Source organism: Gemmatimonadales bacterium (genome assembly GCA_036265815.1).
GTDB lineage: Bacteria > Gemmatimonadota > Gemmatimonadetes > Gemmatimonadales > GWC2-71-9 > CAVVWJ01.
On record DATAOI010000037.1, the window covers coordinates 1 to 57229 of the forward strand.

The window sequence follows — 57229 nt, forward strand, 5'->3', positions numbered from 1 at the left end:
CCCGGCGTCGTGGCTGCGGCGGTGGTTCAAGGCCCCCACGCCCCGCTGCCGCCGGTCCAGCCCCACCCGCTCCTGCAGGTAGAACACCGGGCCCCGCGAGGTCAGCTTGATCAGCACCGCAATCACCAGCATCACTGGCAAGCTGATGATGAGCGCTAACGCGGCGAGCAGGATGTTGACGGCAGAGCCGAGCCATTCGCGGGCCTCGTTCCGCAGCATGCGGTGCGTGCGCAGGCTCGCATACGAAGACACCCGCGACCGCGATGCCGCGGGTTGGGCGAATTCGCCGCTCAAGGTCGGACGGCGTCGGACTCCGGAGGTGGCGCTGCTCATGTTTGGCCGTCGGTTTCGGGGAAAAGCCGGCTCCACCTCACTCCAAGCGGTTCCACTCGCGAATTCCACGCGCAGCGCCGTGGGCAAATCGAAGGGCCTGTAAGTAAGCCCGCATGATGGCGCAGGTTAATCGATCTCACCCAAACTCCCAGTGACCTGACTCACTGAACCCCACTGCAAGGTCTTGCGCTGTCACTTACCGAGAGCCAGGCTTGGGAGTCGCCGAGCGGCCTCGGGTGAGCAGCGGGTGCGGCATCTCGCCGAGGCCGAAGCTCGCGAGCCATTGGCTGAACCGGGAGCGCTCCACCGGCGAACCCGTCGGTGTCTGCGAGTCCTCCTGCGCGGACGAGGTGATCGTGTCGTCGTGCGCCCCAGGATTCGAATCAGGCTTGGTGGAGTGCGGCATGTCGAGACTTTCGCTCGGTCAGGGGTGGACCAGGGGACGGTGGACTGTGCTTCAAGGATGGCGCCGTGAATTCCCCCTCGGACCGGCCTTGGCAGACGGGTCTGGCGGCTTCATATAACAGCTTCGTACATTTAGATTTACTGACGTTGGGGCAGTTGGTGAGCGGGCCAGCCCACGGGGCCCACCGTTGCTGTGGGACCACAGCACCGCTGGCCGGACCGCTACAACCGCCATTCGTTGCATGAACGTGTCAAGAGTAGCTTAAAACTGTAGCATCGCTCCAGCGATCGGGCCCGAGATGGTCTCGGATCTGCTGGCTAACTGCTGAAACCCTAACAGGTTGCCGGCACCGGTGGAACCCGCACGAGTCCTGCGGTTGGCGGCGCGGGGCTCCTCGCTGTTTCTTCAAATCCGGTTCATCAATAATGGCAAATCGAGAAAAGGCCGTCAGCGCTCCCCTCGTCCTCATCGCCAACGATCAGGAGTGGTCGGCCCGCTCGCTGGAGAGCATTCTGGGCCCGAACGGCTATTCGGTGGTCCGGGCCTATACCGGCCAGCAGGCGTTGGAGCGCGCGCGAAGCTCGCAGCCAGATCTCATCATCCTGGATGCGCAGATGCCTGACATGCACGGCTTCGATGTCTGCCGCGCCCTTCGGAGCGATCCCCGATTCAGCGGAACCACGCCGATCGTCATCACCACCTCGGGACCGTCGGGTCGCACGCAGCGACTCGAGGCGTACCGCGCGGGTGCCTGGGAATTCCTGGGACAGCCGCTCGACGGCGAGGCACTGCTGCTCAAGCTGGGCACCTTTCTGCGCTGCAAGCAGGAAGTCGACGGTCTCCGGGAAGAGAACCTGCTGGATCCGGGCACCGGTTTGTACAACATGCGGGGTCTCTCCCGGCGGGCGCGGGAGATCGGTGCGGATGCCCTCAGGCGGCGCGACCCGCTCGCATGCGTGGTCTTTTCCCCCGAGGCCGAGAGCGATCCGAGCGAGGTCACCGACGAGGAGAGCCAGCGGATGGCCGACGAGCTCGGTCTGGTCTTCAAGCGCACCGGGCGGGCATCGGATGCGATCGGCCGCTTGGGTCCGCTGGAGTTCGCCATCATTGCGCCAGCCACAGGCCCGGCCGGCGCCCTCCGGCTGGTTCGACGGCTGGGCAGCGCCGTGGAGGGCGCCACGATTCCGGTTCGGGGCGGCGAGCGCACCGTGCAGGTCCGCGCCGGCTATTGTGCTGTGCCCGACTTCGCCGAGTCGTCGGTGGACGCGGTGGAGCTACTCCTGCGCGCCACGACGGCGCTGCGAGACCTCACGCGGGACGGTGATGGCGAGCGGGTTCGGTCGTTCGAGCAGGTGCCGCTCCAGTTCCCCAGTTGAGGCTTGCGGCCGCTCTAAGTGTCGTCTACTAGCTACGATATGTTGCGGACTCCCCGCCGACTCATGTAGTACAAAAGTTGCACTCTGCTTGACAACCGCATCACATTGTGGTAAGAACGTTACTAGTCCCTGGCACGGGACCGGCCCGTTGCCCGTCGCGGGCGCATGCGGTTGCTGATCCGACTTCCATTGACCACCTGCGTGGTCCAGCCCAGGAGCCGAGGATGGCCGACCCGCTCGCCCAGCCGGATCGGACGGGCTCTCCCGCCGATTCGACCCACCGGGATCTCCTCTCCATTCCAAGCGAGATCAAGGCCAGCATTCGCGTGCTCGTTGTCGACGATGAGCGAACGCTGCGGGAGAGCTGCGCCAGCGTGCTCCAGATGGACGGCTACAACGTGACGCTGCTCGGCCGCGGGGAGGAGGCGCTGGAAACGGTCAAGCGACGAAAATTCGATATCATCCTGGTCGATCTGTACATGTCCCAGGTCTCGGGTCTGGAAATCCTCCAGGGCGCGCTGGCGGCGTACAAGGACACCATCGTCGTCGTCATGACCGGCAATCCGAGCGTCACCAGCAGCATCGAGGCGTTGCGGGCGGGCGCCTGGGACTACCTGCCGAAGCCGTTCTCCGCCACCCACCTCCAGGTGCTGATCGGCCGTGCGTCGCACGCGGTGATGATGTCGCGCGAGGCGCAGGACCTCCGGGTCCAGCTGATGAAGCAGCACGGCCACAGCGACAAGATCGCCTTGATCGGGATCTCGCCCTTGTTCCGCCAGGCGGTGGAGCTGGCCCGCAAGGTGGCGGGCACCGATGCGTCGGTGTTCATCAGCGGCGAGAGCGGCACCGGCAAGGAGGTCATCGCCCAATTCATTCATCAGAACAGCCGGCGCGCCAGCCGCGCCCTGGTCCCGATCAATTGCGCCGCGTTGCCCGAGCCGCTGCTCGAATCCGAGATGTTCGGCCACCGCAAGGGCGCCTTTACCGGGGCCGACCGGGACAAGCCCGGCCTGCTGGAAACGGCCAACGGCGGGACCCTCTTTCTCGACGAGCTCACCGAGATGTCCATGCCCCTGCAGGCCAAGCTGCTGCGGGTGATCCAGGACGGCGTGGTCCGGCGGGTGGGCAGCGAACAGCAGGACGCGGTGGTCGATGTGCGCTTCATCTCCGCGACCAATCGGGAGCCGCAGGAAGCGGTCGACAGCGGATCCCTTCGGGGAGACCTGTTTTACCGGCTGCGTGTGGTGCCCATCAAGCTGCCGCCGCTGCGCAAGCGACCGGAGGACATTCCGCTCCTCGCCAATCATTTCCTCACCTACTATTGGCAGCGGCACCGGCAAATGGGCGACCGGGCGCCTCGGTTGAGCGAGGCGAGCATCGGCTTCTTGCGTTCACGCCCCTGGCGGGGCAACGTTCGCGAGTTGCAGAACGCCATCGAGCACGTGGCGGTGCTGGCCGAGCCGGATCAGACGATCCAGCCGAATGACATTCCGGTGTACGAGGACGGGGCCGAGTGGCCGGCGGAGAGCCCCGTGCCGGCAGCCGTCATGGAGGAAGCGTACCACGGCGCCAAGGACCGAATCGTGGCGCAGTTCGAGAAGGAATACCTCACTCGCCTGATCACCCGGGCCGGGGGCAACATGTCCAAGGCGGCGCGGTTGGCCAGCATCGATCGGACCACGCTGTATCGATTGATGGACAAGCACGCGTTTCACCGCGACGAGACCGCGGGGACGCCTGAGTGACGGTGGAGGCGGCCCACGTGGGTGCCACCAGCGGAGAACGCCGGCGGCCCAGCCCCGTAGGCACTGGGCCGAGTGGCGTGTGGGATCCCGACGGCCCGGTCGGCGACGACGTAGCGCCACCCCTGTGGGACGCCCTCCGCGACGCGACCCTCCGGGCCCAGGCCGAATGGGAGCAGGCCCTGGAGCACGCGTCGGGGATGGAGGAGGTCACCGTCCATCTGGCGCAGCTCTCGATGGCCATCCGCCAGCTGGCCAGCGGGCACGCGCCCGATCTGAGCGCGCTCCCGCGCAACGCGCTCTCCCGCCGATTGGTCAATCTGCTGCGCTCCGGGTTCCTCGACCGGGTTCAGGCGCTTCCCACCCCACCGGATACGGTCCAGCTCCTCCGGCTGCTCGGCGCGATCGAGACGGTAAGCCAGCGGCTCGAGGTGGACTGGTCGCAGCATTTCACCGATCGGCTGTCCGGTCCTGACGGGCTGGAGCTGGTGGTCGAGGTGGCCCACGACCTCCGGTCGCCGCTCACCTCCATCCTCTTCCTGGCGGAGACGCTGCAGCGCGGCCGGAGCGGCCCGGTCAACCCCGTCCAGGAGCGTCAGCTCGGGCTCATCTACAGCGCGGCGTTCGGCTTGAGCTCCGTTGCCAGTGACGTGATCGAGCTCGCCCGGGGAGGCGACCGGCTGGTGGATCTCGATCCAATCCCGTTTTCCGTCACCGACATTCTCGAGTCGGTGCGGGACATCGTGCAGCCGATCGCGGAGGAGAAGAGCCTCACCGTGCAACTGGTCACGCCCGAGGCCGATTTCCGGATCGGGCACCCGGTGGCGCTGAGCCGCGTGCTCCTCAACCTCACCACCAACGCGCTCAAGTTCACGGCCGAGGGATTCGTGGAGGTGACGGCGCGACAGATCGAGCGGGGCGTGGAGTTCTCGGTGCGCGACACCGGGCGTGGCATCCCGCCGCAATCGATGGTGACGCTCTATGAGCCATTCCGCCGGCGCCAGAAGCAGGGCGAGTACGCCTTCTCCGGATCGGGATTGGGTCTCTCTATCTGCCGCAAGCTGGTCGAGGCGATGGGCTCGACCCTGGAGGTCGAGACCGCCCCCGGCTATGGCACCCGCTTCCACTTCGTGCTGGACCTCCCACTGGCCGGCGAGGCGCAGTTCGGATAACCCGCCGCCCGCCCCTACCAGCGGTCCCTCGCCCCGTCTAAATTCTTTGCGCTGACCACTTCCGGAAGGTGTACTCGTGCGCGCGCCTCGGTGACCCGGCCGACCGGCGCCCTCTCGGTGACCGTACCCGTTCCGTTCCGGTGGCGGCCTCGCGAACATTCCTGGTGGGCTTCCGACCTCGTGCCCTCCTCGTTGCCCTGCCGCACACCGGGTCCGGCCAGGCGCGTCGAGGGGAGCGCGCGGGGACGAGAAGCCCGGAACTGAGCGCTACGTGAATCGACCGCTGATCCGGCCCGCCCGGCATCTGAGCCAGCCTCCGGTGCATGCCCCGAACGCTGCCCTACTGATCGACTTCGACAACGTCACCCTGGGCATCCAGAAGGACCTGACCAAGGAGCTCCGTACCCTCCTCAACAGCGACATCATCAAGGGCAAGGTGGCAGTCCAGCGCGCCTACGCCGACTGGCGCCGCTATCCGCAGTACATCGTATCGCTGTCCGAGTCCTCCATCGATCTCATCTTCGCGCCCGCCTTCGGATCGAGCAAGAAGAACGCGACCGACATTCGCCTGGCCATCGACGCCATCGAGCTGGTCTTCACCCGGCCGGAGATCGGGACCTTCATCCTCCTCTCGGGCGACAGCGACTTCTCGACCATGGTGATCAAGCTGAAGGAGTACGGGAAGTACGTCATCGGGGTCGGGATCCGCGAGTCGGCCAGTGACCTGCTGATCCAGAACTGCGACGAGTATTTCTCCTACAACGACCTGGCGGGCCTCACCAAGGAGATCGATGTCCCGTCGATTCAGCGCGATCCCTGGGAGCTGGCCGGCGAAGCGGTGGTGCAGATGGCGCGGAACGGCGACGTCATGCGCTCCGATCGTCTCAAGCAGGTCATGCAGCAGATCGATCCCAACTTCGACGAGCGCAACGCCGGCTTCAATCGCTTCAGTAAGTTCGTGGTCGAAGCGGGGCAGAAGGGGGTCGTCCTGGTCACCAAGCTCGACAACGGCCAGTTCGAGGTGGCCCCCCCGCTGTCCGCAGGTGCTCCGTCGGTGCCACCGGCGCGTTCGGCCCGCGAGGGTGGCAGTGAGGCGGCGCGTGAGGACGGCGGGCGACGGGGCCGTGGGCGTCGGGGACGGGGCCGCGACCGCGAGCGGCCCGCGGAGGCAGGCCGGGAGACCAAACATCCCGGCCAGCCGGTCCGGGAGGGGCCGCCCGCCCGCGGGCGGGTGACCCAGGCTACGCTCACCCTCGCGGGGGCCTTCCAGCTCATGAGCCAGGCGCTCGCGGAGCTTCGGCCACCGGTGAGCGAGGAGGCGCTGCGGCTTCGCATGGTGGCCATGCACGGACGGGAGGACCCGCTGCTCGACGCCGCCCGGTTCGGCCGGCTGCTGCGCCAGGCGAACGACGCCGAGGTGGCCGATGTTCGCCAGGTCGGTGACAACGACCATGAGGTCTCGCCGCATCCCCGCGCCCCAGCGCTGCCGCCCCGACCCGCGCCGTTATCCGCGATCCCGGCGGCACAGGTGCCCGCCTCGCTGGAGGAACCGGCCGTGGTCGCGTCCGAGCCCGCCGCCGAGGGCCCGAGCGGCAGCCGGGAAAACGGTCAACGTCTGGGCGTGCGGTTCCGCCGTGGCTCCCGGGCTCCGTTTCGCACCAGCGAGTTTCCGCTGATCGGTGTGGTCAAGGTGGATGCGCCGGCCCCGGTCGAGGCAGCACCGGCCATTGAGGAAGCGCCCGCGGAGCCGGCGGCGGCAAAGCCGTCGCGTCCCCGGCGCGCACCGCGTAAGCGGGCGGCTGCGGCCGCCGCCGCGACGCCAGCTCCGGAGTCGCCCGCGGCACCCGAATCGGCGGACAAACCGGCGGCCGCGCGCCCCAAGCGACCTCGCGCGAGAGCCCGGAAGAAGGCCGAGTGAGCACGACGCTACGGGCAGCCACGCTGCCCGTCTCGTTTTTCCGCCGGCCGGCCGAGGTAGTGGCGCGGGAGCTGATAGGGACGACGCTGATCTCGTCCCTGGGCCGCTCCGTCACGGCGGGACGGATCGTCGAAACCGAGGCGTATCTCGGCGCCGTCGATCCGGCCTCGCACGGCTACCGTGGACGCCGCACCGAACGAAACGCCGCGCTCTTCGGGCCTCCGTGCACGTGGTACGTCTACCGGTCCTATGGGCTGCATTGGTGCGCCAATCTGGTGTGCGCACCCGACGGAAACGGCGGAGCGGTCCTGCTGCGTGCGCTGGAGCCGATCCGCGGCCTGGAGACGATGCGGCGCCGGAGGGGCGGGGTCGATGACCGGCACCTCTGCTCCGGGCCGGGGAAGCTGTGTCAGGCGCTCGGTATTACCCGGGAGCTGGATGGGCTGGCCATGGCAGACTCGCCCGTGGTGGCCGTGCGCGGCGGCGCCGACGTCCTCCCTGTGCTGGTGACGCCTCGGGTGGGGATCACCAAGGCCGCGGAGTGGCCACTGCGCTATCTGGCTGCCGGATCCGGTTACGTGTCGCGAGGTCCGGCTCCCCGATGCGAAACGGGCAGCGAATCGTCCTGATCCGCTGCCCGTCTGCTGCTTCCCGGCCGCGCGCCGCTCAGTAGCCGCCGGTTCTCGCCTGCTCGCGTGCGCTCCCCAGGGACAATCGCAATCCGCCGATCAAGGTGTGGGTGGCACCGGTCAGCCACTCGCCATAGTCGTCTTCGGTCAACACCGCGTTGCCCGCGCCGTCTCGCTGGACCACGGTGGTCAGGGATTTGAATCCCATCTTGGTGGTGATCTGGTACTCGCCGAAGGCGCTGAAGGGACCCGCACGAAACTCCAGGCCCGCGATCGCGGTGCCGAATCCGCTGCTGCTGAGCTCGCTCGCGTCTCGACCGTCGGCGAAGCGCCCGGCTGAGTTCCCCGTGGTGTGCATGATGCCGCCGCCCACGCCCACAAACGGCTGGACGTTCCGGTTCCGGAGCGGGTAGGCCACCAGGATCGCCGAGTACTTGCGGAGTCCCTGGAAGGTCCATCCCACCGTCCCGCTCTGAACCACCGAGCCGCTATCGTCGCGAACCTGGAACGAGGTGGCCGTCACCTCGTCTGAGCCGAACGCCTGGTCCACCGAGAGCAACAGCCCGGTGCGCTTGGCCGTGACGAGAATCGAGCCGCCGGCGGTGGGGAGGAACCTGCGATCTCCCAGCGACTGAATGCTGACGACACCTCCGTGCCCTCCGACGAACCACTGGAAGGTCGAGCTGCCGGGCTGCTGCGCCACCAGGTGGGTCGCGCCCAGGCAGAAGGCCAGTGCTGCGGCCGGAATGCTTCGGATGACCATGCGCATCACAGACTGCCTCCGTAAGGGTCCGCGCCAGGGGGATCCTGGCGACTACCGCGTGCCCGGGCGGCACGGTCGGTCAAAATGCGGGTTTCTATCGGAAATCGCGGGAAGGGAGGGGGTGTTGAAGCAGCCGTAAGTTTAAATAAGTCAATATCTTACAGCATGCGATACCGGGGCTCCCCCGCCCGTCGGAAAGGGTCGGGGTGCAAAGACCGGGCCCACCGACCGGCCTAGATCAGTCCGAGCTGGCAGCCGACTTTCTTGAAGGCGGCCAGCGCCTCGTCCAGGTCCTCACGGGTGTGCGCCGCGGAGACCTGACAGCGGACCCGAGCCTGCCCCTGGGGCACGACCGGAAAGCCGAAGCCGGTGACGAAGACCCCCTCCGCGAGCAGGAGATCGCTCATCCGGATGGCGGCGGAGGTTTCTCCCAGAATGACTGGGATGATCGGCGTCTCGCCGGGGAGGGGGTGGAAGCCGAGCTCGATCAGACGCTCGCGGAAGTATTGCGCGTTCTCCCGCAGGGTGGTGACGCGCTCGGGGTGCGCTTCCAGATAGCGGATGCTCTCCAGCGCACTGGCCGCGACCGTCGGGGGCAGGGCGTTGGAGAAGAGCTGGGGCCGAGCCCGCTGGGTCAGATAGTCGCAGACCGCGGTCGAGGACGCGGCGAACCCGCCCGCCGCCCCACCCAGCGCCTTTCCCAGCGTCGACGTGATGATGTCCACCTCGCCCAGCAGGCCATAATGCTCCGCCGTGCCCCGCCCGTGGGTGCCCAGCACGCCGGTCGCGTGGGAGTCGTCGACCAGCAGGACCGCGTCGTGCTTCCGGCACAGCTCCACCAGTCCGGGCAGATCCGCGATCGACCCTTCCATGGAGAACACGCCGTCGGTGATCACCATGCGGACTCGGTGACTCCGTGCCTGGACCAGCTTTGCCTCCAGATCCGCCAGGTCCGCGTGACGGTACACGGCCGTTTGGCACTTGCCGATGGCCTTGGCCAGCCGCATGGCATCGATGATGGAGGCATGGTTGAGCTGGTCGCTGAGGACGATGTCCTGCTCGCCCAGCAGCGTGGCCGGCACCGCCTCGTTGGCATTCCACGCGCTCACGAAGCTGAGCGAGCCGCCGGTCCCCACCAGCCGGGCGCAGGCGGCCTCAAGGTCGCGATGCACCGTGAAGGTGCCGCAGATGAAGCGCACCGAGGCGGTGCCCGCGCCGTAGCGATCGAGCGCCGCCTTGCCGGCCTCCACCACCTCGCGCTGGTTGCTGAGCCCCAGGTAGTTGTTGGAGGAGAGGATGATGACCTCGCCGCGGTCCTCCATGCGGACCCGCGCGTCCTGGGGGCTGTCCAGGTAATTGAGGCGCTTGTACACCCCATCCCGGATGAACTGCTCCAGCTCGGCCTCGAGACGGCGCTCCAGCGAGCTGCTCATGGGTCGACCTCCAGAATGACCTTGCCGGCCTGGCCGTCCTTGATGACCTGGATGGCGTCCGCGATGCACTCGAGCGGAAAGCGATGGGTGATGACCGGCCGGGGGTCGAGCTGGCCGGCCCGGAGGAAGCGGCGCATCTGGTGCCAGGTCTGGTACATCTTGCGCCCGGTGACGCCGTACAGGGTGAGCCCCTTGAAGATGACGTCCCGGGCGAAATCCACTTCGGTAGTCCGGTTGGGGGTACCCAGCAGGTTGACCCGGCCTCCCAGGCGCGCGGCGGCAAACGCCTGAGCGTGGCCGGTGGGGTGCCCGCTCATCTCGCAGACGAGGTCCACTCCATCGCCGCCGGTGAGCTCCCGCACCCGGGCCGGTACGTCGTCGTCGGCTGGGTTGAGGGTGACCTGCGCACCCATGGCCCGAGCCAGCTCGAGACGCATCGGATTGAAGTCGCTGGCAATCACCAGCGAGGCTCCCGCGGCCCGGGCCACACCGACCGCGAAGCAGCCGATCGGACCGCACCCGAGCACCAGCACCGTGCTCCCCGGCACGTCGGCCTCGAGCACGGTATGGACCGCGTTGCCCATCGGGTCCATGATGGCGCCGATCTCGGTCGGAATGCCGTCGAGCTTCATGACGTTCGAGGCGGGCATCGCAATGAAGTCGGCGAAGGCGCCATCGCGATCGACGCCGATGACCTGGGTGCGTTGGCAGAGGTGGCCGGCGCCCAGCCGGCACTGCAGGCAGTGGCCGCAGACGATGTGACCCTCGGCGGTGACCAGATCGCCCACGGTGAGCAGCTCGGCCGCTTCGGCCTCGCGGCCGAGCTGGACGATCTCACCGGCGAATTCGTGCCCGATCACCACCGGAAGACGGAGCCGGTTGCGCGCCCAGCTGTCCCACTCCCAGATGTGGAGATCGGTGCCGCACACGCCGGCGTGGCGGACGCGGATGAGCGCCTCGGTGGGGCCGCAGCTCGGGGACGGCACGTCCCGCAGCGCCATGCCGGGACCGGGTGATTCCTTCACCAGCGCGCGCATCTGGACCCGGGGAAAGTGACGGCGGAATATAGTCGCGCGATGTCCACACCGGCGGTCCGGGGCGTCTACGGAATGGTGGCACCGGCCTCGAGGGGATGGCGGTGCCGTGGAGGCTGAGATTCCGCATGAGCACCACGAAGGGGTGTGATAAATCGAGTTTTGGACCGGCTCTCCAGTGGGGCAAGCCCCGGAAATACAAACACCCCCGGACCGGAATCCGGGGGCGTTTCGGGCCGCCGCGAGGGGTACCGCTACGCGACGTGCTCGCTGGGGACTCGTTGGTGCCAGTGGTCGCTGGCCATCTCTTCGTCGGCCGCCCACATGTACGCCCAGAAGCGGACCGGCTTGCGAGCGGGTGCGCCGCTCTTGATGACGATGCCCAGCGGCAGTGACGGAATGACGAGCGGGAGACTGGCCACGGACCGATCCTCTCTACCCACGGGACAACTGCTGACCTCTCCTCGTGGAAAGGCACCCATCGTGCCGCCTGGGTGCCGTAGCTAAGATCACCAATTCCAATCGTTTAGCCTATCGTCGCCGGGGTGGATGTGTCATTCCGACCCTGCCGCCGCGGCGCGCGTTGTGTTCGAGGGACACGGCGGCATGCAGAGAACGATCCCATCCCGCTGGCGGGTGCTGCTCGAGCGCCGCCGCCGCTTGCCCTCTTCCACGGTCCAGCTCTGGTAGAGTGTGAGCAGCGCCTCGGGCGCGAGCGACTGGCAGGTCGGCAGCAGGATGTGCACGGCGCCGGGCCGGCTTCGGCGCTGGAGATCGCGGACGAACTCGACCCGGCAGGCGGGGCTCAGGTGCACCAGCGCGCCGGGATCGAGGACCACCAGGTCCATGGCGTCGACGAAGTCGAGGAACTCCGGGAGGCCGGCGCCGATCTGGGCGACGTAACCCTCGAACAGGCTGCCCAGAGCCTCCGAGGCCATGCGCGACTCCACCCGCTCGACGCAGCCCAGGTCGCTGGCCAGGAAGGTGACGACCGCATCGTGCGCGGCGAGCAGATAAGCGGTGGGCTCGGCCCCGCTGCCGATCACCAGCGCGTTGTCCTGGGACTCGATTCGGGGGAGCAGCCGGGCCAGCGGGCAGGTGGGCTCGAGGCCCCAGTGGGTGGGGGTGCGCTGGGCCTCGCGGAGCTTGAGGAACTGACGTCGCCAGCGGTTGTAGGGCCGAAGCGCGAGCCGCTTGATGATCAGCCGATCGACCGACTCCAGCATCAGCACTTCGGTGAGCAGGAACTGTCCCTCGGATGCGGTTTGAAGCTCCGAGGCGGCCTCGTCGCCGAGGCGCAGCAGCTCATCACGCCCGATGGAATTCTTGTAGCCCTCGATGCGCTGGAGGATGTACTCCTGGTAGTGCTGCTTGTCGGAATAGGGCGTCCGCCGGCGCTCCGCCGTGGCGCGAAGCTGGGCCGCGCTCAGCACGACGCCTCGGCGGAAGTGGAGTACCGAGGCGGCCGGTCAACGATAAGAATGAACGGAGAGGTTCCGGACATTACCTCAAACTCGTATTCGCGACGGCCGGTGTCAACGCGAAGAAACGACGGTACCCCCGCCGCTCGCGCCCTCAGCGCGCCTGGAGGAGGGCTCCCTTGAGGTAGCCGGTCTCGGGGATCCCGAGCACTTCGGGGTGATCCTCGGCCTGACCCAGCACCTGGCGCAGGATGATGGTACGTCCGCTGTCGGCGGCCGCGTCCGCCAGCATGGCGAGAAACGCGGGAAGCCCCACGTGAAACGAGCAGGACGCGGTGAGCAGACTGCCGCCCGAAACGAGGCAGCGCATCGCGCGGAGATTGATCTCGTGATATCCCCTGAGCGCCGCCGGTACCGACGCGCGAGACTTGGCGAAGGCGGGCGGATCGAGCACGATGGTGTCGAAGCGCTCGCGCGCGCGGGCGAAGGCGCGCAGGGTCTCGAACGCATCGGCTTCGCGCCACTCGATGTTCGAGGTTCCGTTGAGCGCCGCGTTGGCGGCCCCGCGCTCCAGCGCCTCCCGGCTCACGTCCAGCGCCAGCACCGTCGCCGAGCGCGCGGCGAGGTGGAGCGCGAAGGAGCCGTGATACGCGAAGCAGTCGAGCGCCCGGCCGCCCGGACGGGCCAGGCTGCCGGCGAGGAGCCGGTGGGGTCGCTGGTCGAGAAAGGCCCCGGTCTTCTGGCCGTCCCACGGCGCGGCGAGGTACCGGATGCTCCCCTCACGCACCTCGATCGATCGCGGTACGCTGCCATAGACCAGCTCCGGCTCGGCAGGCAACCTCTCCCGGCGCCGGGCGGCCGTATCGTGCCGCAGCAGGATTCCCTCCGGCGCGAAGACCTCGATCACGGCGGCGACGATCGGCTCCCGCATGGTCTCGAGGCCCGAGGAGAGCAGCTGGCCCACCAGCCAGCGGTCGTAGCGGTCGAGCACCAGCGACGGGAGACCGTCGCCTTCGCCGTGGACGACGCGGTAGGCGGTGGCATCGATTCCGATGCGTCGCTCATTGCACGTCGCCAGCCTCTCCCGCCACCAGGCGGCATCGACCGGCCGCTCGGTACGCTCGAGGAGGCGGAGCCGGATCTCGGATGCGGGAGAGTACAGCGCCTGGCCGATGAAGCGCCCACGCGGATCGTGGACCCGGACGAGCCCGGGGGTCGCGGGTGTCTCCTCCAGGACCTCGCTCCGGTAGATCCAGGGATGCCCCCGGGTCCAGCGCTCGGCGCCCCGGGCGGTCACGCCGATCTCGGCCACGCCCAGCTGGGTCACGCCCGGTCGGGGCGGAGGACCGTGGCCCCGCGAAGGTAGCAGTGCTTGATTTCCGCCCGGCTTCTCCGGGTGTAGGCGTGCACCAGGAGGCGAATGCAGCGAGGTAGGGAGCCGGGCACGGGGATCTCGGTGGCGTGCAGCAGCGCCACGATATTCCAGCCGTACTCTTCGGCTGCCCGGGCCGGGAAGGCGGCGTCGAGATCGCGGGTGACGGTGAAGAGACCGCTCACGATGTCATCCGGCTCCAGCTGGTTGGCTTCGATGAGGGAGTGGAGCAGCTCGTCGGTGGCGGCGAGGATGTCTCCCGCGTCGTTCCGGTCGACGGTAGTGGCCCCACGAATTCCTTGGAGTCGCGGCAGGGGAAGCGTCATGCGACCTAATGTAGCGGCGTTGGTTCGTCTCATGCTGGTAACCGATGACGACCTGCTGGCCGGGCGCGATCCGCTCGCCCTTGCCCTGAGCGCCGAGCGCGGCGGGGTCACCGCGGTGCAGCTGCGCCTCAAGCGTGCCACCGCCCGGGAGCAGGTGAAACTGGCGCGCATGCTGGTCCAGGCACTCCGCATCCCCGTGCTGCTGAACGACAGGCCGGACATCGCCCTGGCCGCCGGGGCGGCTGGGGTCCACCTGGGTCCGGACGATGTGCCGCTGAGTCTGGCGCGCGCCATTGCGCCTCCGGGCTTCGTGATCGGCGCCTCGGTCGGCTCGGCGGCCGAGGCCGTGGCAGCGTCGGGCGCGGACTACTGGGGAATCGGCCCCTGGCGTGTCTCGGGCACCAAGCTGGATGCGGGGGAAGCGCTCGGCGCCGACGGGTTCCATCACCTGGCCGCTCTAGGGGGCGGACGGCCGTGCCTCGCGATCGGCGGCGTCCGGCTGGAGGATGTGGCCGACGCGGTGGCGGCCGGTGCGAGCGGGGTCGCGGTGGTCTCCGGCATTCTCCGGACGGCCGATGCGGAAGGCGCCGCGTCCCTGTACGCGCGCGCCCTGGCGGCATGCCTCCCGGCACCCGCTCGAGGTTAGCGCATGGCCCGGCGGGTGCGTGCCACGTTGCTCAGATGCTCGGCATAGGTGCGGGCGAACAGGTGGCGCCCATCGGAGCCCGCCACGAAGTAGAGGTAGGGTACCTTGGCCGGGTAGAGCGAGGCCTCGAGGCTGCGCCGGCTAGGCGAGTTCACCGGGCCGGGAGGCAGGCCCGGGTGCAGGTAGGTGTTGTAGGGTGAGGCGAACTGGTAGTCCTTCACGTAAAGCCGCGGCTTTCGCTTGCCCGTCGCCAGCGCGATGGCGTACTGCACGGTCGGGTCGGCCTGCAGCGCCATGCCGATCCGCAGGCGGTTGTGATAGACCCCCGCGATGGTCTCCCGCTCCTGGTCCGCCCGCGCTTCTCCTTCCACGATGGACGCCAGGGTCACCAGCTGGAGCTCGGTCATGCCTATCGAGTCGAGCCGCGCGGTCCAGGCGGGCTGCCAGTCGGCGGTGAACCCCTGCGCCATGAGGCGAACCAGCTCATCTGCCGGCATCCCCAGCGGAACGGCGTAGGTCTCGGGGCGGAGAAAACCCTCGAACGAGCCTACCCGGAAGCCCAGGAGTGCGCTCGCGGCCCTGCCGTCCCGCGCGGCGGTGAGCAGGGAGTCTTCCGGCATCTGCAACCGCTCCGCCGCGAGCGCTGCCACGTCCAGAATGGTGAGCCCCTCGGGCACGGTGAAGCGGATGGCCGCCGTCTTCCCCTCGGCCAGTACCCCGAGGACCCGCCAGGCGGAGAGGTGCGGAGCGAACTGGTAGACTCCCGCGTGCACCGAGCGGTCAACCCCGCGAATCCGGGCCAGGAGCTTGAACAGCAGCCGGCTGGAGACCACACCGTGGGCAACCAGGGTATCGGTTACCGCGGCGAAGGTGGATCCGGGCGGCAAAGTGACACGCTCGGGGTCCCGGCGGCCGCTGCAGGCGGCGATGAGCAGCGTGAGGACGAGAAGCCGGGAGACGCGGGAGCGGATCATGTGGGGATTGGCCGCCGGGCATCGAGGAAGTGCTGCAGCAGCACGGCCGCCGCCAGGGCGTCGACCTCCGCTCGGCGGCCCCGGCTGCTGCCACCCTGTTCCCGGATCGCCGAGAGAGCACGGGCGGTGCTCATCCGCTCATCCCAGAACTCGAGGGGCAGCCCGGTCCGCCGGGCGATGGAATCGGCCAGCTCCCGTGCGGCCGCGGCGCTGATCTCCTCCCGACCCTCGGGTGTGAGCGGAAGACCCACGACCACACCGACCGGCGCGTGCTCCTCCACCAGCGCCAGGAACGGTGGCATGGGAAAACGCTTGCCTGGGCGGCGCACCAGGGTGACGAGCGGGGTCGCCAGCACCTGGGATTCGTCGCTCAGCGCGAGGCCGATCCGGACCTCGCCCCAGTCGACGGCGAGGAGGCGGCCCGAGGTGGGGAGCATGAGGGAATGTAGGGGGGGAGGGAAGGGCGGTAAGGGCGGTAAGGCAGGAAAGACGAGAAGGATCCAAGCCCTGCACTTGCGAACCTTTCCGCCCTTCCCGCCCTTCCCGTCCTTCCCGCTACTGCGCCATCGTCGCGAAGAACTCCTTGTTGTTCTTCGTCCGCTTCATCCGCTCCAGCAGGAACTCCAGCGCTTCGACCGGCGGCATGTCGGCCAGGAAGTTGCGCAGCAGGTAGACCCGATTGAGCTCGTCCTTGTCCATCAGGAGCTCTTCCTTGCGGGTCGAGGTCCGCTGGATGTCGATGGCGGGATAGATGCGCCGATCGGCCAGGCGCCGATCGAGGACCAGCTCGGAGTTGCCGGTGCCCTTGAACTCCTCGAAGATGACCTCGTCCATCCGGCTGCCGGTGTCGATCAGCGCGGTGGCGATGATGCTGAGACTGCCGCCCTTGTCGATGTTGCGCGCCGCGCCGAAAAAGCGCTTCGGCTTCTGCAGCGCGTTGGCGTCGACACCGCCGGACAGGATCTTGCCCGAGTGCGGCACCACGACGTTGTGGGCCCGCGCCAGACGGGTGATCGAATCCAGCAGGATCACCACGTCCCGTCCGTGTTCCACCAGGCGCTTGGACTTCTCGATCACCATGTCGGCCACCTGGACGTGGCGGTCGGCCGGCTCGTCGAAGGTGGAGGAGATGACCTCCGCCTTGACGTTCTCCTCCATGTCGGTGACCTCCTCGGGCCGCTCGTCGATCAGCAGCACGATGAGGACGATCTCGGGGTGATTCTCGCTGATGGCGTTGGCCAGCTTCTGCATGAGGATCGTCTTGCCCGCCTTGGGCGGGGCCACGATCAGGGCGCGCTGGCCCTTGCCCAGTGGCGAGAGCAGGTCCACCACCCGCATCGACAGGTCGCCGCTCTTCCGCTCCAGCCGGATCCGGGCGTCGGGATAGCGCGGCCGCAGGTTGTCGAAAGCGATGCGGTGCTTGGTCTTCTCCGGCTCCTCGAAGTTGACCTGCTCGACCTTGAGCAGGGCGAGGTAGCGCTCGCCCTCCTTGGGCGGCCGGACCTGCCCCATGACGGTGTCGCCGGTGCGGAGATCGAAGCGCTTGATCTGGCTGGGGGAGACGTAGATGTCGTCAGGACCGTACAGGTAGTTCCAGTCCTGGCTCCGGAGGAAGCCGTAGCCTTCGGGAAGGATCTCGAGGACGCCCTCGCCGCGGATGACGGTGTCCGAGTCGAGGAGCGACTGCTCGATACGGAAGATCAGATCCTGCTTCCGCAGCCCCGAGTAGTTGGAGATGTTCAACTGCTCAGCCAGGGTGTGCAGCTCCGCGACCGACTTCTGCTTCAGCTCAGCGATATCCACGGACGAGACTCCAGGCAAGCGGGCCCGGCCGGAGTGCCGGCGGGCGATGAGAGTAGGGGACTGCAAGACCCGGTGAGGTTGACTGTGTCTATGGTGGGCCCCGCTGCGGCGGAGCGTGCGGTACAGGCTGTGACGGGGAGTTTCCTGCCAAACCAAGAAGCGACTCAACTTAGAGCCGGGCGGGGAGCGAGTCAAGTACCGGGGGTGCATTGCGTAAGTGCCACTCCCTCGTAATGTTTCATCCGATCGGGTCCTCCCGGAGGCACTGCCATGACAGCTCAGCCACACCGATCCTACACTCCCGACCCCTTGGAGCCGGTCCTCTACGAGCTCCCACCGCTTCGTCTCTCCGACCAAACCATCACACTCCAGCTCTCCGTGCGCCGCTCTGAAGACGGCGCCTGGCGGGGGCGCTTGCGCTTCATCGACCCCGGCAGTCGCGAGTCCGAGACCGCCGAGATCTTCTGCGGGGTTTCCGAGGGAGATCTGTGGCAGTCGGTCCGCGGGCTGGGGCAACACCACATCCGCGCGCTCTACCTGTCTCTGACATAGGAATTTATGTCAGATGCCGACCGGTTGGGCAAGCTGCGGCACGACCTCTCCAATCCGCTCTCGGCGCTGCTGGCAGAGGCCCAGCTGTTGCTATTGAACGAGTCAAAGATCGACCCCGAGACCCTCACCGGCCTCCGCGAGATCGAGGCGCTTGCCATTCGGATGCGGGCCATGCTGCGAGAGCTGTAACCCTGCCGCCGGGTCGACACGGGCGCCGTTCCACAGATAGAGGACCAGAAATCCCAGGCTCGCCAGGCTGGCAGTGAGTCGGATCCCGAATCCCCAGCTCCCCGCCGACACGAACCCCTCGATCAGACCCGCCACCAGCAGAAACAACGCCGTGCCCCCCAGCATCCGGATCGCCGTTCGCCCGCTGAGCACCAACGCGTCGGCCCGGCTCAGATCGCCCGGGGCGACGACCGACCGGCCCAGGAGGAAGCCGGCGGCCCCCGCCACCCAGATAGCGAACAGCTCGAGCAGGCCGTGCCCCAGGATGAACTCCAGCAGGTAGCCGAGCAGCCCCAGATTGGCGAAGTGGCCGGCGCTGGCCCCGATGCTGAGCCCGTTCACGGCCAGCAGCACCAGCGAGCCAACACCGAGAAAGATGCCTCCGGCGAAACAGGCGATCGCTACCCGGACATTGTTGGTGATGATGCCGGAGGCCATCAGCGGGCGGTCCTCGCGCCCGATCTCCACGAACCCGCGTCCCTGCGCCTCGCGGGTGGCTCCGGCCTCGGCTCGTCGCAGCATGACGTCCGGCAGGAGCTCGGCGGCAAGTGCAGGTTGCTGGCGCATCAGGGTGAATCCCGCGGCCGCAGGCACGGCGAAAGTGAGGAACGCCACCAGCACGTAGCCCCGCGCCTGCAGGATGGCCGCCGGGCACTCGCGCGCGAGCGCCAGCCAGAGTCGTCGCCAGGTTCCCCGTTCGTCGCGGTAGAGCGCGTTGTGTCCGGCGGCGACGAGGCGCTCCAGTCGCGCCAGGGTCTCCCCATCGGCACCGTAGGTCCGGGCCCGGGCCAGATCCGCCGCCACCTCGCGGTAGCGGGCCGCGAACTCCGGCAGCTCGGCCGAGGCGAAGGTGTCGAGTCCTTTCCGGGCGGCGCGATCCGCGAGCTGCTCAAACTCGTCCCATCGAGGCCGCTTGTCCGCAGCGAAGCGGGTCCCCGCACCCGCGGCGCCTCGCGCGGCCAGGCGTCCCTCCCGCCGGGCCAGCTCCCGGGCATGCAACTCGAGCAGGTGGGTGACGTCCGGCACTCCTGCCGGCGCGGGGTGGGAGCCGAGCCGCCCGGCGAGCCCGGCCGCCTGCCGGCTCCGCGCTGCAGGCGTGAGCGCCTGCTGGCGCGCCTCGAAGTGGGAGAGGAGCCGGAACTCCGCGTCGCTGAGCTCGGGAATGGAGGGCGACTCGGCGGTCGCCGCCGCTCCTCGGCGGCGCACCGGTGTGTCGGAGGGCCGGTCCCGCACTACCACGGTCCCTGCAACCAGATCACCCAGCCGCTTCCCCCGCGGCTGGAACGCCACCAGCAGCATTCCGATCAGATACGGCGGCGGCAGGAAGTCAGCCCAGCGGACCAGGTTCCGCACGGCCGCCGCGCTGGGCGTGACCGCGTGGCCGGTGTCCATGACGACCCGGATTCCAATGATCCGCTTCCCCGGGGTCTGCCCGCCGCGGAGGCCCTCGAACAGGATGAAATAGCCGGTCCATGAGACGAAGCCGCCCAGCAGGAGGAGCGCCTGGCCGACCCGGCCGACGGTGAGCCCATAGCCGGCCAGAATGGCGAGCATCACCACGACGCCGAGGGTGCCGCCGGCGAGGATCAGCATGTCGAGAATGGCGGCGAGCGCGCGCGAGCCGATGCCCGCGATCTCGAGATCGAGGACCACATGCTCCGGGGTCTCCACCTCCAGGTGCTGGCGGTAGTCAGGGGGCGGTGGGCGCAGCGCGGGCATGCAGCGATTGTAATATCTTTGGGGCCATGACGCCTCCCGCTCTGCGCCCGCTGTCGGTGGGCGAGATCCTCGACGTCTCCTTCACCCTCTATCGTCGGCACTTCGCGCCCCTGGCCACGGTGGCGCTCATCTGCTCGGGCATCCCGATGGTGCTGAATCTTTTCCTCCAATCGGCGGGCGGCATTCTGTCCAACCTGCCGCTGCTGGCGCTCTACTACCTGCTGTTCGCGGTGCTCAACTCGATCGCGACGGCGGCCACCGTGTTCATCGTGTCGGAGAGCTATCTGGGGCGGCCGATCGGCGCGCAGGAGGCACTCCGCCGGGCGGCGCCCTACTTCGGGCGGATCCTGATCTGCTCCGTACTTCTGGGGGGCATGGTGATGGTGGGCTTTTTCCTGGTGGTGATTCCGGGGATCATCCTGGCCACGGGCCTGGTGCTGGCCATCCCCGCGTTGGTGCTGGAGCCGGGAGCGAGCCCCAGTGCATCGCTCTCGCGCTCGTGGGAGCTCACCCGGGGCTCCCGCTGGCGCATGCTGGGCCTGATCGTGACGCTGCTGGTGCTGCTCTACGTTCCGCTCGCGGCCATCACCGGCGTCTTCGCGCTGTTCCTGCCCGATGCCACGCGGGTGGGAGTGCTCGGCCCTGCCTCGGGCGCCGCACTCTTGGCGCTCGCGCTCACCGGCCTCATCCAGGCGTTCATCTTTCCGCTCTTCTACTGCGTGCTGACCGTCGCGTACTACGATCTGCGGGTGCGGAAAGAGGGCTTCGATCTCGAGGTCCTGGCCGCCACGCTCCAGACCGCCTGACCTCCGCGACGATGGCGAGCCAGGGAGACCCGGGCACGGCCGCCCTTCGCGCCGTGCTCGACACGGTCTACTCCGCCCCGCAGTATCGCTGGACCGCCGAGCCCGCCCCGTGGCGTCTGCTGCGCGGGTGGTGGCACCGGCTGGCCGATTGGCTTCAGGGACTCCGGTCGGACAACCCCGCCATGTTTCGGCTGCTGCTGCTGGCGGTCCTGGTCGCGCTGATTCTGCTGCTGGCGCATGCGGCCTACGTCGTCTGGCGAACGGTGTCCGCCGGCACCGCGACAGCCGAGCACGCGCCCGCGGGCCCGAATCCGGATCGGCGCGACGCGGCGTGGTACGCCCGGGAGGCCGATCGCGCCGCCGCGCGGGGCCGGATGGCCGAGGCACTGCAGCTCGCCTTCGTGGCGCTGGCGCTCACCCTCGAGGCCCAAGGGCTGCTGCGTTATCAATCGAGCAAGACCCCGGCGGAATGTGCCCGCGATGCTCGCCTGATCCGGGAAGATCGGGAGCGGCTCCGCGAGCTGGTGCGGACGCTCTACGCCCACGTCTTCGGCGGCCGCCCCTGCGGCCCCGAGGAGTATCGCCGCTGGCGCGAGAACAGTGGACTTGCCTGGCATGCGCCCGCGCACTGAGCTGGCCGCCGGCGTGGTGCTGCTCCTGGTGCTCGGCGTGGGTGCCGCAGCCCTGGGCAGCCGGCGCGCACGGCTCACCGACCGGGATCCACGGCGCTCCGGCTACCTCGCCGGTCCCCTGGGCGCGAGCGGCTTCGCCGAGGCCCTCTCCCGGTTGGGGGTCAGGGTGATGTACTACCGACGGCCGGTGACCGCGATCGACAGCTTGGGTGATCGACGAACACTGGTCGCGTTTCTCGGACCTACCCGGGAGCTGACCGCACTCGAGGGCGTCGCCCTCGCCCGCGCACGGGTCGATCTGCTGCTCGCGGGTGTGGGAGCGGCCCCGGCCATCCGCTGTCTCGGCTACGACGTCGTGCGGCGCCTGCGCGACTCGGTTTCCGCCAGACATCCCAATGGCGGCAGCGACGGGCGCATGCCATGGGTCAAGGCCGTGCTGTTCCACCGTCTGTCTCCGGTGGCGGTGGACTCGTCCGATCTGGTCGACGGCCGACGGGTGGCCTGCACCGCGCCCGCCGCGCTCCGGGTGGACACCCTGCTGCGGGATTCGCGGAGCAGGGCGGTGGCCATCCGGCTGACGCTGCCCGGCGACCGCAGGGTGACCCTCGTGGCGGAGGACCACCTGTTCGCCAATCGGACGATGCGGGAGACGGCGGCGGGGCCATTCGCCCTGCGCCTGGTGGTCCCGCGCTATTCCCGAGTCGTGATCGACGAGTTCCATCACGGCTTCGATGCCTCGGGATCGCTCGCGGGGGCCACCATCGCGTGGACGACACGGTCGCCCTGGGGCTGGGCCATCTGGCAGCTCGCAATCGTGGGGCTGCTCGCGCTGTTGGCGGCCGGGGTGAGATTCGGGCCGGCGCGGAGCGCCATCGAGCGCCGCCGCCGCTCACCGCTGGAGCACGTCCGGGCGCTGGCCACGGCGCTGGCGGCGGCCCGCGGGCACGACGTGGCTGTGCGCCTCATCGTCCAGGGGCTCCGCCGACGGCTGTCGCACGCCGGCCGCTCCATGCGGGGCGAAGCCTCGGTCTGGCTGGAGGGGCTGGCGCCCGGAGTGCGGACGCCCCGAGGACGCGCAGCCCTGGCCGCGCTCACTACCATCGTCCATCGGCCCGCGAGCGCCGATGACGTGCTCGCGGCGGCCAACGCCGTCGAGACGCTCTGGGAGGAGGTCAAGCCGTCATGACGCCAGACCCGGCCCCACTCACCGCCGAGGCGGCCGTCGTCCATGGCGCCGCGGCCAACCGGATCACCGACGCGCTCGGGCGCGTGGTACTCGGGCAGGAGGCCGCCGTGCGCGAAGTCGTGGCGGCGCTGCTCGCGCGCGGGCACGTCCTGCTAGAGGGCGTGCCCGGGACGGCCAAGACGCTGCTGGTGCGGGCACTCAGTCTGGCGCTGGGGCTCGAATTCCGGCGAATTCAGTTCACTCCCGACCTGATGCCGTCGGACATTACTGGCGTGAGTCTGCTCGCCGGCCAGGGCAGCTTCGCCTTTCGGCCGGGGCCGATCTTCGGCGACCTGGTGCTTGGCGACGAGATCAACCGGGCGCCGGCCAAGACCCAGGCGGCGCTGCTCGAGGCGATGCAGGAGAGGCGGGTCACGGTCGATGGCGTCTCGCACGAGCTGCCGGAGAGCTTCACCGTGTTCGCCACCCAGAACCCGATCGAGTTCGAGGGCACGTATCCACTGCCCGAGGCGGAACTGGACCGGTTCCTGGTCAAGGTGCTGATCGGCTACCCCGAGGAGCCGGTAGAGCAGGGCATCCTCGTCCGGGTGCTCCGCGGATTCGAGGCCGACCTGCCGGCGAGCTACGGGATCGGCGACGTGGCCGATCGAACCGATCTTCGGATGCTGCGCCAGGCGAGCCGCGGCGTGCGGGTGGAGCCGAGTCTGGTCGGGTACATCACGGCCATCGTCCGGGCCACCCGCAGCTCGCCGGTGCTCACCCTGGGGGCGTCGCCCCGAGGCAGCATCGCCCTGCTCAAGATGGCCCAGGCCTCGGCATTGCTGGAGGGGCGCGGGTTCGTGGTGCCGGACGACGTCAAGACGCTCGCGCCCGCCGTGCTGCGGCATCGAGTGGCGGTAGCACCGGAGCTCGAGCTCGAGGGGATCACTCCCGACGCGGCACTGCAGGGCATCATCGAGAAGATCGAGGCGCCGAGGTGATCGCGGTCCCGTCCCGCCGCTGGTTCCTCGTGGCCGCGGCGCTGGCCGGTGCCGCGCCGCTCGCCGCCTGGTGGCCGGCAGCGGCCGGAGGGTTCCTGCTGCTCGATGCGCTATGGCTGCTCGCGCTGCTGATCGATACCGTGCGAGCTCCGGGGCCGGCAGCGATCCGGGTGAGGCGGGACGCGCCCCTCGCGTTCGCCCTGGGGCGGCCGGCGCCGGTGCGCTACCGCTGGCAGCATGGCGGCGCCGGCCGGCTCGACATGCTGGTGCGGGAGGGCCTCCCCGGGCCGCTGGGGGGTGCGAACGCCCCGCGACGTCACCTGCTGGTCCCGCCAGGGAGTGGCACGGAGGAGCAGCTCCTGGTGCGGCCTATCCGGCGCGGTACTGGTGCGGGCGGCACTCTCTCGATCCGGGTGCTCGGCCCGCTCGGCCTGGCGTGGCGGCAGAGCCGGTTGGAGCTGCCGTGGACGGCAACCGTGTATCCGGCGGCCCCGGGTACCACACTGCGGGCGCTCCCGCTCCAGGTGGCGCGCCGGCGCGAGGCTGGACTCCGGGCCATCCGCCGCCCTGGTGAGGGGCGTCTGTTCGAGGGCCTCCGTGAATGGGTGCCGGGGGATGAGACCCGGATCATCGACTGGAAGGCGACCGCCCGGCGGGGAAAGACCATCGCGCGGCAGTACGAAGATGAACGGCGGCAGCAGGTCCTGCTGATGATCGACGCCGGACGGCTGCTGACGGCGGAGGTGGAGGGGGTTGCCCGGCTCGAGGCCGTGATCGTGGCGGCGCTCCATCTTGCGCGGGCCGCCGCCGAGCACGACGACAATATCGGCCTCATGGTCTTCGCCGATACGGTGCAGCGCTACGTGGCTCCCGCGCGCGGACGGCGCGCGCTGCGGGCCGTGCTGGACGGACTGGCGGCTGCGGAGGGGCGTCTGGTCGAGTCGGATTACCCGGGTGCATTCCGGTATCTGGCGACCCGCAACCGGAAGCGGGCACTTACCGTGCTCTTCACCGATGTGATCGATCGGACCGCCAGCGATGCCCTGGTGGCGCACGCCGCCACCCTTCGGCCCCGCCATCTGCCCCTGGCCGTGACGCTGCGGGACCCGGCGCTCGAGGCGCTCGCCACCGCACGACCGTCGGGCGTTACCACCGCCTTCGAGCGCGCAGCGGCGGAAGAGCTGCTCGGCGCCCGGGACGCAGCGCTGGCGCAGATGCGGGCGCGCGGCATCATGGTGCTGGACGTGCCGCCGGCGTCGGCCGGCAAGGCCGTGGTGGAGCGCTACTACCAGCTCAAGCGGCGGGGGATGCTGTGATCGGGGTGGGCAGGGGCAGGTTGGCCGGGTCGGGATAGGCGGCGACGAACGCCTCGACCGCGTCGGGGTCGAGCTGAGTGCCGGCCACCCGGCGCAGCTCGCCCACCGCAAGCTCCGGCGGGCGGGCCTCGCGGTAGGGTCGCCGCGTGGTCATGGCGTCGAACGAATCGGCGACCGCGACGATGCGGGCCTCGATGGGGATCCGGTCGCCGCGAAGTCCGTCAGGGAAGCCGCGGCCGTCGAGTCGCTCGTGGTGCGAGCGGACGATGCGGAGCAGATCGGGCGACTCCTGCGCCAGAGGAGAGAGCATCCGCTCTCCCAGCGCGGGGTGCTCCGTGATCTGCCGGAACTCCTCCTCCGTGAGCAGTCCCGGCTTGTGGAGCACCGACTCACGGGTGCCGATCTTGCCGATATCGTGCAGCTCGCCGCCCAACCGGATGCCATCGAGAGTGGGCCCCGCGAAACCGAGACCTGCCGCCGTGGCGACGGCGTACTGGCTCACCCGGATGGAGTGTCCGCGGGTGTACGCGTCCTTGGCCTCGAGGGCTCGAGCCAGCATCTGCACGCCCTGAAGGAAGAGCTCCTGGATGCGCTGGGCCTGCTCGTGCACCTGCCGCTCCAGGTTCTGCTGGTAGAATCGATTCTGCAGGACCAGCATCCGCTTTTCCAGCGCCCGCGCCACCCGGGCCTGCAGCTCACTCATGGAGATGGGCTTGAGCAGGAAGTCCGCCGCTCCCTGGTGCAGGCAGTCGACCGCGGTCATCGTCTCGCTGATGCCGCTGAGCATGATGACCGCCGTGTCCGGGTACTGCTGGCGGACGGCCTCGAGAAAGCCGGCCCCGTCCAGCTCGGGCATCCGCATGTCGGAGATGACCAGCGGCGTCTCCCCGACCTGCTGGAGCAGGCCAAGGGCCTCGCGCCCATTCCCGGCCTCGTAGCAGGTGAATCCCTGCGCCTGAAGCATGCGCACGAGGGACCGGCGGACAGTCGGCTCGTCATCGACGATAAGACAGTTAGCGGAGCCGGCCACGACGGGCTGCGCGTCCTGAGCATTGGTCATCTTGACTGTCAGCAAAGGTGGGACTCGGATGCCACGAGCGTCCAAGCACCTGTAGGGTAAGCGATTGCAAGGAAATTGTCCATCGAAACGATTGGTCTCGCAGCGGACCGCGATTACCTTTCGGCGTTCTCGTCCACTTCTCACAGCAGGCCGGCGCGCGCGGCCGAGGAGAGCAGATGCCGGGTGTTCAGGCCCGTCTGCGTTCCGAGCATCAGCGGAAGTATCCCGATCTGACTCCGTCAGTGTGGTATGACGTTGCGCCCATCTTTCCCGGCGTGACGCAGCGGATGGTGAACATGGCCGGAGAGCGGCTTGCCCGCCTCTCCACTCCCCGCGGCTTCGTGATTCTCCGGACGGATCACCTGGAGTTCCGGCCGGCGGGCAGCAGCGCCAAGTCGGAGGCCAAGGCCACCTCCTGAACCATCTCTTCCGCTGGTGCCGCCGCTCCGGACTCAGTTACGCCGACGCTCCGATTTGCCGAAGCCGTATCCGATACCGGCGTGGAGATGCAGCGCGAAATTCGGCACCGAGGCGTGTCCCTGGGCCACCGGGACCCGGACGTAGGATGCCGAGCCCCGGGCGTCCAGACTGAGGAAGACTCCGACGAGGATCGGGAAGGTGCGGGTGGCGCTGGCCATCAGGTGAGCTCCCGAGAGGAAGTAGCCGCCCCCGAATCCTCGGCTGGCCTCGAGTGTCTGACCCCGGACTCGATTGCGGGGAAAGGTGACGACCGGACCGGCACCGATGGCGAAGGAGAGCGGCCCCCGGCGGAACCCCCGACTCAGCGTGATCATGTTCATCCCGTTGGTGATCCGGAATTTCTGTATCTCCGCCGGTCCGTTGGTCAGATAGATCTTGTGATGGGTGAAGTCCAGCAGCCACCCGCGATCGCCCCGCCAGAGTCCGATTCGCCCAGCATAGTACCAGGTGTCCAACAGCGGCCGTGTGGCCCAATGGGCCGTGAAGTGGAGGTCGGGCTGGCCCGCCTGAGTGATGGTGAGGGGGGACGGGGCACTCACTGAGGATCCGAAGAAGGCCTGCACCTCGAGCTGCGCCTCGGCCCAGCGAGGGGCGAGGATCAGGCCGACGAGCACTATCAACAACCGGGCAAGCACTGGTTGGTTCTCCCCCGGGGGTGGATCGAAGATTCCGGCAGATCGGGCGCACGCGAAACGGGGCGCGGGATACTCCGCGCCCCGTCCGGCGGACCGTTGCCGTAGGCTGCTACTTGGGTGCGCTGGCGGACGTGTCCGCGCGGTTGCTGATAGTATCGCCCTTGGACGTCACGGGCTTGTTCTGATCCGGCCGGGTCTTGGTGACCTTGGGTCCGAGCGTCGAGGTACCGCTGTCGTTGGTCACGCCGGACTGCGACTGGTTCTTCGTGCTGTCGGAGGCGGTGCCGGGGGCCACTCTACCTGCGGTGTCCGCCCCGGTGACGGCGCGGCCGGTATCGGTGGTGGCGCCGGGAGCTCCGGAAGGTGCCATGCTGCTCGTATCGGTGGGGGCCATGGCCGCGGTGTCAGTCGCGGCGCCCGTCTCGGAGCCGCCGCCGGCCGTCGAGCCCGCATTGTTCGCGTTGCGTCCACCCCCGCCACAGGCCGCGAGCAAGGCCGCAGCGACTGGGCCTAGCATCCAGGTATTCCGTCTCATCAGTCACCTCACTGGAATCGTGCTCTATTCCACCCATTCGACGCCGGCCAACCTAACCGGCGCGAAGGCCTGCGGAGGTGACGCCGCTCACCCTTTGGGCTCCAGCCCGGAGTCGCTCATCCTGCTCAGATCCGGCGGCAGGCCCTCCGGGCGCGGAGACGGTCCTCTGAACTCGAAGTGATCGTCTCGCAGCAACCGCGGTCCGGTGATTACACCGGATTGCGAGGGATCACCATACAGCAACGTCGCGACCTTGTTGAGCAGGACTTCGACCGGCATCCAGGTACCGTCCGGAATGCCCGGGTACAGGTAATCGAACTCGGGCCTCAGTCGGGCCTCGCGGCCGCGGGTCTCGATCACGGTCGTCCTTTCGCCAGGGGAGCTCGATGCCTGAGGCGTGAATGGTATTCACCGTCGCCCAGAGGGGCAATTCCGCTATCCGGCGCTGTGCTCCCGGGCGGCCGCGCGCCGCATGACCGTCGCGACCAGCAAATATGCCTCGCTCCACGCCTCCCGCACCTCGGCGGTGAACGCCTCGCCCAGTCCCTGCTCGAGAGTCCAGAGCAGCGCAGCGCCAACCGAGGGATAGTCGGCATCCTTCACGCCGTAGTGGGTATGCCGCCGGCCGAGCGCGGCCACTTCGGAGACCAGATCGGCCGGCCGGTCCAGGGAATGGACGATGCCATCGAACATCCGCATCAGCTTGACTTCCTGCAACGCCATATCGGTGCTCGCGAAGAGCCGGCGCGCCTCGGGATCGAGCTCGAATAGCCGATCGTAGAATTGCGCGCCGGCGTCTCGCACCGCCGGCGCGAACCGGGCCCAGCTCTCACGAACGAGTGCCTGCTGCTCGGGTGTCATGCCACCTCCGGAATCGGTTCGCGGATGGAGTGGGCAGAGCTACCCCACCGGCTCCAGTGCGGGCTTGCTGGAGCGCAGATCGACTTTGCCCATGAAATTCATCTCCTTTCCGACGAATGGCTACCTGCCACGCGCCGTGAATCTGCCCGAGGCGGACATCTCCCGGTCCTCCGTTGCGGGGTCAGCCGCCGTGAAGCCGGTGGCGGCCAGCGTGAAGCTGCCGGTCAGCAGCGTGTCGGAAGCGAAATCGATCCTGAGCGTCCCCGACTGGGCCCGGAATACGCCGGTGGGCCGCTCAACCGCACCCAGCATGACCAGCGCCTGCAGGTCATCGGAGCCGTCGCCGCGGTCCGAGATGGTGTAGGTGCCCAAGCTCAGGCGGCTGCCACTGGAGCGGGTGAAGAGGATGGCTCCCTGCGCGCTACCTTGGCCGAGGTCCAGGGTGAACACTGTCGGCGCCCCGATGCCTCCTTCGACCCGGGCGAATGTCGCATCACCGGAGAGCTCCACGGCCGCGGCACCGGTGAGCCGGGCCGTGAACGCCCGGGTACGGTGCGTGGCGGGCACGACTCGCGCGAACGCGGTCAGCGAGACGATCGCCATCAGGCCCAGTCCGGTCACCAGCACGATCTTCATACGACAGCTCCTTTTAGTTGAGGTGTGCGACTGGACCGCCGCGCGTCATCGCGCCCGGTTGCCGCCCGGGATCACGGTGCCTAGTATATGAGCGGCAATCACGCGGCAATCACCTCCAAATCACCTCGCGCAACGTGTTACGCGTCCACACTTTGGGAAGGCTGCACGTCAGCCGCGCCGAGGGCGCGGTCAGCGGGTCGGCGGCGCAGCCGAGGCGGCTGGCCGTCCTTGCCCTCCTTGCGTCCGCCGGAGAGCAGGGGCTCACCCGCGAGAAGCTGCTGGCCTATCTCTGGGCTGAGGCCGATGAGGAGCGGGCACGCCGCGGCCTCAACCAGGCGCTTTACGCCCTACGGCAGGACCTCGGCTCCGACGACATTTTCCTGGGAACCAGGCACCTGCGGCTCAACGCCGAGCTGGTCTCCAGCGATCTGGCGGAGTTCGGGCAAGCGCTGGCTGTCGGCAAGCTGGAAGACGCGGCGGCGCGCTACACCGGTCCGTTCCTGGATGGATTTCATCTTCCCGGTGCGCCCGAGTTCGAGCGCTGGGCGGAAGAGGAGCGAGCGGACCTGGCCCGGAATTACGCCCAGTCGTTGGGCAAGCTGGCCAGCCGGGCGGAGAGTCGAGGCGATTGGACTGAGGCCGTCGGCTGGTGGCGGAAGCTGGCGGCGCAGGACCCGCTGAACGCGACGGTCGCGCTGAGCCTGATGCGGGCGCTGGCCGCCGCGGGCGACCGGGCCGGCGCACTGCAGCACGCGCGGATCTACGAGGTGCTGCTGCAGCAGGAGCTGGATTCGCCGCCCGATCGGGAGGTGGTGGCTCTTGCCGCGGAGCTTCGGGCGGCGGAGACCACACCGCCGCCGCCGATGCCACGAGTCAAGCCGGAGCCTGTCCCAGTGGCGGCGGAACCCGCGCCGGCGTCGATGCCTGGTCCTCCCGAGCCGGCACCGATGCCCGCTCCCGAGGTCGTGATCGCGGGAGCTGGCGTCCCGGGAGCTCGCGCCGGCCTGCGGCGCGTGACGATAGCCCTGGCTCTGCTCCTCACCGGCGCCGCTGGCGGCCTCTATCTCCGAGCCCGCCCGCCAGCGGAGCTGGTACCCGGCCCAGCCCATCGCGTCGCGTTCGACGAACGACTCGAGCTCGATCCGGCGCTGTCGCCGGACGGCAAGATGATCGCCTACTCTGCGGATGATGGAACCCGCTTCCAGATCTTCGTGAAACAGGTCGCCGGCGGTCGCGCCGTGGCGGTGACGCAGGAGCTGCCGGGGTCCCACTGGCGACCGCAGTGGTCACCGGACCGGAGCCGGATGGCGTTCCAGGCGGGCGGTCGGATCTACGAAGTCCCGGCCTTCGGCGGGGTGCCCCGCGTGCTGGTCGAGCCGGCGCATCCGGGGAGCTGGGTGGCGTCGGCTGCCTGGTCGCCGGACGGCCGGGCAATCGCCTACGTCGAAGACTGGGCCGTGTATCGCCGGGCCATCGGCGGCGGCCCGGCGACGCTGCTCTGCCGGCTGGCAAACGCCCACTCGCTGGCCTGGTCACCCGATGGCAGGTGGATCGCGCTGGTCTCCGGCAACCCCGGTTTCATTTTTGGTGAGTCCCCCTGGGGGAGCTCGACCAACCTGGGCAACATCGCGCCCAGCTCGATCTGGATCGTGCCCGCAGCGGGCGGAAACCCGATCCGAATCACCGACGATCAAGCGCTCAACACCAGCCCGGTGTGGCTGCCCCACACCGCAGGGCTTCTCTTCGTCTCCAATCGAGAGGGGAGCCGCGATGTCTACCGGGTGGACCTGAGCGGGGCAGGAGTGCCTGCAGGTGAGCCCACTCGACTGACCACGGGCCTCAGCGCCCACAGCATCAGTCTCTCGGCCGATGGGAGGGCACTGGCGTATTCCGTCTTCTCCTACACCGCGAATATCTGGTCGCTGGACATTCCCGAGCACGGCGAGGCTGCCGAGGCTGGCGCCAGGCCGTTCACCGAGGGGACTCAGATCATCGAGGGGATCAGCCTGTCTCCGGACGGCCGCTGGCTGGCGTTCGACTCCGATCGCGATGGGAACCAGGATGTCTACAAGATGCCGATCGGCGGAGGCGAGGCGGAGCAGCTGACCGACTCGCCGGACGATGAGTTCGTCTCGACCTGGTCGGGGGATGGGAAGGCGCTGGCGCTCCACTCCTATCACGCGGGCAGCCGCGGACTGCGGCTGGTGCCGGCCGATGGCGGGCGGCCCGTCGAGGTGGTGCGCTGGCCGCCCAATCAGCGATCCCCCGGCTGGTCGCGGGATGGACGCGCACTGGTGTTCACGTCCGACGTGACAGGCGAGCTCCAGCTGTTTCTGGTACGGCGCAAGTCCGACTCCACCTGGGGCACCGCGCGGCAGCTCACGACCGCCGGCGGCTGGGCTGGAAGGTGGTCGCCGGACGGACGCTCGATCGTCTACTGCCGCGCCGACGGAGTCTGGCTGATCGACGATCAGGGGCGGGGGAATCGGCAACTCTTCGAGGCCGGCGACTCCGGCAGCCCCTCGCCCGAGCTGGCACTCTGGAGCCCCGACGGCCGCACGATCTATTTCAAGGCGTTCGACGCGGCAGGGTCGTCCAGCCTGTGGGCGATCTCGCCCTCGGGGAGTGCGCCCCGGCTGCTGGTGCGCTTCGACGACCCGAGCAGACCCTCCAGCCGCCCCGAGTTTGCCACCGATGGCAGGCGGTTTTTCTTCACTCTTGGCACCCGCCAGAGCGACATCTGGGCGATGGAGCTCCGGCGCCGCTGAGCCGGCACGGGAGTCGTCGGCACGCGACCTGCACTGAATTGCATCCAATCGTGGGGCATCCGTACCCTAAGTGTCTGCAGGGAATCACTCTTACAAAAGTGCAACGGCCGATCGTGCCTTCCCCCGCTGGTGCAGATCGCCTGGGCTTCTTGCCCTTTTCGCGTTCCTTTGCCACCAGTCGGCGCGGAGCGGCGCTGGCCGAGCACGTCCTTCTGGTCGCTCTGGTGCTGATCGGCCTGATCGGGATCCTGTTCGGGATGCAGTCCCATCTCGGTAAGATCTACACCCACGCCAACAACCAGATCGGCCTGGCAGACTGCGCCTCCGGAGGGGGCTGCTCGGCAGGCGGCTCTAATGGCGGCGGTGCCGGGCCGTCCGGAGGTGGGAGCGGCAGCTCGGGCAGCGCGTCGTCAGGAAGCACCGGCAGCGGCAGCGGCGGGGGGGTGCTGGGCGCCGGCGAGGGGACACCGACCGGTGGTCCGGACGTGAGTACCGGGTCCGGTGGAGGGACGGGAGGGAGCCAACCCCAGCCTGTTATCCAGGTTCCAATTCGGTAGCCCCAGTCATCGTACATCTCTGCGTGGCAATGGTCTTTCTCCAATAGCTGGAACGGCTCGGCCGCTCCGGAAGTCTGCCCGGAGCGGCCGAGATGGTTGCCGAGCTCCGGGCTACGGAGCCGCGCTGTCGGCGGCTCCGGCGGACAGCTCGCCGCCGGTGATAACCGGGTGCATCACCCATTTTCCGACCTGGCCGGCGGCCTGGCCGAAGCTCTGACTCACGTCGAAGTCGACCAGCAGGATCTTCTCTCCAGGGGCAAGCGTCAGCGCGCCCGCGTCCATGGTGACCTTGAGGCCGGACTGCGAGAAGCTCGGTGCCTGGAGCACGCCGGTGGCCGCTCCGCCGCAGGGTGTAGCATCGTAGCCGTCGGTCGCGTAGATGTCGCTCTCACCGCTGTCATTCTCCACCGCCAGGCAGGCCCCGCTGATCAGAAACCGCAGCTCCGTGTAGGTGCCTGACGGCACGTCGACTCCGCTGACCAGGTCGGCCGTGCTGCTGGCGAGCGTCAGGAGATCGGTGGTCACCGGTACGCTGGTGAGCACGACCTTGCCGCTACCACCCATCAGGTTGATTCCGGCGATCGTCACCACCGCGTGCTGCACCTCGCCCGGGGCGTCCTTGAGCTTGATCGAGAGTGCGGTCGTGCCGGCCGGTCCGGCGTCGCTGCACGCGCCGAGCAGGGCGGCGGCACCGACCAGAAGGAACGCGGCCTGGCGCGGAATGGTGGAGGAGAGCAGGCGGAGGGGCATGTGAAGGTCTCCTGTGGGGGGTGCCTCGGCAGCTCGCAGTTCGACAGGGCGCCGGCACAATACCAGGCTACGCCGATGACCGAGGGACCGCGGTGGAACCGGCTATCAGTTTGGGTGGGCCGATCTTATGCGCCGAGGGCGCGGACAAGCTACCGCCAGCCCGTGCACCGATCGTGCCCGGGCTGAACTCGCCTCGTGTGCAGCCGATTGCGGTCGCTGGCGCGCCCGATCTACGGATCGGTGCTCCTGCTGGTCACGCCATTCCAGTCCGCGCCTCGGCGGCGCCCACCACGAAACTTGAAATGCGCGTCGGAGAGGATCCGAGGGCCCTCATCGGGCCACGGGCGGCCCCTCCTCAACGCCCCATCGACGATGATACTGGACACACTCACGGCGGTCATCCAGATGCCGGAGGGGAGCTCGGAATACAGCGCCGCGAAGGCGGGATCGAGCCACACCTGACGAAGACCGGCAACTGGCCGCGGAGAGGCGACCGGTGCATGCATTGGTGGACACGGAGTATGTGACGGGGGAGCAGAAAATAAACCGGAAGGACACAGCCGCGCCAGCGGCGCGTGGCCCGGAGCGGCGTCCCTTACCGCTTGCGCCGGGCCAGGAGAAAGCCGAGTGCGACAGCGGCCACCGCCAGCAGCGCCGCGGATCCGACGACGCGGCCCAACCGGACGGTCCGCCCCGCGTGCCGGGTGGCGAGCTCGTCGGAGGTCGCCGCCAGCGCCGAGGCGACACGATCTCGCTGGGCCAGCCATTCCCGAACCAGGCCGGGCTCCTCGACGGCGTCGGAGGCGGCGGCAAGCCGCTGGCGAACCTCATCCTCACCGATGTCCTCGAGCTCCCGCCAGACCTGCTCGCGCGTCTTCCGCACCATGCCGTGCCTCACTGAATCCGGTGATGGGGGGGCGCACGCAGGGCACGCCACACGCTCGATACTCGCCTGCCGCGGGCGTCGGGGCAAGAGGGGTTCAGAAGGACGCGCCCGGCCGCCTCAGCGACGCCTGGCGCGCAGGGCTGAGGTCACCGTGCCACGATCTTCAGTACTCGGCCGTCTCCGGTCAGCACGTACAGTTCACCCTCGGCGTCCTCCCCGAAGCTGGACACCTGACCTCCCGGCGCTAGGGAAGGCCAGTCGGCCTCTTCCACCGCCTGATCGTCTTCGATGCGGAAGCTCCGCACCCAGCCCTGGCAGAAGTCGGAGTAGAAGTAATGTCCCTGCAGCGCGGGAATGGCGGAACCGCGATAGACATAGCCGCCGATGATGGCGCACCCCATATCATGGCTGTACTCCAACACCGGGAGGGTGAGGCCACTCTGGTCGCAGTCCGGAGTCCCCAGGCAGTGGCGCCCCTCCATCACATTCCAGCCGTAGTCAACCTTTCGCCCTGCGCCATCGGCCGCCGCCGAATAGTTCACTTCCTCCCACTGGGTCTCGCCCACGTCGGCGATGTAGATGTCGCCGGTGCCGCGGTCGAAGCTGAAGCGCCACGGGTTGCGAAGGCCATAATTCCAGATCTCGCCACGGGCGCCCGCGGTCCCGACGAATGGGTTGTCCGGCGGCACGGTATAGCTGGTGCCCGACGAGACGTCGATCCTCAGGATCGAGCCGAGCAGATCGTCGAGCGACTGTCCCCGCCCGTGGTCATCGCCGCCGTGCGATCCGCCGTCGCCCATGCCGATGTAGAGCATGCCGTCAGGACCGAACAGGAGCTGTCCGCCGTTGTGACTGGGGCCCGGTTGATCGATGGCGAGCACCACCGACTCGCTGGCCGGGTCCGCGCGATCCGGATCGCTCGACACCCGGAAAGCGGAGACGTGGGTGTCGCCCTCGAGGTCCGTATAGTCGACGAAGAACCGTCCGCTCGAAGCGAAGTCGGGGGGGAAGGCGAGGCCGAGCAGGCCCTGCTCGGCCCGGCCGGAGACCTGGGCCGAGAGATCGAGGAACGGTGTCGGCAGGAGCGTGCCGTCTTTGACCACGCGGATCGCGCCGGTTTTCTCCACCACGAACAGGCGCTCGTCGCCGGGTGGCGAGGCGAGATACAGGGGGAAGGAGAGCCCAGAAGCGATCTCTTGCAGACCGACATCGGTCGGACCCCCGGGCGGAGGGGGCGGCGTAGTCGGGGCAGGAGAGACGGTGATCGTCAGACTGCCGATCACGCCTTCGCTGGTGGCGTGAATCACGACGTTCCCCGGAGCGAGTCCGGCCACCAGACCAGATGCCGATACCGAGGCCAGACTGGTGTCGTCGGTCGACCAGTCGAACGTCCTGGCCTCCAGCGCCGTGCCGGCCGAGTCGAGCGCGGTCGCGGTGAGCTGCAGGGAATCGCCGACCAGGACGGAATCGGCCGGGGCTGTCACCCTGACCGAGGCGACCGGAACGGGCGCCTGAATGTCGGCTCCGTCACTGCCGCAGGCCGTAGCAAGGATGGCTAGCAGGAGGACGAGAGGCGGAGGCAGCGGGCCCCTACGCGGGCTGAGCAACGGTTTCCGCACCACGTCTCCGGTAGCTCTCCTGCGATGAGAAGGGCCGATCACCAGGCAGAACGCTGCAGCTTACGGGAAGGCGGGACAAAGCTCTGTGACGCAGGTAACAGGAGGGGGCGGGTGAGAGACGAGGAGCGCGGCGAGGCTGCCGGGACCGGTGCGGCAGCTGACTGTCTTCAGAACCGCAGTGCGATCCCCAGTCGGAGGTCACGGCGTTTCGGCACACCGTGGGCCTCCTGCAGTGGGGTCATGACGACCGGGCGCCATCGATCCGAGACGATGGTCGCCCCGATGATCGTGCCGGCCAGGGCACCGAGAGGGATGGTGACCAGGTATGCAAGCTCGCAGTTGCTCTCGGAGCCGAAGCCGTTCTTGCAGTCATTGGACCACAGCGCGCCAGCGCCGATGCCGGCCAGTGTCCCGACGCCCAGGCCGAGCAGCGTATGATGATGGCGGCCGGCGCTCAGCTCGAGCCGGGTGAGCGAGTCTATCCCCATGACCACAGGCGTCTCCCGGTAACTCTGTACGGCCAGGGTGTCCCCGCTGCGGGAGAGAAACCTGCCGGTGACCGGGCGACATTGGGGTGCGCGGCTGGTGCCGGCACATCCGGGAGTGATGCGAATGCGGTCGCCCGATCGAATCGGCGCGACCTGGGCCGTGAGCGTGGACCACGAGCACAGCACGATGGTCAGCGAGCCTCGCCAGGTACGCCGTCCCATGATCGGCCTCGTCTCGATTGAGAATGGGTACGGCCTGGCGAGTGTCTGCGGCTATGCCCCGAACCGCTCGAAGCGGTACGCCAGCTCCGGGCCGCCTTCGCCCTCGTACGCGAGCTGCGCGATGAGCAGCGCGAACGGCTCGCTGTACCGGGCGACCTGGAGCGGACCGGCGTCTACCGGATCGAACCCGATGTCGCGGATCAGCGTGGCCGCCAGGTCCTTGGCGTCCGCATCATCGCCGTAGTACACCAGGCTGGGGCGGGGGCTGCGGCCCCGGGCCTCGAACACGCCGGTCAGCACCTCGCTCGGCACGGTGCCGAAGGCGGCGACGACCCGGGCCCGCGGCACCTTGGCGGCGAGCTTCTCCGCTCCCGAGGAGGTGCGGCCGACCACGAGGTCGGTGTCGTCCGCATTCATCGGGAGCGAGCAGTTCACGAGCACCTTGCCCGACAGGTCGCTGGCCTTTCGCAGCACGTCGCTCACCCGGGACCAGTGCACGGCCAGCAGCACAGCGTCCGCGTCTCGCGCGGCCTCACGCGGTGTGCCGGGCCGCGCGTTCATCCCGGCCTCTCGGGCGAGCTGCTCGAGCTTTTCCCTGCTGCGAGAGTAACTGAAGACCACCTGATGCCCGGCGCGTGCAAAGAGAGTCCCGAGTTTGCCGCCCATCAGTCCCGAGCCCAGAATACCGATTTTCATGAGGGGAGCTTACCACCGTCATAAGCTCCGTCAAGTTAAGCGACGAGTCGGGCGCGCAAGCCAGGGGGGCCAGCTAGGCCCGGGGTCAGGCTAAGCCCGATCAGCAACGAGATCAGGTATCGCTGGCTGACGCTCATGGCCTTTGGTGGGGATTGTCATAAAGATCGTCATAACGTAGCCGCTATGGAGCTGGCGACCAGAGCAGAGGAGAGCAGGCGAGGCTAGCGGTTGCCCCCCGGAGGGTCGATCACCGGCCAACGGTCTGAAGCATGGGAGAGCGTGTGCACGGAAGGTGGGAAGGTGAACGGTCACCATTGAGGGCGGCTCGTTCCACGGTACGCCTCAAGCTCTCTGCTCCCAGCTCAAGTCCTCTCTCCCTCAACCACCGACAGGTGGCTCTCGGTAGAGACGACGCGCCGCAGCCGGAACCCTGACCGCTGCAGCAAGTTCTGGAACTCCACCTTGGTGCGCTCGCGCCCACGTGGTGTTAGCACCAGCATCTCGAGGTCGAGGAGCTTGCCGAAGTGCGCCGCGTTACCCGCCGGGATCACCGCGTCGACAATCAGCACTTTCCCGCCAGGCCGCATCGCACGGTGGCAGTTCCTGAGGATCTGGGTCGCTCGCTCTTCATCCCAGTCGTGAATGATGTGCTTCATGATGTAGGCGTCGCCTCCCTCTGGAACGAACTCGAAGAAGTCGCCGCTGACGATCTGGCAACGATCGGCGAGGCCGCGGCTCTGGAGCAGCGCCGGTGCTCCGGCGGTCACATGCGGAAGGTCGAAGAGGATGCCGCCCATCCTCCGGTTCGTTTTGAGTATGGCTGTGATCAAGAGACCGTGCCCGCCAGCGACGTCCACTAAGGTGCCGACCCCCGAGAAGTCGTAGGCTGCGACCACCGCCTGAGACTCAAAGGTGCTGATCGATGTCATCGCTGCATCGAAAACCGCAGCGGCTTCTGGCATCCTCGCGTAGTACTCGAAGATGGGCATGCCGAAGACCTGGTCGAATGCCGGCTCGCCAGTGTGAACGCTGTGGCGAAGCTCTCCCCACGGTCGCCACGTGCTCTCGTGTCCTATGAATCGAGCATAACCGCCGATCGCTTCGGGCGAGTCCGTGCGCAACCGCTTGCCAAGCGGAGTGAGCCGGAATCTCCGTTCTCCGGTCTCGGCGAAGAGCCCGACGCTCCCCAGGGCGCGGAGCAACCGATAGACGCCGTCTTCGGAAGCGTTCGCCGCGCGCGCGATATCGGCGGCCGCCTTAGGACCGTCCTTCAAGAGGTCTACAATGCCGAGCTCGGCGGCAACGGCAATCGCCTGACTCACCCATTTGCCGGCGGTCAGGTTGATCAGGATCATCGCGTCGGAAGCCTTCTTTGCTGGTGCCGGTCTCGGTTTGGGCATGTCCCCTCCTTAGTTCAGATCGAAGACGCTCGCTCGGAGTTTGTCTCGCTCGGCGCCCCGGAGCAGCACTTCGAGCGGCTCGGGGATCAGCTTCGGCGGCTGGGATCTGACATAACTACTGTCATAAAAGGCGAGGCGGGAAAGCGCAAACAAGAACCCCGCGACACCGAAGTCTCAGCGGGGGAAGATCTTCCAGAGTGGGCCCGGCGCGACTCGAACGCGCGACCTCTTGCTCCGGAGGGGCGGCGAGCCGCCTGAGGGCGCTGACGGGCGATGATTCCCAAGGACTTAGGCTCTGTCAACGCTGGCCGGCGTTGGCTAGCGCTGGTGTGAATTGTCACCCGGAACGGCACCCGCGATTTATGACTCCGCTGCCCTGGTCGCATGGTGACTTGAGGCACATCAAGAGTGGCACCGCCTTGACTACTGATCGAGCTCTCGGAAAAGGTTAGTGCGCACTTGCTGCAACGAACGTCGGAGACTATCTACTCTGACCTGCGCCGATTCAACCGAGTCTTTCGCATCCATCCAAAAGCTCGTTCGCTCCGCGGCTAGTGCAGCAAGGAGAGTGGCGGACTCCGTCAGAAATTGCCGAATGGCCTGGACATCATCTGGTCTGATCCAAAACTGGTTCCGATCAAGGTACCGGCCCACGGAATCGAGCGCTGCCCATTCGGGAAGATACAGTATCCTTTCCTCTCGTTCCGCGGCCGCGAGCTCCACCTGTCCTACCATTGGGATCACACCAGCCGCATCCCTTTTACGACGGTGCGCTGTCTCGGATAGGATCTTCGCCCGCTGAAGGAGGCGCTCATCTAACCGACCGCGCTCTTCAAACGCCTTGCGTGCACTGTCGATTGAACTAAACCCCCGCAAAGGGTTCTTGACGCGCAAACCACGAATGCGCGCGTCTGCGTCATTGGCCAGTTCCCACGCGTTCGCTGTTGCTTCCAGCCTCTTCTCGGCAAGTCTTGAAGCGAAGACTTCTCGTGTCTTATAGGCTTCTAGGGCGCGGCTGGCGAAATGGCCGAGAAGGAGAATGATTCCAGCGATCAGAAGTTTGTCAATAACAATCTTGGCGATGGCGGACCCAAACGGCTCGGCCGATTGCGCCATATCTGCTGTTCCTCGGGTTATAGTCGCGTGAGGGCTGAGGCTCGGTTGACGGTAATGGGCAATGATCCGCCATGTACCTAGATCGAGGGGAACCAGGCAAGGGTTCGAGCGAAGACTAACTCGGGCTGGCCGCTGCGGGATAGGACCCAAGCTGCTCGCCTTCTGCTCCCGGAGGCGCTATGGGAGGCGATTGATAGGCTAAAGCTGATCCCACCGCTCGGACCGTAACCCCCTGGTCCGTGTGCGGGCTCTGCGGTCCGGAGGTGCGCGGGAGTACGCCTATTGCGGCCGGTTGCCTCTGTGGATCGTGTGCACGGAAGGTGGAAAGACACTAAGTCGAAGCCTACTCGAGGGCTGGACACTCGGGTGGCACAGCAGGTGGCGTCGTATCGAGCGGCTGAGGAATGACCTTCCCGTCCACGTGCACCTCCACCTCGATGTTCGGGGCGGGAGGAGGGATAAAGTTGAGGTCCACCTGACGAGGTGGGCGCCCGTCCAGCTGCGCCAGGTCACGCTCCACGGCGGTGAACTCATTCTGGAGGAGTTCAAGCTGCCGACTCAGAGCAACCTTCCGGTTTTGCACTCGCGCGATCGTATCTGCGGGGTCGCAGTCTTGCAGTCGCGCATAGAGGGCGCTGGCCTTGATCGCCTCAAGCATCACATGCTCGATGCGAGCGCCACTCTGGACACGCTGGTTGGTCACCGCTAACTCGTGCTCCTTCCATCGCCAGCAACTTCCCTGGCCAATCGTGAGGGCGAGCACGGCGCCGAGGGCCGTCCCCAGTTTGCCGCGATGCTCCCTCATCGCATTCCAGAACCGAGCGATCAGGTGCTCCACTCAAGTCTCCCCCAGCAGCCGGAGCGCCTCCCTGCCGACGTCAGTGCAGCGTGCCGCAGCACCCCGCCGTGTCTGCCCTCTCTGGCGCTTCTTCTCGTCGGCAATTTCGAGCTCCACCCACCCGGCCCTCTGCAGGTCCTTGAGTCTTGCGAGAGTGGCCTCGTATCGCCCCAGGGCCGCTCGCCCAGCACCCTCGGGCCTGAAGGTCACCACGTCTACGGCGGCGAGGGACTTGAGAAGGGCAATCTCCGCCTCGGTCACAGCTCGGGGTCGCCTCGCTGCAGTTCCTTTATCCGGGCACGCACTGGTTCCGTCAGGCGATCGCAGCAGCCTTGCACATCGAGCTGCAGGGTGTCCGTGCTTCGGCCACGGACCAGGATAGTCGCCGGCTCTCCGTGAACTGGGCAGCGAACGTCGTCCACGTACCGACGCAACCCGTCTACTGCCGCCTGGGCCACCGCGCGACTCAGTTCATCCTGCCAGCCCTCCTCATCGAACTCCCAAACCACTGTCATCGCACTCCTCCTTCCCGATCTTCGGGCGGCGCTGCGCTGACTCCAGCAGATGCTCGGCCGCATGCAGGACCTTCCCTGGGGTGTCCAGCCACACGTAGCCAGACAGCGGATCGCCGTGACCGGCTAGGCCCATGGGTTCGGGGTGGCGCTCCAGAACCAGCACCCACTCCCGCGGCAGGCCGGGCAGCTTCCAGGCCAGCCTGGGCGGCACCCGGGCCTAACGTCGATGAGGGGTTGAGGGAGGCGCGTTATCGTCGGACATGGGAGAGATTTGTAGTGCTGCTTCTAAGGTGACTTGTTCCAGCACTTAGAGCTCGCTAACACAGCACCAATATCGGAACTTCGGAGTCGAATCACGTTGCGCGCAGCACCGGCCGCAGGGCTGACCACAAGAAGGCCGCCTCCATCGAAATGCAGTAATAGCGGAGCCGAACGCACGGCAACGTCTCGACTGGGTAGTTCGGCGAGCCCGAGATCCTTGGCCGTTGCCGGAGCTACCGCATTCCCTGTGATGTCCACTAGGACGCACGAAGGACTAGGTCCTCCGAGCTCTCGTGGGATGAGTGGAAACATAAGGAGCGAATAGAGGTAGCCGGACGCCAGCAGAATCACGGTCACGAGCAGGCGGAATGGCCAAAGCAGTCGTTTCACTCCTGCACGAACGAACAGAGCAATGGCGAGGCAGTTCAAGAAGAAAACGATGAAAATGCCTACGATCGTACCAACTACACCTAAGCGCAAGGAAACGGACTCCGATAGTCGGGCGAGACTCATAGCGGACATTGCTAAACCAGTCACCGAGTACCCGTTATGAAGTGCGCGCTTCCGATCCACCTCAGCTGCGGCGGGGCTGATAGCTCTGACTACCCAAGTACCGACCAGGAGAAGTACGAAAGGGAAAATACCGGCGAGAAAGTATTGACCTTCCAGCGGTGGCAGCACACCAAGTCCACGACGGGCTGAATAGATGGCCCATGTGCTGTACCCTAAAACGTAAATTGCGGTTGCGACGAATAGCGTCGCATCCCGAAGCTCTCCCATAGCCAGGAGACGGGTGCGGAGCGTGGTAGGTTCGGCAGGGTTGCTTAACCCGTCTGCTGGCGGGGAAGGCAGCTCCGTCAACGCCGGCGGGGAGGCCCGCGCAGTCCGGCTGCCGATGGTCCATCCTGGCCCTAGTGGTTGAGCCGGCGTTGACGGTGGATTGGTAGTGTCGGGCATGGGGACAATGCTAACGCGGAGTACCGAGGAGCGTGAGGTGGAGGATTACCGAGGCTGGCCACTCCGGCAGCGGCTCGAGCTGCTGGCGTTCGAAGCACGACTCGCAAGAAACGCGACTATTCCGATTCAAAAACCGTGATCATGCCCAACTTAGAATGCGGAGGCAAGCTGTCCGCGTTCTGAAACTGGCACATGAGGAGGTAGAGGTCCCCGGCCCGGACATCGACGAGCAACCGCTCATGGGCGGTCACCCCGGCAGGAGCCCAAAGCACGCTGCCAGCGCCATCGACCGCCAAACTGTCCGGGAGATCGGTCGTTAGGCGTCGGAGGGCTGAGTCGCGCGAAATGTGAGGTCGCAGGTGGTAGAACTGAACCTCGTGAGGGACAGTGCCGCGATTGACGAATCTGAAGGCAACGAGGCCCGGCTTGATCTTTGGTGGGACTTGGAAAGCGTAATCGGTGGCGACAATCTCGATCTCGGAAGTCTCAGTCCATCCTCTGCACCCAGTGATGGCGAGAAGAAAGACCACGCTAGGCACGACGTGGTACAGGGCCATGAAGCTGTCGACGCCAGGTTGAGAGTCTTCTGCATGATACCGGATGAACACAATCCCGCTAGATCCTACGCCGGACTCTCCGTTCGCGACCGGCCCGAGCTGCTCGCATTCGATGCCCGGCTCGCCGGGGTACCGCCGGCGCTGCTGGAGGCGCTCTGGGAGGCGATCGACCTGCTCCGAGTTGACGTCACTCCCGAAGCGGACCTCCAGACTGAGCCTAGGCGCTCAACAACTACTTCCCGTCCCACTCAAGCCCGGACCCGCCCTCAATGAATCTGGCACTCCCATAGCGTCTAATCAGGTCAGGACCCGGGGACGGGCCGTTCAGGGTCACTCGGTAGGCGTGCATCGGCTTGTGCCGGTACATGGTGTTCCGGATTGTGAGTAATGCCCTCTCAGCAAAGCCTTGAGCGGACCCTGTAAGTTCTTCGGGCGCCAACTCAAAGGTCGCGACCAGCCACCCCGCGTCGGTGACTTCCAGTGTTTTGGGTGGCGGCAGATGCTCGCCGCGTAGGGCCGCCGCGATACCTGAGCGGTCCTGATCGCCCAGCTGTGGGGAAGGGGTCGTTTCGCAGGAGATGAGGAACGCGACAGAGACGCAGAGTCCCGCCCAGGTTTTCATGGCGCCTCCGTTCAAAAGAACCCTCCTCGTTTGGGACCGATTCCTTCTGTGGCGGCTTGGTCTGACGAGTAGAATGGGGACCAAGCTCTTGAGCAAGCGATCTTCGATCTTCCTAGCCACACCAGAGCAGATCACTTGTTCCCTAACCTGCAAGACTATTCGGACTATTTAGCAAAGGACCAGCGTCAAAGGCCACGGGTCACTGCGGTATGGTTATGCCGATCTTGTCGAGCATTGCTCTTCCCAGAGGAGCAGCCCACGCAGGCCTACACGCCACGAGAACAAAGGCCGAGCCAATACCAAGTATGGTCTTCCGGTTGTTGAACAGACTGTGACGATGAACGGCGTACAGCGAGCGCAGGAGTAATGGCCACCCGATCCTGTGCAATCCAAGCGTGAGGAGAAGCCCGAGCAACAGCCCAGGCGGAATGAGAGTGGTGATTGTCAAGCCGATGAGAGAAAGGCCAAAAGCGCTTAGTTCAGGACTGTTCTCTCGGTGGTAAGCAATCGTTCCAGGTAGAGCAACGAGCACGACTATCATCGCTACGCCTAGAAGGAGCATGAGCTGAGATCTGAACGAGTTGGCGCTGCTCACGGTTCGTATCAGCCTTCTCAGCAGGGCCACCGCTGCAATGTCCATTATCACCGCACAAGACATGGCCAGCTCCAGAATACGCCAACTTGTGCTGGCGCTGAAACGGTGGCCAGGCTGCGAGCCTGAGACTATGAACCCTGTGCATATCATGAAGGCCACAAGGGCGAGGGCTGCTCGTTGCGCTGTTCGTCCTTGTGGCCGCTGAAAGCTTCGGAGAATCGCCCACCAAAGCAACAATGCCATTAACCCCAAAGAGACCACGCTTCCTGGCTTGCCCCAACCACGGTGCAGCACAATTGCCAAGAGCGTTATGCTGCTAACAAGCGTAAAGGCGACAGCCGCTTGCAATAGGAAGCTTATCGAAAATGCCCTCGCGGAGAGGAGGCGTTCTCCATAGATGACTACGAGGACGCGATCCACAAGCCGCGTTGCGCCGCTGAGAAACGCAGTGTGTCTTGATAGGGCAGTAGGTTGGATCCTGCTCAATCCTACCCAGAGCTCTTGAATACGATCCTGCACCTGGCCTTCCTCATCCTCGTAGAGGAACGCGACAGCAACAATGAGGGTGAATCCGAAGACGCCTTCTGCAAACCTCAACAGGAGTTCTGCCACTTAGAGCCTACCAATAGGCCAGCCAAGCTGATTTGTGAATACAAAGACTATGAGATCGAAGGACGGGATATCCACAGAATGAGTCTGTTGTTCGGAGTTCCGGACACGCACATCATGGGGGTAGGTGCGGCCAAGGGGACCGGACTGGGGATCTTCACCCGCACCTCTCGCTTGCACGTCTCGCAGAGGAGTGTGCCCAAGGATCACCCCAGCCAAATGTTGGATTGGCTCTGACAGGCGCGGAGAGGCAGCGGAATGATCGGAGGTCGAGCAGATGATAGCCCTCGGTACATGACCCCGCTAGGGCGCTGAGAGCCGATTCGTTTTGTTGGGGCTGTGCGGCCCCCTACGGCCCTAACGTGCGGTAAACGGCCAGGTCTTGCGAATCGCGGGGTCATCGTACCACCAAGTAAAAGTCGTTGCCCCAAAGCCAAGTGCCAGGGTTGGGGGCGCCCTCTTCCTCCGCCTGCTCCTGCTCCGGTTCAGAAGCAACAATCCAGAAGCGTAGATGATAGAAGCCAGGGTTGCGGGCTGGGGCCACGAAGATGTATTGCGATTTGATACCGGGCATTAGGCGAAGGCCGTTGATCGTATCCCCGGGTGGCTGGACGTAGCGAGCTGGAATGGAGACAGGCACCTGCGCAGGATTTGCGCTCACGCAAGCCTGCCGAGGCTCTCAAGGACCGGCTCGGAGCCATCGGGTTTGTCACCCGGAAGGACACCGCGGAAGGGGAGGAGGTCAGAAACGAAGTACCCCGCGCATCGGTAAGCGATGGCGGGGTTACATCTTCGGAGAGTGGGCCCGGCGCGACTCGAACGCGCGACCTCTTGCTCCGGAGCGCAGGCCACCGCGCCAGCCGCCGTCAGCCGGCGCTGATTCTCCCTGAGATTTGGGCTCTCATCGCTCGCTGACGCTGACCAGCGTTGGCGGGGATTGTCATAAAGATCGTCATAAACCGGGGAGCCGGCGTCAGCCTAGCGCCGGTGGAACGTCAGCGGCAACACCCCACTCTCTTGGACCACCCCCGCGGCTTCTGAGAGCGAGATCGGAATGGCCACCGAGTCCGCGCCGAGTGACCCCATCGCGCCGGCCCACGTGCCCTCGGCCTCGGGCTCTGGCTGCGGCGGGGTTGGATCGGTCGGCGGCTGGACGTCACTTCCCGCTCCACCGCAGGCCGTGAGGGTGAGCGCGGCCGCCGTGGCGAGTACAGAAAACCATCTACGGGCAAACAGGGGCACGCCTGGCGGGAGCAAAGTAGCACTACGCCCCTCGCCTGAGGGGTATCGTTCTGACGCGGACAACTTGGGGTCCTTGGTCCGGCGATGACAGCCGGCCTTGGCAGGGAGAGGTGAACTGCTAACCCAAGCTACCGCCCGGTCCGGCCAATAGATAGTCCGACCACCGCTGGTGAACGACTTGCGCTCGATGGCGAGGGCGGGCGAACTCCCCTAACAGCCGCAGCCTCTCTACACGCCCCCATGCACCGCCCGGCCAGCTTCCGCAACGGGTGCCCGCCCTTCCGCCGCTTGTCTTCTGCTACCTGGAGCTCCACCCATCTTGTCTTTCGCATCTCGCGCAGGCTATCCAGGGTCACCTCGAACCGGGCCAGCGCCGCGGCCGTGTGTCCCTCGGGCACAAAGGTCACCACGTCGGCTTCGGCGAGCGAGCGCAGGATGGTGATCTCGGCAGGGGTCACGCTGGCTCCAGAATTGTACCAGTGTGTCCTCAGTCGAGCAGGACGGCCTATCAATCCGGCGGCCGAGTGGTATGTTTCGCCTAAGTACCGAACACCTCCTGTCAAGACCGGCCGTCTCCGCCGGATGCAAGAACTCACATGTCGTCCCCACCAGCCGCCCGCCCAGGGGCGCTTCGCATCGTCATCTGTGACTATAACGCGCTGCTGCATTCCGTCACTGGCCTGCTGCGGATGAGCGGCTATTATGTCTTTCAAGCCTACAATGGAGAAGCCGCCGAGGAGTTGTGCTCTGACCTGCACGGGATTGGACTGCTGGTGCTCAACACGGAAGGCACTGGGGTAGATACACCGGCGCTGGTCCGGTCCATCCGGAAGACCCATCCCGGGCTGCCGGTGCTTCACATCGGGACGGCGCCCATCCCCGGCATGCCCTCGAATGTGCAGCACCTGCCGGAGTCGTTCACCGCCGCTCAACTCCTCCAAACCGTGAGCGGCCTCGTGCCTGGGCCGCAGGTGGTGCCGCAGCCGTAACGTCGATGACCGGGGGGGGCAACTTTCTTCCCTCTTCGGATCCCACCGCCGATCAGGTCCCGGGCTTTTCGGCTACGCGCCGCGCTTCTACATGCTCTAGCCAAGCAAACCTTTGCGAGCAGCTTGCTGAGGCGACGCGGCGAGTTGCCGCGATCACGTGACTTCAGGTGCGCCAGTGTCCCGCTCTCCCCGCCGCAGGTCTGCCCTGGCATCCTCCGCCAAGCGGCCGTAGCCGGCCCGAATGTGGTCGAGTTCGATCTGTTCGAGCTCTTCAAGGTCGAGCAGGGCGTTATGAGCGCCCTTGGTCGCGCGAAGCAACTCGTCCAGCTTCACCTGCACGGCCTCCGCATCACGGTTTTGGGTATTCTGAATGAGGAACACCATCAGGAAGGTGACGACAGTCGTACCGGTATTGATCACCAGTTGCCACGTATCGCTGAACCGGAACAAGGGTCCTGTCACTAACCAGGCAAGGATCACAGCAACCGCGAGGATGAAAGCCGCGGGTCTGCCCGTCGCTCGTGCCGTAGTCTTAGCGAAAAGCGTAAACCGCGAACGAGACTTTGTCGGGCGCATTGTCTATTTCTCCCTTGTACCTACCATCGGCCGTTGGTGACGCCGTGCGCAAAGTATCAGGCCGCTCTCGTATGCTCGCAGCAGAGTTGACGGAAGGGGAGTTCACGACCTCAGGCCCTCCCTGAACTCCAGCAGGTGCTCGCTCATGCCCAGCACCTTCTGCGGCGTGTCCAGCCACACATAGCCGGGAGTCGGGTAGCCATCATTCGTCAGGCCGATCGGCGCGGGATGCCGCTCGAGCACCCGCACCCAGTCTCTCGGTAGACCGGGCCGTTTCTAAGCGAGCCCGGGCAGTACCCGGGCCCAGCGTTGAATCTTGTTTGACCCCTGCGTCTCACTCCGTGGCATCTGTTCTCCGCGATGGGGGCTCCGGTCGGCTTTCCGGCCCTCCACGAAACTCGAAATGCTCAGGGTTCAGCACTCGATCCCACCCGAACAGCCCACTCTCCGCGCGCCGCAGGCGCCAAGCGATCAGTTTCTCGGTGATCACCGCGGCGGCCTCCCAGACGTCCGCAGTGAGCGGCGGGTAGGCCTGGGCGAACTCCGGCCGGAGCCGGGCCTCACGGGACTCTGAGCTCATCCATCCCTCAAGCGCGGCGATGCTGAAGACTTGTAGAGGGTGCGCACGCCTTCGGGACGCTCCTCGCAGGATGGATGCGACAGGTTGTCGAGGTGCGGGCGCCGCGACGCCCTTGGCAGACGGCAAGCTTCGACCTGGTGATCACCAGCAACTGCATGCCCCACATGAGCGGTGCTGAAGTGGTGAAGCGATTACACCAGCTCTTCCGGCTCTGCCTGTCCTCCACATCGACGACCTGTCACGCCTTCCGGTCAAGACTTCCCAGAGGGCGTGCGGACACCATACGAGCCCTTCAGTATCGCTGCGCTTCAGGAGGCCGTGCGGACACTGCTGGCGGGATTCTCGTCCTTGCGAGGCTCGGGTTTTTAGGCATGGCTCGGGAGCAGATGCCTGTCCAGTATGATGCGCGACTCCTCAATTCGCCGTATGGCGCAGGCGATCAGCGCGAACGCGCTGGCGAGAACGAGGTCATGGCGGTTCTCAGGTGACTCGCTCGGGTACGGCTTCGAGGAGGTCATGCAGAAATGTACCACGAGGGACGGACCCGCGGGCTCGCGAGGGTACCGCCGACGCTCTTGGAGGCACTCTGGGAGGCGATCGATGGGCTCAGCGGCCGTCAGGTTCAGCTCGCTGGGACTGGCGAGCTTCGCGGGCGGCTCTGACCTCAGCGAGAAGGCTCTGGGATGCGGCGCGCGTCCTAGCCGCGTCAGCACAGATTTCGGCAGACCGCTCCGCGATTTCCTGGGTGATCTTCCTCAAGGCGAGAAAGGATTCAGGAGGATAACCCGCGAGACACATCTCCGCACGCTACGTCTCGCCGGCTCGCCGCTCAAGCGGGCTGTTCAGGCTATCCAGACGCTCCTAGGAGGCGCTTTGGGAGGCGATCGAAGGAACTAGGGGACCTTGGGAGCCTCAGGACAAGGACGTGCGGTAAACGGGCAATAGAAGCCCTGCTGCTCCCGCTGAACCTTCCCCGGTCTAGCCTCCTCAAGCAGTCCAGGGTAGAAGGCGCCGACATCGGCGGTCTTCACGACGAGGAACTCATACTTGTCCATCCGCAGCCGCGCGTTACTGACAGCGAAGTAATCAAAGAGTCCCCGCAGCGCCTCATCGTCGCTGGGAAAGCCCTGTTCAGCCCGGGCGGTGGCGAGCCGGACCGCCCACTCCCCGCGAAAGTCGGCCCGTTCCTCCTCCGTGAGCGGCGGGATTTCAATTACGGGGATCTCCAGCCGGCCGCCCGCGAGCCCGGCGCGCCGGTCGCACTCGTCCCGCCAGCGGGTGTATCGGCCGAAGGGGCAGAGTGAGCCGGAAATGACCTCTCCGGCGACTACGACGGTGATGGCGCGTTGGTATCCAACCTCCTCAACTTCTCGGATCCAGTGGATGATCGGATGCATGTCAGCCCTCCTTAAGGGCGGTGTCGAGGCTCATGGAAAGAGCACGCTGTCCACCGGCAGCCAGAGCGCGCCTTCCTCGGCATCTGGCCCGATGGGCGGCGGCTCGGTAGCCACATGCACCCGGCGTGGCTTGCCCCGCATCCAGTCATGGTAGGCCGCAATGGGCTTCCCGCGGGTGCGGATCGTGGTCGTTGATTCTTCAGCGCCGAGCGAGTGCTGGTAGCTCACCACGCTCCAGTCCTGGTCCGTGTCATAGTGGACCCCGTTCGCCTGGAAGCGAATCAGGTCATTCAACTGCACGGGCCAGAAGTAGCGGAGGCTCACTTCCTGGCTCGCAAACGGCTCGCAGAGGTCGCTGGCCGCCGCGTCCACCATGCGGGTGATCTCCTCCAGCGTGTCCACGTTGCTGCTCGAATCTTCTACGACCTGCATGAACCGGCGGCCATACTTTTGGATTGAGCTGGTGAGTCGGCCGGCGAGCGCCGCATCGGTGGTGCTGCTGCTCTGGTAGGTCAGCCGGTTGCCATACCACCCGCGCACCACGTTCCGGATATCGTCACCGATGAGCGTCAGGTCGCGCACGTCGAAGTATTCGGTCGGACCCAGGGTGAGATCCGGCCGGGTCTTGGTGCGGTCCGGATCGAGGAAGTAGAGTTGCGGCGCCTCGTCGCCGCCGACGTTCCGGTAGCGGAGGTCCCAGCCGATCTGGAGCGCCAGCTTCCGGAGCGCCTCGAGCATGGGCATCTGCTGCTGGTTGAACTGCTTGATGTCCCAACCCGGCGACACCGGAGTGACGAGGCTCAAGGTAGGGACGCTCACCCCGAGCGGCGGCAGGGCCGAGGCGCCGGCTGTCAGTATCTGCTGCATGACGGTCTCGACCGGCGTGCCGCCCAGAGTGCTGTAGGCTACTGAGTCCTCGATCACGCGGTTGAGCAAGAGCCCACCCCGGTCCCGAATCTGCAGCACCACCGTGTCGTCCGGCCCGGCGACGTCGATGTTGTCGATGAGGCCATCGAGCACCCGCTGCCACTCCGTCGGGTTCGGTGGCACGTCGGGGTGGGTCACGTTGGTGAGCAACCGGAACCGGCGGCCCACGTCCAGGGCGGGCGCGGGGCTATTGATCGCCGGACCCAGCATCAGCGGGGAGAGGTTGCCGTCCCCCGTCCCACGGCCCTCATGCAGACCCGGCGACTTCGTCTCACTGCTGGCTCGCGATTCACGCCAACGCTGATTCAGGAGCTGCTCACCTTCCAAGTGAAGATTGACCCACTGACGGCGCATGACAGCTACGGCAACTGGCGTCGCGAGGGGGCGCATGACGACCTCGTGTTGGCCCTCGCGGTGGCAGCCTGGCAGGCGGCCCGCTGGCGCCCGAGCACGCTGCCGATTCCCTCAGCCTCGTACAGCACTCTCTGACCAAAGGAACGCGAGTATGACTCCGCGGAAGCGAAGGTCACGGGTTTACTGGAACCACGGCCGCCTCTGGGGCGACTTCCGGGACTATGCCGCAGTGGGTGGCACCCGCGAGCCGCTCATCCCTGCAGGCGCGAAGTTGGCCACGTCAGACCCCGATCTCGCGGCTCGGCTCGCCGATGTGCGTCTGAAGGAGCTGCGCGAACTCCAGCGGGCGCAGCAGGACACGGGTCGGGTGCCGGCGCCGTCGCTCGCGGGCTTCGCTCGGGACCACCTGATCGCCAAGAAGAGGGCAGGGAACGTGACGGACGGCTGGCTTGCCGCAACCGAGGGATTCCTCAAGCGTGCGGTCGCCTTCTTCGGGGCAGAGCGGGGGCTCGACCGGATCCGACCGAGCGAGGTCCGCGGCTTCGCAGAATGGCTCACGAGCCAGCCAGCGCGGAAGCCCAAGGAGCGGAAGGAAGCGGGCTCGAGCCGGACCATGACCACCTATACGGTGCGGGCGCATCTCTTCGCGCTCTCGAACCTCTACCGGCGAGCGCAGGAGAGCGAGTTGGTGCCGGTCGGCTTCAACCCCGTTGCGGCCCTGATGGAGAAGCCTGCGGTCGTACGGAAAGAGGCAAAATGGCTGGAGGTGCACGAGGCCGCGCTTTTGCTGGAGTCAGCCAGGACCCTCCCAGTGCTCCAGACCGCCGCCGGCGCCGCGATCGGGGCGAGCCTCGCGCATCCCTTCCTCGCCACCTTCCTGCTCACCGGCGGTCGCTACCACGAGGTCCTCGGCCTGGAGCTCGATGACGTGAGCTTCGATCGGAAGACCGTCACCTTCCGCCCCAACGCCTTCAGGCGACTCAAGACCCAGACCTCCTGGCGCGTCGTGCCCCTCTTTCCGCAGCTCGAGGCGATTCTTCGGGCCTGGGTCTTCGGGCCGCGGCTCGAGGCGGGTGGCACGCTGCTCTTCCCGGCCCCTGGCTCGACTGAGATGCTGAGCGATACGCGGAAGCTGCTCGACCGGATCGCCAAGTGGGCCGGCTGGAAGCGAGGGGAGATCCGGCACCGCATTTTCCGGCACACCTATTGTGCGGCCAGGCTGCAGACGCTCGACCGCGGCGCCCCGGTGAGCCTCTACGTGGTGAGTCGGGAACTCGGCCACGGGAGCGAGGAGATGTACTCTCATCTGGGCGCTGTCCGCCATCGCTCAGAGGTGGTCGAGTACCGGGTCGAGCGGCACTATGAGCGGCTCGGCGATCAGCTCATCCGGCTCGCGTTTGACATAACTAGTGTCATAAAGCAGCCGAGCGCCGAGGCAAAAGAAGACCCCCGCGACACCCAAGTGTCGGCGGGGGAAGATCTTCCAGAGTGGGCCCGGCGCGACTCGAACGCGCGACCTCTTGCTCCGGAGGCGGGCGGAGCCAGCGCTGGCTGGCGAAAGGCAGCGCCAGCCACTGGTATCGAAGTGGTTGTACGCTGACGCGCGCTGGCCGGCGACGGTGGATGCTAGGGTGCTTGGCACTAGTTCGTCACTATGAAGGTCGCTGGTACACATCGTCGCTCAGCCCGTCGCCTGCCTCATATGCTCGGCCTACCCGGACGACGGCTATCTCCCGTTTACCAGCCGCTCGAAGCGCGGGTTGCCCCGGAGCGGGTCGAAGGTGGGGTCGATCTTGAGCCAGCCGGGCGAGATGTAGTGTCTCTGAAGCAGCGGCTCGAGCAGGTCAAGTGCCTTTTCCCGCTTGCCCACCAGGACGTATATCCGGGCGAGGAGGTGCTTAAAATCTCCCCGGAGATCCATGCTGATGGGCAGCGCCAGCGCACGCTCGCCCTCGCGGATGGCGTCGGCCTTGCGCCCCATGTAGGCAAGTGCCAGGCCCAGGTATGCGTGGGTCACGGCATCCTGAGGCACGTCTCGAAGGCGGGCCTTCAGGACGATCCGGGCCGAGTCGGCGTAGGCTCGCGCCAGCGCGGTGTCGCCCCGGAGCGCGTGCGTCTCGGCGAGCGCGATGCCCCACGTGGCACGGTCGTCACCAAACGGCGCGGGCGAAAGTTGGAGGAGCAGCCGCTGCTGCGCATCGTCCAGCACCCAGTAGAGATCGTCCAAGGTGGCGACGTAGGCCACGAGCGCGGCGGGGTCCACCTCCCGTGGCACGGCTCGGAGCACCGCCTGCCCTCCGGCCAGGTCGCCCTGGGCGAGATGGGCCTCCACCACAGCGTGGATTAGCGGGATGTCGGCCGGGGCAAGGGCGAGCCCCCGCTCGGCCGCCTCCAGCGCCTCGCGGTAGCGGCGAAGCCCGACCAGCGCGTGCACCGCGCGTGTCGCCGTCTCGACCGAGCGGGGGTCGAGCATCTGCACCTCTCGCAGGTGCTTGAGCCCCTCCTCAGTGTGCCCGAGATCAAGCTCGTTCTGGGCAACCACGACTAGGAACTGGGCGTCCTTCGGCCTGAGTTGCCACGCCCGTGTGGACTGCTCGAGTGCGCGCGTGACGTCGTGCTGAACGGAGTAGTAGTAGAACGCGAGGGCGAAGTACCCCTCGGGCAGTTTCGGCGCAAGCGCCAACGCCCGCTCAGCGGCCCTGCGCATGGCCGCCGCCCCGGCGGCCGTAGGCGCGACCCAGTACATTTGCCCGCGCGCCCGCGAGAGCTGAGCCCAGGCGAGGGCAAATGTGGAGTCAAGCGCCACTGCGCGCTCGTAATAGTCGACCGCGCGTCGCTGGGCCGCTAGGTCGCCGCTAATCGCCTCCTCGCCCTTAAGGAAGGCGTCGTAGGCCGCGAGGTTCTCCGTCGGGCGTTCGGCGAGCCGCTCGCGCTGGCTCGCGCCGAGCGCCAGGCCAAGCGCCTCGGCCACCCGGGCCGCCACGTCGGCCTGCACCTGGAACACATCGGTAAGTGGGGCCTCGAAGGGCTCCTGCCACTTGGCGGCGGCACTGGAGCCCTGGATCAGCTCGGGGCTCACCTGCACTCGGCTGGTGCTGTCGACCCGCTTCTCCCAGCGCACTTTACCCACGAGCAGGTAGTCAACGCCGAGTTCTCGCGCGATTTGCTGCGGGGACTTGGACGTCCGTCTATACTGGCCGGAGCTGTTGGAGGCGATTACCTCGAGGCCTGGCAAGGAGGTGAGCTTGCCCCGGATCGCGTCGGTCACCCCGTCGGCGAAGTAGGCATCGGTCGAGTCGCCCAGATTCTCGAACGGCAGCACCGCGAGCACCTTCACACCCCCGGTCTCCTCTACTCCTCCGTGGCTCCGCCGCCAGGCGAACAGCACGCCGAGCCCGATCAGGAGCCCGACGGCCAGGGCCATCGCAGGCACCGGCATTCGTCGCCCGGCGCGCGCGGCGGGCGTAGCTGCCGTCACGGCGGCGGTCGGCTGCAATGCCTGGGCGAATTCGGCCGCATTCGCGAATCGGTCGGCGGGGGCCTTGGCGAGCGCCCGGGTGACCGCCTGCTCGAGCGGCTCCGGCACGCTCTCACGCAGGGTGCGCACGTGCGGCACCGGCTCCAGCACGCGCTTGGCGAGAATGGCCTGCGGCGTGGGGCCGGTGAATGGTGGCTCCCCGGTGAGCATCTCGTAGAGCACGCAGCCGAGCGCGTAGATATCCGAGCGGCCGTCCACCGGGCCCCCACCAGCCTGCTCGGGGCTCATGTACGCCGGGGTGCCCACGGCCATGCCGGTCTCGGTGAGTCGGCTCTCACTCCCGGCAGCGAGCGCCTTGGCGACTCCGAAGTCGGCGACCAGCGCCTGCCCCTCACTCAGCAGGATGTTCTCGGGCTTGAAATCGCGGTGGATGACCCCTTCTCGGTGGGCGTAGTCTAGGGCCAGCGCTGTCTGGCGGGCTAACTCCATGGCGTCGTGTAGTGGGAGCTGGGCCTCGCGCCGGAGCCGGTCGCGCAGCGACTCCCCCCGCACGTACGGCATCGTGTACCAGAGCTGGCCGGCGGCCTCGCCGGAGTCCAGCACCGGGAGGATATGCGGGTGCTGCAGCCGGGCCGTCGTGCGGACTTCCCGCAGGAAGCGCTCAGGGCCCAAAGTGGCGGCGAGTTCCGGATGCAGGACCTTGAGGGCGACCGGGCGCTCGTGCTTGAGGTCCTGCGCGAGGTACACGGTGGCCATGCCACCGCGCCCAAGCTCACGCTCGATGCGGTAGCGATCAGCCAACTCGTTCCGGAGTCGCTCGCGAAGGTCTATGGTCACGACCCGTTCACCAGCCGCTCGAAGCGCGGGTTGCCCCGGAGCGGGGCGAAGTTCGGGTCGATCTTGAGCCAGCCGGGCGAGAGGACGTAGGGCATCTTGAGCAAGGGCTCGAGCTGGTCGAGTGCCTTTTCCGGCTCGCCCACGAGAAGGTAGATCCGCGCGAGCTGGTGCTGAATGTACGGCCCTGCGTAAGCGTTTTTCGAGATGGGCAGGAGCTGGACGCCCTGCTTGCCCTCCCGCACCGCTGCCGCCTTCTGTCCCAAGTAGGCCAGCGTGAGCCCGAGGAACGCGTGACTCTGCGCGTCTTGGGGGAATGCCTGAAGCTGCTGTTGACTCGCCCGCAGGGATGAGTCGGCGTACACGCGCGCCTTCGCCATGTTGCCCTGGAGGGCGTAGGTCTGGGCGAGGATGAGGCCCCAAAGCGCGCGGTCATCGTCGAACGCGCTTGGCGTGAGCCGCAACAAGAGCCGTTGCTGCGCCTCGTTCAGTACCCACATGAGGTCCGTGTAGTTTGCCACGAACGCCACGAGTGCGGTGGGATCTACCTCCTTGGGCGCTGCGTTAATGACGGCTTGGGCGCGGGCAAGGTTACCCTGTGCCAGCGGCACCAACGCCCGATCCACGCGCACCAGCAGGTTCGCTGGCAGGAGCTGCATCGCGTGATCGAGGGCTCGCTCTGCCTCGGGGTACTGGCGGGCGTAGAGCAACAGTTGCCCGAGCTGATCGGCGGCCGTGCCTGATTGGGGATCGAGCCGGGCAGCATGCTCCAAGTGCCTGCGCGCGGCCTCCCAACGGCCAAGGAAGAGTTCGTCGTACCCGACGGCTCCGAGAACGCCGGCATCGCCCGGAGCCAGGACGAGCGCGGTGCTGTCTTCGGCGTACGCGCGGGGGAGGTCTCCCGGGGGCACGACAGCGTAATAGGCCGCCAAGGCCTGGTGACCCTCGGGGCGGGTTGGGGCCAGCGACAGCGCCCGCTCCGCCGCACGGTGCGCCGCCTCGGCCTCCCCCGGGGTTGCCCTGCCAAGGCCGGCCAGCAGCCTCGCACGCGCCCGGGCCAGCTGCGCCCACGCGAGCGCAAACGAAGAATCCAGCGCCACGGCCCGCTCATACTCGGCGATCGCTTGGCGGAGACTCGGTGGGTCGAATGTGCTCATCCCCTGCGACGCGGCCTCGCCCCGCAGGAAGGCATCGTAAGCTGGCAGGCCCTGGGTGGGCTTCGCCGCCAGCTCGTGTTTGACACTGTCCCCCAGGGCCAGGTTTAAGGCCTGCGCTACCTGCCCCGCAATGTCGGCCTGCACCTGAAACACGTCGGTCAGCGCCGCCTCGAATCCCTGTTGCCACTTCGTCCTGGGGGCCGCGCCGGGTGCGACCCGGACCAGCTCGGGGCTGACCCGTACCCGGCTTGTGCCGTCCGGGTGCTTCTCCCAGCGGACGGTTCCAGTCAGCAGATACTCCGCGTTCAGCTCGCGTGCGATCTGTTGCGGAGGTTTATTCGTCCGCCGGTACTCGTTCGAGCTGGCCCTCGCAATGACGGCGAGCCCTGCCAGCTGCGACAGCTTGCCCCGGACCTCGTCGCCCACCCCGTCCGCGAAGTAGGCCTGGGAGGAGTCGCCCAGGTTCTCGAACGGCAGCACCGCCAACACCTTCGCACCGCCGGTCTCCTCTATTCCCCCATGGATCCGCCGCCGGGCGAACAGCACGCCAAGCCCGATCAGGAGCCCAATGGCCAGGGCCATCGCAGCCACCGGCATCCGTGGCCCAGCGCGGCCGTGCACTGCCACCGAGTGGCCAGCGGGCGTGGCGATCGGGGCAGCGGTGGTCGGCTGTAGGGCTTGGGCGAACTCGGTCGCACTCGCGAATCGATCGGCGGGTGCCTTGGCGAGCGCCCGGGTGATCGCCTGCTCGAGCGGCTCTGGAACGCTCTCGCGCAGGGTGCGCACGTGCGGCACCGGCTCCAGAATTCGCTTGGCAAGAAGGGCCTGCGGCGTCGGGCCACTAAACGGCGGCTCGCCGGTGAGCATCTCGTAGAGCACGCAGCCGAGAGCATAGATATCCGAGCGGCCGTCCACCTGCCCCCCACCGGCCTGCTCGGGGCTCATGTACGCCGGCGTGCCCACGGCCATGCCCGTCTCGGTGAGCCGACTCTCACTCCCGGCAGCGAGCGCCTTGGCGACGCCGAAATCGGCGACCAGCGCCTGCCCCTCGCTCAGGAGGATGTTCTCGGGCTTGAGGTCGCGGTGGATGACGCCCTCTCGATGGGCGTAGCCCAAGGCCAGCGCGACCTGGCGAGCTAAGTCCACCGCGTCGTCTAGCGGGAGCTGGGCCTCGCGCCGGAGTCGGTCGCGCAGCGACTCGCCGCGCACGTAGGGCATCGTGTACCAGAGCTGGCCGGCGGCTTCTCCCGAGTCGTGTACCGGCA

At 67.2% G+C, this 57229-nt stretch carries 52 protein-coding genes (1 of these 52 cut by a window edge); 16 read left to right on the forward strand and 36 right to left on the reverse strand.

The features are described 5' to 3' along the window. Window positions 1-333 (reverse strand): sugar transferase (locus tag VHR41_07780; GenBank protein HEX3234083.1); only part of this gene is annotated, 333 nt, incomplete at its 3' end. A gap of 831 nt (window positions 334-1164) precedes the next feature. Between VHR41_07780 and VHR41_07785 the strand changes: the two genes are divergently transcribed. The 5 genes from VHR41_07785 (at window position 1165) to VHR41_07805 (ending at window position 7576) form a co-directional block, all read left to right on the forward strand. Beyond that, window positions 1165-2115, forward strand: a complete 951-nt coding sequence (locus VHR41_07785) for a response regulator (protein HEX3234084.1) — start codon at window positions 1165-1167, stop codon at window positions 2113-2115. Between the two features lie 224 nt (window positions 2116-2339). After that, the gene (locus VHR41_07790; GenBank protein HEX3234085.1) at window positions 2340-3860 is read left to right on the forward strand and encodes a sigma-54 dependent transcriptional regulator; all 1521 of its coding nucleotides are present in this window, start codon (window positions 2340-2342) and stop codon (window positions 3858-3860) included. Beyond that, window positions 3857-5029, forward strand: coding sequence for a HAMP domain-containing sensor histidine kinase (locus tag VHR41_07795; GenBank protein ID HEX3234086.1), 1173 nt, complete (start codon window positions 3857-3859; stop codon window positions 5027-5029). Before VHR41_07790 ends, VHR41_07795 begins: the two co-directional genes overlap by 4 nt. Window positions 5030-5300: 271 nt before the next feature. After that, window positions 5301-6947 carry an NYN domain-containing protein gene (locus tag VHR41_07800; GenBank protein HEX3234087.1) on the forward strand — a complete coding sequence of 549 codons (1647 nt, stop codon included), beginning with the start codon at window positions 5301-5303 and terminating at the stop codon, window positions 6945-6947. After that, window positions 6944-7576: a DNA-3-methyladenine glycosylase gene (locus VHR41_07805; protein HEX3234088.1), complete on the forward strand. Its 633-nt coding sequence runs from the start codon at window positions 6944-6946 to the stop codon at window positions 7574-7576. The genes VHR41_07800 and VHR41_07805 overlap by 4 nt, the downstream gene beginning before the upstream one ends. A gap of 37 nt (window positions 7577-7613) precedes the next feature. Here the strand turns inward: VHR41_07805 and VHR41_07810 are convergent, their stop codons facing one another. From VHR41_07810 to aroH, 7 genes are all read right to left on the reverse strand, one after another. Next, window positions 7614-8345 carry a hypothetical protein gene (locus tag VHR41_07810; protein HEX3234089.1) on the reverse strand — a complete coding sequence of 244 codons (732 nt, stop codon included), beginning with the start codon at window positions 8343-8345 and terminating at the stop codon, window positions 7614-7616. A gap of 227 nt (window positions 8346-8572) precedes the next feature. After that, window positions 8573-9772 carry a glycine C-acetyltransferase gene (locus VHR41_07815; protein ID HEX3234090.1) on the reverse strand — a complete coding sequence of 400 codons (1200 nt, stop codon included), beginning with the start codon at window positions 9770-9772 and terminating at the stop codon, window positions 8573-8575. Continuing rightward, the gene (tdh, locus tag VHR41_07820) at window positions 9769-10809 is read right to left on the reverse strand and encodes an L-threonine 3-dehydrogenase (protein ID HEX3234091.1); all 1041 of its coding nucleotides are present in this window, start codon (window positions 10807-10809) and stop codon (window positions 9769-9771) included. The genes VHR41_07815 and tdh overlap by 4 nt, the downstream gene beginning before the upstream one ends. A gap of 251 nt (window positions 10810-11060) precedes the next feature. Next, window positions 11061-11228 carry a hypothetical protein gene (locus VHR41_07825; protein HEX3234092.1) on the reverse strand — a complete coding sequence of 56 codons (168 nt, stop codon included), beginning with the start codon at window positions 11226-11228 and terminating at the stop codon, window positions 11061-11063. 132 nt (window positions 11229-11360) lie between these two features. Then, entirely contained in the window at window positions 11361-12239 is an 879-nt protein-coding gene (locus tag VHR41_07830) for a hypothetical protein (protein HEX3234093.1), read from the reverse strand. A gap of 142 nt (window positions 12240-12381) precedes the next feature. Then, complete coding sequence (locus VHR41_07835; protein ID HEX3234094.1) at window positions 12382-13554, reverse strand: class I SAM-dependent rRNA methyltransferase; 1173 nt, start codon at window positions 13552-13554, stop codon at window positions 12382-12384. Next, window positions 13551-13925 carry a chorismate mutase gene (gene aroH / locus VHR41_07840; GenBank protein ID HEX3234095.1) on the reverse strand — a complete coding sequence of 125 codons (375 nt, stop codon included), beginning with the start codon at window positions 13923-13925 and terminating at the stop codon, window positions 13551-13553. The genes VHR41_07835 and aroH overlap by 4 nt, the downstream gene beginning before the upstream one ends. 31 nt (window positions 13926-13956) lie before the next feature. Between aroH and VHR41_07845 the strand changes: the two genes are divergently transcribed. Next, complete coding sequence (locus VHR41_07845; GenBank protein HEX3234096.1) at window positions 13957-14571, forward strand: thiamine phosphate synthase; 615 nt, start codon at window positions 13957-13959, stop codon at window positions 14569-14571. Here VHR41_07845 and mltG read toward each other — a convergent pair. The 3 genes from mltG to rho form a co-directional block, all read right to left on the reverse strand. Further along, the gene (gene mltG, locus VHR41_07850) at window positions 14568-15545 is read right to left on the reverse strand and encodes an endolytic transglycosylase MltG (GenBank protein HEX3234097.1); all 978 of its coding nucleotides are present in this window, start codon (window positions 15543-15545) and stop codon (window positions 14568-14570) included. The two genes, VHR41_07845 and mltG, sit on opposite strands and share 4 nt — an antisense overlap. Beyond that, entirely contained in the window at window positions 15542-15982 is a 441-nt protein-coding gene (gene ruvX, locus VHR41_07855; GenBank protein ID HEX3234098.1) for a Holliday junction resolvase RuvX, read from the reverse strand. The genes mltG and ruvX overlap by 4 nt, the downstream gene beginning before the upstream one ends. A 118-nt stretch (window positions 15983-16100) precedes the next feature. Then, window positions 16101-17348: a transcription termination factor Rho gene (rho, locus tag VHR41_07860; protein ID HEX3234099.1), complete on the reverse strand. Its 1248-nt coding sequence runs from the start codon at window positions 17346-17348 to the stop codon at window positions 16101-16103. A 270-nt stretch (window positions 17349-17618) separates the two neighbouring features. Here rho and VHR41_07865 point away from each other — a divergent pair, with 270 nt between their 5' ends. After that, window positions 17619-17900 carry a hypothetical protein gene (locus VHR41_07865; GenBank protein ID HEX3234100.1) on the forward strand — a complete coding sequence of 94 codons (282 nt, stop codon included), beginning with the start codon at window positions 17619-17621 and terminating at the stop codon, window positions 17898-17900. Between the two features lie 102 nt (window positions 17901-18002). On the opposite strand, the gene VHR41_07870 is transcribed toward VHR41_07865, so the two are convergent. Beyond that, entirely contained in the window at window positions 18003-19847 is a 1845-nt protein-coding gene (locus VHR41_07870) for a stage II sporulation protein M (GenBank protein HEX3234101.1), read from the reverse strand. A 26-nt stretch (window positions 19848-19873) separates the two neighbouring features. On the opposite strand from VHR41_07870, the gene VHR41_07875 reads away from it, so the two are divergent. From VHR41_07875 to VHR41_07895, 5 genes are read left to right on the forward strand one after another with little or no spacing between them, the layout of a single operon-like run. Next, a complete protein-coding gene (locus VHR41_07875) occupies window positions 19874-20653 on the forward strand; it encodes a glycerophosphoryl diester phosphodiesterase membrane domain-containing protein (protein HEX3234102.1) in 780 nt (259 codons plus the stop codon). 11 nt (window positions 20654-20664) lie between these two features. Beyond that, complete coding sequence (locus VHR41_07880; GenBank protein ID HEX3234103.1) at window positions 20665-21285, forward strand: DUF4129 domain-containing protein; 621 nt, start codon at window positions 20665-20667, stop codon at window positions 21283-21285. Next, window positions 21269-22471, forward strand: coding sequence for a hypothetical protein (locus tag VHR41_07885; protein HEX3234104.1), 1203 nt, complete (start codon window positions 21269-21271; stop codon window positions 22469-22471). Before VHR41_07880 ends, VHR41_07885 begins: the two co-directional genes overlap by 17 nt. Continuing rightward, the gene (locus VHR41_07890; protein HEX3234105.1) at window positions 22468-23451 is read left to right on the forward strand and encodes a MoxR family ATPase; all 984 of its coding nucleotides are present in this window, start codon (window positions 22468-22470) and stop codon (window positions 23449-23451) included. Before VHR41_07885 ends, VHR41_07890 begins: the two co-directional genes overlap by 4 nt. After that, the gene (locus tag VHR41_07895; GenBank protein ID HEX3234106.1) at window positions 23448-24767 is read left to right on the forward strand and encodes a DUF58 domain-containing protein; all 1320 of its coding nucleotides are present in this window, start codon (window positions 23448-23450) and stop codon (window positions 24765-24767) included. The genes VHR41_07890 and VHR41_07895 overlap by 4 nt, the downstream gene beginning before the upstream one ends. On the opposite strand, the gene VHR41_07900 is transcribed toward VHR41_07895, so the two are convergent. Then, window positions 24745-25827: an HD domain-containing phosphohydrolase gene (locus VHR41_07900; GenBank protein ID HEX3234107.1), complete on the reverse strand. Its 1083-nt coding sequence runs from the start codon at window positions 25825-25827 to the stop codon at window positions 24745-24747. The genes VHR41_07895 and VHR41_07900 overlap by 23 nt on opposite strands. 176 nt (window positions 25828-26003) lie before the next feature. On the opposite strand from VHR41_07900, the gene VHR41_07905 reads away from it, so the two are divergent. Continuing rightward, window positions 26004-26246: a hypothetical protein gene (locus VHR41_07905; GenBank protein ID HEX3234108.1), complete on the forward strand. Its 243-nt coding sequence runs from the start codon at window positions 26004-26006 to the stop codon at window positions 26244-26246. A gap of 33 nt (window positions 26247-26279) precedes the next feature. On the opposite strand, the gene VHR41_07910 is transcribed toward VHR41_07905, so the two are convergent. The 5 genes from VHR41_07910 to VHR41_07930 form a co-directional block, all read right to left on the reverse strand. Next, a complete protein-coding gene (locus VHR41_07910) occupies window positions 26280-26921 on the reverse strand; it encodes a hypothetical protein (GenBank protein ID HEX3234109.1) in 642 nt (213 codons plus the stop codon). 130 nt (window positions 26922-27051) lie between these two features. Next, window positions 27052-27312: a hypothetical protein gene (locus tag VHR41_07915; GenBank protein ID HEX3234110.1), complete on the reverse strand. Its 261-nt coding sequence runs from the start codon at window positions 27310-27312 to the stop codon at window positions 27052-27054. Window positions 27313-27564: 252 nt separating this feature from the next. Continuing rightward, window positions 27565-27837, reverse strand: a complete 273-nt coding sequence (locus tag VHR41_07920; protein ID HEX3234111.1) for a hypothetical protein — start codon at window positions 27835-27837, stop codon at window positions 27565-27567. 75 nt (window positions 27838-27912) lie between these two features. Continuing rightward, complete coding sequence (locus VHR41_07925; GenBank protein HEX3234112.1) at window positions 27913-28338, reverse strand: globin family protein; 426 nt, start codon at window positions 28336-28338, stop codon at window positions 27913-27915. 120 nt (window positions 28339-28458) lie between these two features. Further along, complete coding sequence (locus tag VHR41_07930; protein ID HEX3234113.1) at window positions 28459-28974, reverse strand: hypothetical protein; 516 nt, start codon at window positions 28972-28974, stop codon at window positions 28459-28461. A 152-nt stretch (window positions 28975-29126) separates the two neighbouring features. Here VHR41_07930 and VHR41_07935 point away from each other — a divergent pair, with 152 nt between their 5' ends. After that, the gene (locus VHR41_07935; GenBank protein HEX3234114.1) at window positions 29127-31742 is read left to right on the forward strand and encodes a BTAD domain-containing putative transcriptional regulator; all 2616 of its coding nucleotides are present in this window, start codon (window positions 29127-29129) and stop codon (window positions 31740-31742) included. 668 nt (window positions 31743-32410) lie between these two features. Here the strand turns inward: VHR41_07935 and VHR41_07940 are convergent. The 11 genes from VHR41_07940 to VHR41_07990 all read right to left on the reverse strand — a co-directional run bounded on the left by VHR41_07940 (window position 32411) and on the right by VHR41_07990 (window position 44433). Next, window positions 32411-33049, reverse strand: a complete 639-nt coding sequence (locus tag VHR41_07940; GenBank protein ID HEX3234115.1) for a DUF4382 domain-containing protein — start codon at window positions 33047-33049, stop codon at window positions 32411-32413. Between the two features lie 595 nt (window positions 33050-33644). After that, on the reverse strand, window positions 33645-33935 hold the full coding sequence (locus VHR41_07945; protein HEX3234116.1) for a hypothetical protein: 291 nt from the start codon (window positions 33933-33935) through the stop codon (window positions 33645-33647). Between the two features lie 146 nt (window positions 33936-34081). Beyond that, on the reverse strand, window positions 34082-35596 hold the full coding sequence (locus VHR41_07950) for a PQQ-dependent sugar dehydrogenase (protein HEX3234117.1): 1515 nt from the start codon (window positions 35594-35596) through the stop codon (window positions 34082-34084). A 125-nt stretch (window positions 35597-35721) separates the two neighbouring features. Continuing rightward, complete coding sequence (locus VHR41_07955; GenBank protein ID HEX3234118.1) at window positions 35722-36264, reverse strand: hypothetical protein; 543 nt, start codon at window positions 36262-36264, stop codon at window positions 35722-35724. Between the two features lie 51 nt (window positions 36265-36315). Further along, window positions 36316-36960 carry an NAD(P)-binding domain-containing protein gene (locus VHR41_07960; GenBank protein ID HEX3234119.1) on the reverse strand — a complete coding sequence of 215 codons (645 nt, stop codon included), beginning with the start codon at window positions 36958-36960 and terminating at the stop codon, window positions 36316-36318. Window positions 36961-37322: 362 nt separating this feature from the next. Beyond that, window positions 37323-38360 (reverse strand): methyltransferase, encoded by a 1038-nt coding sequence (locus VHR41_07965; protein HEX3234120.1) that lies wholly within the window; start codon window positions 38358-38360, stop codon window positions 37323-37325. Between the two features lie 423 nt (window positions 38361-38783). Next, window positions 38784-39476: a hypothetical protein gene (locus VHR41_07970; protein HEX3234121.1), complete on the reverse strand. Its 693-nt coding sequence runs from the start codon at window positions 39474-39476 to the stop codon at window positions 38784-38786. A gap of 343 nt (window positions 39477-39819) precedes the next feature. Next, window positions 39820-40314 (reverse strand): hypothetical protein, encoded by a 495-nt coding sequence (locus tag VHR41_07975; protein HEX3234122.1) that lies wholly within the window; start codon window positions 40312-40314, stop codon window positions 39820-39822. Beyond that, the gene (locus VHR41_07980) at window positions 40315-40575 is read right to left on the reverse strand and encodes a hypothetical protein (protein ID HEX3234123.1); all 261 of its coding nucleotides are present in this window, start codon (window positions 40573-40575) and stop codon (window positions 40315-40317) included. Continuing rightward, entirely contained in the window at window positions 40572-40829 is a 258-nt protein-coding gene (locus VHR41_07985; protein ID HEX3234124.1) for a hypothetical protein, read from the reverse strand. The genes VHR41_07980 and VHR41_07985 overlap by 4 nt, the downstream gene beginning before the upstream one ends. A gap of 2596 nt (window positions 40830-43425) precedes the next feature. Further along, a complete protein-coding gene (locus VHR41_07990) occupies window positions 43426-44433 on the reverse strand; it encodes a hypothetical protein (protein HEX3234125.1) in 1008 nt (335 codons plus the stop codon). Window positions 44434-46268: 1835 nt separating this feature from the next. Here VHR41_07990 and VHR41_07995 point away from each other — a divergent pair. Further along, window positions 46269-46661, forward strand: a complete 393-nt coding sequence (locus tag VHR41_07995) for a hypothetical protein (GenBank protein ID HEX3234126.1) — start codon at window positions 46269-46271, stop codon at window positions 46659-46661. Between the two features lie 153 nt (window positions 46662-46814). On the opposite strand, the gene VHR41_08000 is transcribed toward VHR41_07995, so the two are convergent. The 5 genes from VHR41_08000 to VHR41_08020 all read right to left on the reverse strand — a co-directional run bounded on the left by VHR41_08000 (window position 46815) and on the right by VHR41_08020 (window position 50531). Next, entirely contained in the window at window positions 46815-47237 is a 423-nt protein-coding gene (locus VHR41_08000; protein ID HEX3234127.1) for a low affinity iron permease family protein, read from the reverse strand. Window positions 47238-47339: 102 nt separating this feature from the next. Next, entirely contained in the window at window positions 47340-47486 is a 147-nt protein-coding gene (locus VHR41_08005; protein HEX3234128.1) for a hypothetical protein, read from the reverse strand. Window positions 47487-47571: 85 nt separating this feature from the next. Then, window positions 47572-47817, reverse strand: coding sequence for a hypothetical protein (locus VHR41_08010; protein HEX3234129.1), 246 nt, complete (start codon window positions 47815-47817; stop codon window positions 47572-47574). 893 nt (window positions 47818-48710) lie between these two features. Continuing rightward, window positions 48711-49214 (reverse strand): hypothetical protein, encoded by a 504-nt coding sequence (locus VHR41_08015; protein ID HEX3234130.1) that lies wholly within the window; start codon window positions 49212-49214, stop codon window positions 48711-48713. 30 nt (window positions 49215-49244) lie between these two features. Beyond that, window positions 49245-50531: a hypothetical protein gene (locus VHR41_08020; protein HEX3234131.1), complete on the reverse strand. Its 1287-nt coding sequence runs from the start codon at window positions 50529-50531 to the stop codon at window positions 49245-49247. A gap of 115 nt (window positions 50532-50646) precedes the next feature. Here VHR41_08020 and VHR41_08025 point away from each other — a divergent pair, with 115 nt between their 5' ends. After that, a complete protein-coding gene (locus VHR41_08025; protein ID HEX3234132.1) occupies window positions 50647-52095 on the forward strand; it encodes a tyrosine-type recombinase/integrase in 1449 nt (482 codons plus the stop codon). A 126-nt stretch (window positions 52096-52221) separates the two neighbouring features. Here the strand turns inward: VHR41_08025 and VHR41_08030 are convergent, their stop codons facing one another. Together VHR41_08030 and VHR41_08035 are read right to left on the reverse strand one after the other, a co-directional pair. After that, window positions 52222-54810, reverse strand: a complete 2589-nt coding sequence (locus VHR41_08030) for a protein kinase (protein ID HEX3234133.1) — start codon at window positions 54808-54810, stop codon at window positions 52222-52224. Then, window positions 54807-57229, reverse strand: the 3' portion of a protein-coding gene (locus tag VHR41_08035; GenBank protein HEX3234134.1) for a protein kinase. 229 nt of this gene lie beyond the right edge of the window; 2423 of the gene's 2652 nt are visible here — the last part of the coding sequence; the start codon falls outside the window, past its right edge — the gene reads right to left on this strand; the stop codon is at window positions 54807-54809. Before VHR41_08035 ends, VHR41_08030 begins: the two co-directional genes overlap by 4 nt.

Bases quoted from the DNA above. Each gene is read 5' to 3' on its own strand.
- VHR41_07785 (HEX3234084.1), top strand. From the start codon at position 1,165: ATGGCAAATCGAGAAAAGGCCGTCAGCGCTCCCCTCGTCCTCATCGCC.
- VHR41_07790 (HEX3234085.1), top strand. From the start codon at position 2,340: ATGGCCGACCCGCTCGCCCAGCCGGATCGGACGGGCTCTCCCGCCGAT.
- VHR41_07810 (HEX3234089.1), bottom strand. From the start codon at position 8,345: ATGCGCATGGTCATCCGAAGCATTCCGGCCGCAGCACTGGCCTTCTGC.
- VHR41_07815 (HEX3234090.1), bottom strand. From the start codon at position 9,772: ATGAGCAGCTCGCTGGAGCGCCGTCTCGAGGCCGAGCTGGAGCAGTTC.
- tdh (HEX3234091.1), bottom strand. From the start codon at position 10,809: ATGCGCGCGCTGGTGAAGGAATCACCCGGTCCCGGCATGGCGCTGCGG.
- aroH (HEX3234095.1), bottom strand. From the start codon at position 13,925: ATGACGCTTCCCCTGCCGCGACTCCAAGGAATTCGTGGGGCCACTACC.
- VHR41_07845 (HEX3234096.1), top strand. From the start codon at position 13,957: ATGCTGGTAACCGATGACGACCTGCTGGCCGGGCGCGATCCGCTCGCC.
- mltG (HEX3234097.1), bottom strand. From the start codon at position 15,545: ATGATCCGCTCCCGCGTCTCCCGGCTTCTCGTCCTCACGCTGCTCATC.
- ruvX (HEX3234098.1), bottom strand. From the start codon at position 15,982: ATGCTCCCCACCTCGGGCCGCCTCCTCGCCGTCGACTGGGGCGAGGTC.
- VHR41_07865 (HEX3234100.1), top strand. From the start codon at position 17,619: ATGACAGCTCAGCCACACCGATCCTACACTCCCGACCCCTTGGAGCCG.
- VHR41_07870 (HEX3234101.1), bottom strand. From the start codon at position 19,847: ATGCCCGCGCTGCGCCCACCGCCCCCTGACTACCGCCAGCACCTGGAG.
- VHR41_07875 (HEX3234102.1), top strand. From the start codon at position 19,874: ATGACGCCTCCCGCTCTGCGCCCGCTGTCGGTGGGCGAGATCCTCGAC.
- VHR41_07880 (HEX3234103.1), top strand. From the start codon at position 20,665: ATGGCGAGCCAGGGAGACCCGGGCACGGCCGCCCTTCGCGCCGTGCTC.
- VHR41_07885 (HEX3234104.1), top strand. From the start codon at position 21,269: ATGCGCCCGCGCACTGAGCTGGCCGCCGGCGTGGTGCTGCTCCTGGTG.
- VHR41_07890 (HEX3234105.1), top strand. From the start codon at position 22,468: ATGACGCCAGACCCGGCCCCACTCACCGCCGAGGCGGCCGTCGTCCAT.
- VHR41_07900 (HEX3234107.1), bottom strand. From the start codon at position 25,827: ATGACCAATGCTCAGGACGCGCAGCCCGTCGTGGCCGGCTCCGCTAAC.
- VHR41_07905 (HEX3234108.1), top strand. From the start codon at position 26,004: ATGCCGGGTGTTCAGGCCCGTCTGCGTTCCGAGCATCAGCGGAAGTAT.
- VHR41_07915 (HEX3234110.1), bottom strand. From the start codon at position 27,312: ATGGCACCTTCCGGAGCTCCCGGCGCCACCACCGATACCGGCCGCGCC.
- VHR41_07925 (HEX3234112.1), bottom strand. From the start codon at position 28,338: ATGACACCCGAGCAGCAGGCACTCGTTCGTGAGAGCTGGGCCCGGTTC.
- VHR41_07930 (HEX3234113.1), bottom strand. From the start codon at position 28,974: ATGAAGATCGTGCTGGTGACCGGACTGGGCCTGATGGCGATCGTCTCG.
- VHR41_07940 (HEX3234115.1), bottom strand. From the start codon at position 33,049: ATGCCCCTCCGCCTGCTCTCCTCCACCATTCCGCGCCAGGCCGCGTTC.
- VHR41_07945 (HEX3234116.1), bottom strand. From the start codon at position 33,935: ATGGTGCGGAAGACGCGCGAGCAGGTCTGGCGGGAGCTCGAGGACATC.
- VHR41_07955 (HEX3234118.1), bottom strand. From the start codon at position 36,264: ATGGGACGGCGTACCTGGCGAGGCTCGCTGACCATCGTGCTGTGCTCG.
- VHR41_07960 (HEX3234119.1), bottom strand. From the start codon at position 36,960: ATGAAAATCGGTATTCTGGGCTCGGGACTGATGGGCGGCAAACTCGGG.
- VHR41_07965 (HEX3234120.1), bottom strand. From the start codon at position 38,360: ATGCCCAAACCGAGACCGGCACCAGCAAAGAAGGCTTCCGACGCGATG.
- VHR41_07970 (HEX3234121.1), bottom strand. From the start codon at position 39,476: ATGGCGCAATCGGCCGAGCCGTTTGGGTCCGCCATCGCCAAGATTGTT.
- VHR41_07985 (HEX3234124.1), bottom strand. From the start codon at position 40,829: ATGACAGTGGTTTGGGAGTTCGATGAGGAGGGCTGGCAGGATGAACTG.
- VHR41_07995 (HEX3234126.1), top strand. From the start codon at position 46,269: ATGTCGTCCCCACCAGCCGCCCGCCCAGGGGCGCTTCGCATCGTCATC.
- VHR41_08000 (HEX3234127.1), bottom strand. From the start codon at position 47,237: ATGCGCCCGACAAAGTCTCGTTCGCGGTTTACGCTTTTCGCTAAGACT.
- VHR41_08010 (HEX3234129.1), bottom strand. From the start codon at position 47,817: ATGAGCTCAGAGTCCCGTGAGGCCCGGCTCCGGCCGGAGTTCGCCCAG.
- VHR41_08015 (HEX3234130.1), bottom strand. From the start codon at position 49,214: ATGCATCCGATCATCCACTGGATCCGAGAAGTTGAGGAGGTTGGATAC.
- VHR41_08020 (HEX3234131.1), bottom strand. From the start codon at position 50,531: ATGCGCCCCCTCGCGACGCCAGTTGCCGTAGCTGTCATGCGCCGTCAG.
- VHR41_08025 (HEX3234132.1), top strand. From the start codon at position 50,647: ATGACTCCGCGGAAGCGAAGGTCACGGGTTTACTGGAACCACGGCCGC.